This is a genomic window from Terriglobus sp. RCC_193 (genome assembly GCF_041355105.1).
GTDB lineage: Bacteria > Acidobacteriota > Terriglobia > Terriglobales > Acidobacteriaceae > Terriglobus.
In genome coordinates this window covers 1,569,988-1,627,658 of the sequence record NZ_JBFUPK010000002.1, presented here as the reverse complement: position 1 = coordinate 1,627,658, position 57,671 = coordinate 1,569,988, and the positions used below count along the sequence as shown (strand labels likewise).

Here is a 57,671-nt window from a genome sequence, read left to right as displayed (position 1 = left end):
TCAGCATGTTCGTCAACTTTGCGCGCAATCCAAAGATCAGCGCCGTAAGAAAGATGATCACAATTACACCCGCCGCAACCGCACCCATCGTCAGCACCGTCTGCCCGCCACCCGTCGTCAGATGCCGCACCGCAAGCCGCACCTCGAATCGCCAATCAAGCGGCACCCACCGGAACAGGCTCATGGCTTCGCCGCCTTCGTACGAATGGCCTGCCCAGCCGTAAGGTTGATCGCATCCACCACCACGTCATCCGATTCCATCAACCCAGACGCAATCGGAATACCCTCTGCAATCGCCGGACGCGTAATCACCGGACGCTCCACCGCATGACCATCCTGCGACAGCAACACCACAGATCGACTGCCCTGTCGCACCACAGCGGTCGGAGGCACTAACAACCGTTCCACCTTCTCATTCGTCAGCAGATTCACATTCACCGTCTGCCCCGGTCGCAACCACGCAGGCGGATCAATCGGCGTCAGCTTGATCGTCACAATGCCGCGCGTCTCATCCACTGCCGCACCAATGTCCGTCAACTTCGCGCGAAATGTCTTATCGCCAAATGCCTGCGCAGAAAGAACCGCCGTCTGTCCCAACTCCAGATCAGCCAGATTGTTCTCATCCAGATCGACGCGAATCTCCAGATCATCGCTCACGATGTTCACCACACCGCTTGCCCCAACCGTCTGCCCCGCTTCCGCATTCAGCTTCGTGATCACACCGTCGTACGGCGCAACCACCGTCGCGTCGCGCGATTGCTGTGTCGCCACCTGCAATGCCTGCTCCGCTTCCGCAAGCTGTGCCCGCGCAATCTGCACATCCTCAGGCCGAGGCGTATTCTCCAACGTCTCTACCTTCGCCTCGCGCACCTTTACAGTAGCCTTCGCCGCTTGCAGCTTGGCGCGCAGACTATCGCGTAATGACTCCGCGTTATCAAACTCATTTTTGGAAATCAGTTGATGCTCATACATCTGCCGGCTGCGTTGAAATTGCGTCGTCGCCAATTGCAGATCCGTCTGAATCTGTCGCACCTGCGCATTGGCTTCCGTCACCTGCGCAGCAGCCTCGTGTATCTCGGATGGCAACGGCTTGCGCGATGCCTGCGCCAACCGCGCACGCGCCGTCTGCACTGCGATGTTCGCCTGCGCTGTCTGAAGCTGCGTGACATCGTTTTTCAGAACGGCTATGGTCTGTCCCGCTTTGACCCGATCACCAATCTTCACCAGCAATTGCTGCACCGTGCCAGTGAACTGCGCGCCTACGGCACTCTCCTGCACACCACCCACACGCGCACTGCTGGCAATTGTCTCTGTCAGCGATACCGGCTGCGGATGGGTCACCGCAACAACCTTAGGTCGCCGAAAAAACCAGAAACCTGCAATCGCGAGGACAACAAGAATCCCAGCAACAAGGAAAACCCAGGATCGACTCCGATGCTCCGGCTGTACCAAAGTACCTCCCGTAACACAACGCGCTGCTGTGGCAAACGGAGAATACCATCGGCTTCAAATCCGCCGGTACTGCATAAAAGCACAGCTTCCGGGACAAGGGGAATCCAATCCCGCCACCCACACGTCAGCGAAGCTGTTCGCAGTCGAACAACCTGCGCTGACATAGGAACGCTGTAAGTCCAATCAACTCTTCTTCGGCGGATTGCCACTGCCATCGTCACCAGGACCACCATCGCCCGGCGTTCCACCATAAATCGAACGGCCATCCGGCAGCGTCACACGGCGGCCATCGATCAGGTGCGAGCCATCCTTCGCACGATAGCCATCCACAACAAGTGTGTCGCCAATCTTGATATCGCCCTTCTTCAAGCCACGACGCGACAACGCTCCCGGCCCTGCGCCTTCACAGCCCCACGTGGTTACATTGCCCTTGGCATCCACCACGTCGACATAGAAGTAAGAGTGAGGATTGGTCCATTCCACGCGCGATAGTTTACCCACAAGTCGCACAGGCTTACTCCCGTCGAACTCTGCGGCAAAGGAATGGTGCGCGAAAGCAGGCACTGCGGCAAGCAGCACAAGAGCAGACGTAGCTGCAAACACTTTTGCCTTCATGGCAAAGGTCTCCTTGGTTGTTATGTGAGAGAAAACAAATGCGCAGACGAACGAAAGGCTCGCTGGCAGTGGTGCCGGGTGCGAGCCTGACAGGTGACTACGAGTTAAGAGTGAAACTCTACCGGCACAAGTGGGCGCAACACCAACGAAGGGTGATCTTGTTACAACAACGCGCCTGCAAACTTGTGTGCATGGGCTTGAATGTAAGCGGAACTTATCTTCCTGTCAACGGAATACTTGACGCGTCGCGCAATGTGACTTATGTTTCATTTCATGCATCTACTCCCGATCGCGAATTGTTGCCGCCGGCCACATCTGCTGATCCGCGGAGTGATCGTGCGCGTTCTCTAACCAGAGTTTTCTGCGTCCATCCCTTTCTCCAACATCCTTTGCGGGTCCGCTTGTTTATGCGGAGTGAAGTTGTGCTTTCCGTGTAACTGCGGAACCGCACATACCCTTCGTCGCGAGGAGATCACTGTGTACGTCCATGCCAAACGAGCGCTACTTACGCTCAGCCTGCTTCTTGCGTTGCCTTCCGCCTGCGTGCAAATCAGCGCACAAGCGGGCACCGGGCGACCGAACCCCAATGCCGTGAATGAAGCAGACTTACCTAAAGGGCCAGCACCGCGACTTACCGATGGCCATCCGGATCTTTCCGGTTATTGGGTGCCAAACAGAAAAGACAAACCGGGCGGTAACATCGGCAAGGATTATCCCGGCTATAAGTTGCCATTCACACCAGCGGGCGAGGCTGCGCTGAAGCACAACGTAGAACACACCGTCGATCCGGAAGCACTCTGCATCGTCGGCGGTATTCCACGGCACGATGCAAGCGGCCTTGCATTCCAACTGCTGCAAGGCAGATCACAGGTCGCCTTCCTGTACTGGTACACCACCTATCGCCTGATCCCGTTCGATGTGAAGAAGCACGACCCCGATCCCGACCCATCGTTCTTTGGCGATGAGATTGGATGGTGGGAAGGCGATACCTTCGTCATCGACTCCACATCCTTCAAGGAAGAGCGCACGTGGATTGATGAAAATGCAAATCCACACAGCGACCAGCAACACACCATTGAACGCTGGACGCGCCCCGATGTCTCGCATCTTCACCTTGAGCTCATCGTCGAAGATCCCAAGTTCTATAAGGAACCCCTGCACTATCAGCGCACATGGTTTGCCGGGAAACCGGGTCAGATCATCCGTGAATATTCCTGCGCAGAAGACAACGTAGATGCGCCTCACATCGGTCCCGGCCCCGGCCCCATTGGCCCTGATGGACAGCGCGGTTACGGCAAACTTGCACCCTTGCCGCCACCACCGGACAAAGACCATCCTGCAACTACGTCCATCCCGGAATAAGTAGTTTTCCTAACAAACGTCCGCGAGAATCGATATGACTCTCGCGGACCGCCCCACTCCTGAGGACGTCGCTTGTCGCATCTCATTCAACACGTATGCCAATTGCTCTATGACTCGCAGTTCGGCACATACATCCGCGAATCGGATTATGCGTTCTCCGTTATTGAGTCAGTCCACGTGCTTGCCATCACGCTGCTCGTCGGTTCCATCGCATTGCTCGATCTGCGCATGCTCGGCGTTGTGCTGCGTGGCGTATCCGTAACCCGGATCGCACACACGGTCTTTCCACTCACTTGGTCAGGCTTCGCGATCATGTTTGTTTCAGGGTTTCTGCTGTTCTGGGCTGAAGCTGCAAAGAACTACGGCAACCCCGCATTTCGCGTCAAGCTGGTACTACTTGCGCTGGTGGGATTAAACCCACTTATCTTTCACACCACCATCTATCGCCGCGTACATGAGTGGGAGCTACTTGAGTTATCCCCGTGGCGTGCACGTGCTGCGGCCATCGCGTCTCTGTCCTTGTGGAGCGGCATCATCGTTGCCGGCCGCATGATTGCTTATTTCTAAAGGAGAGCCAGATGCTTTCGTGGTTTGTCGCACTATCGCACTCATGGCTCGGCCAGTACATGCAGCAATCGCGCTGGGGCTTTGCCGTAGTAGAAGCAGTTCACCTGCTTGGATTAGCCGTATTGGGTGGTGTCGTCCTCGTAATCGATCTACGCCTGCTTGGACTGATTCTCAAAACAGAATCGGCACGCAACATCGCACGTGGGTTAAGCCGCACGCTGTTCACCAGCCTCGGAGTGATGATCGTGACAGGCATCGCACTTACCTCAGAAGAAGCGCTCAAGTGCTATCACAGCCCCGCATTTCGCTGGAAGATGTTGCTGCTCGCCGCAGCATTGCTGTTCTATTTCACGTTTCATCGCGCGGCACTTCTGCGCACCGATAAGCACCAGGCAAATCTATGGTCGCGTTTGGCCGGTGCGGTATCGCTCACATTGTGGTTTGGTGTTGGCGTTGCTGGCCGTGCCATCGGTCTGCTCTAAACGTTCCATTTGAAGAAAAGAGACTGCATGAAATCTCAATGGTCTACGTTACGTTACTTGTCGGTAGGCAGCCTTCTCTGCGGCGCCACTCTGGCGCTTGCAGGTATCGCGCAGAACTCAAAGAGCACGCCAGCCAAACTTGTTCCGACCAGCATCCAGCAAACAATGGATCTGCTCATCGATCCTGCAGCCGACTCCCTCTGGGAATCTGTTGGCACGGAAGAGACAGCCCACGGAACGCGTGAGAAGCAACCACGCACAGCAGCAGAGTGGCAGAAGGTTGCAGGACACGCGCAGTCACTCGTATCGGGTGCAAAGCGTCTGCAAACACCAGGCCTGCCCGTAGGTGCAAACGCGCACAGCAAACTCGCCGACGCCGACACACCCGGCACACGCACCGCTGCACAGATCAGGGAAGACATTGATGCGGACCCCGCCAAATTCCGTGCTGCAGCAGTCCGCTTAGAAGAGGCAGCGAACCACGCGCTGACCGCAAGCCGGACACACAACACAGCAGAAATCCTCACAGCAGGCGCCGAACTCGACACTGCATGTGAAGCCTGCCACGCAGCCTACTGGTATCCACGAACCCCACCACGGCACCTACCCTCACCGGCGGAGTTTGCCACGCAATCGCAACATCACTAAACGAACCTCACGCGAAACGAACCTCACGCGAAACGAAGCTCACACGAACGAACCTCACGCGAACGAAGCTCACACGAACGAACCTCTCGTCGCTTAGATTCCCAGCGAAACTCCTAGCTCAAAGACCGTAATATTCAGCGAAGCTCATACGGCCAAAGGCCGTCATTCTGAGCAAAGCGAAGAATCCCGACACACTTCACCGCGCCAAAGCCGCCGATCCCTTCCAGCCACAAACCAAACCAGCTTCGTAAAAGCGAAGCTCCAACGATCCAAAGACCGTTACCCAGCAAAGCTCAAACAGTCGAAGACTATTCAGTGAAGCTCATAGGTCAAAGACCATCCAGAGAAGCTCCCACGGTCGAAGACATTCAGCGAAGCTCCTACGGTCGCAGACCGTCATCCTGAACGAAGCGAAGCGGAGCTGAAAGACCTGCATTCCTTCACACCCGCTACAAACGCACCAGAAAACCCAAAACGCATCGGCAACCACAAAACCGGGTGCCCCAGGTTCGCGAAGCTAACCTGGGCAGAGCGGCAAAAGCCGCTCTCCATCGCTCCAAAGGAGCGATCCAACGCGCAAAGCACGTCTTCTTTCGGAAGGGCAGGGCTTCAGCCTTGCCGTAAGAATCCTCAATCAAGAAAACCGCGCGGCCAAAAAAACAAACAGGAGCATGAAGCAAACCCCGCGCGCCCACAAAAGACCATGGCTGGCACCACGCCGAAGGCGTCAAGAACGGTACGAAGTACCTGTCAAGCCCCCAAACCACCCAACCCCAACAAATCAAACCCAAATAAAGTTGGCAGGTTATTTCTAGCGAATCACTAAAATAGAACTAGAGCACAAAGGGGCCGCGCAAAGCGCGGCCCTAACCCTTTTAGAAAGACGATTTTGCCCCTAACCCCAACAGGCAGAGGATTTTACTGACACCAAAACCCTAACCCCAATCAAAAGAAGATTTTAGAAAACAAAGGAAGGGCATACCCTCATGCCCCTGCAATCGTCATCCCTTCAACCCGGAAGCATGGAGAAGCTGAAGCACCGCGAAAAATCAGGTCGTTTCCGACGGCAACAATGTTGCGATACATGTCCTTCAGATTGCCTGCAATGGTGATCTCTTCCACCGCTCCGGTAAACTCACCGTTCTCAATCCACAAACCGGCAGCGCCCTGCGAATAGTCGCCTGTCACCAGGTTCACACCACTGCCCAGAACCTCGGTGACATAAAGCCCGTTCTGCACCTCGGCAATGATCTCTCGCGGCGTCTGCGTTCCGGCTTGCAGATAGAAGTTGCCCGCACCAATGCCCGGCGCTCCAGCCAACCCGCGCGAAGCATTGCCCGTACTCTTCACGCCCAGTTTGCGCGCGGTGTACGTGTTCGTCACATACGTCTGCAACACACCTTTATCCACGATCACCTTACGCTGCATCGGCAAGCCATCACCATCGAACGGCAGCGTGCCAAACCCGCCCAGCATCGGCTCCAGCATCATCGTGCCATCATCCACAACAGTCACCAGCGGACTGGCAATCTGCTCACCCAGCTTGTCCTCGAACATCGACGCATGACGATAAATCGCATCGCCATTCACCGCGTTGAAGATGTCGCCAATGATGCCGCGTGCAATCTCCCGCGAGAACACCACCGAGGCCTTCTGCGTCTTCACCCGTCGCGCACCAAGCCGACGCACCGCACGCTTCGCCGCCTCTTGTCCAACCGCTTCGGGCGACTCCAGCTTCGTCAGCGTCCGCGCGCCGCTGCTCCATCCATCGCGCTGCATCCCGGAAGCATCCTGCGCAATGGCCGTAACGCCAATGCTGCAATAGCTCTTGCGATACTCACCGGCAAACCCGCGCGAGTTGGCCATCGCCTTGTACGAAGTAGATGCCGAGAACGTGCCGCCGTCACTGTTCTGGATACGCACATCCGCCGCCATCGCTGCAGCCTCCGCCGCGCGCGCCAGTTCAATACGTTCCGCAGCAGCCAGCTTGTACACATCCTCGAAGTAGATGTGCAGACCATCCGCATTGCGCACAGTCGCGTACTCACTCGCATCTGGCAGTCCCGCAAACGGGTCCTCCTCGGTGATGCGGGCCAACTCCACCGCACCGCTTACCAACCGCTTGAGACTCTCCTCACTCAGGTCGTTGGTAGAGGTGCTCGCCGTACGCAGGCCATGAAACACCCGCAACCCAATCGCCCGCGAGGTCGACTCCGTAAGCGTCTCCACCTGCCCCAGCCGCACCTTGGTGGAGAATTCATCCCCCTCCACCACCACGGCCTCAGCATCCGTAGCCCCAGCGTGTAATGCCCGATCTACGATCTCCTGCACCAGAGCCAGCTTCACCTGCTTCGTCGTCGCCATGCTTAGTTCCCCGTCCCGCCGACCGTCATCTTGTCCAGCTTCACCGTCGGCATACCAACGCCCACAGGCACACCCTGCCCACGCTTGCCGCAGGTACCAATGCCCTCATCCAGCGCCAGGTCATGGCCCACCATGCTCACATGCTTCAGCGCCGTAGCACCATCGCCGATCAGCATCGCGCCCTTCACCGGAGCGGTCACCTTGCCGTCCTCGATGAGGTAGGCTTCGCTGGCGGCGAATACGAACTTGCCATTGGTAATGTCCACCGAACCGCCGGAGAAGTTCACCGCATACAGCCCGCGCTTCACACTCCGCAGGATGTCCGTGGGATCATCCTCACCTGCCAGCATGTAGGTGTTGGTCATACGCGGCATCGGTACGCACGCATAGCTCTCGCGCCGCCCGCTGCCCGTCGACTGCAACCCCAGCACCTTCGCCGACAGCTTATCGCTCATGTACTGCCGCAGGATGCCCTTCTCGATCAGGACATTGTTGCGCGTGGGTGTGCCTTCGTCATCCACGTTCAGTGACCCGCGACGATTGGCAATCGTGCCGTTGTCCACCACGGTGACCTTATCCGTAGCAACACGTTCACCCATCAGCCCGGCAAAGGCCGACTGTTTCTTCCGGTTGAAGTCCGCTTCCAGACCGTGCCCCACAGCCTCATGGATCAGGACACCCGGCCATCCCGGCCCCAGCACCACTTCCATCTCGCCCGCCGGCGCGGCCACCGCATCCAGCTGCAGGATGGCCTGACGTGCGGCTTGATGCGCATAGTGCTCCGGTGTGCGCTCCGTAGTGTAGTAGTCCAGCCTGACACGGCCCCCACCTCCGCCAGACCCGCGCGTGGTGACCCCATCCGCCCCCTTCGCAATCACAAAAACACTAAACCGGCTCAAAGGCTGCGTATCTGCAGCCCATGTTCCGTCACTTGCGGCGATGAAGATATGGCGAACCTCATCGTTGAATCCCGCACGAACCTGCGTGATGCGCGAGTCATACGCACGCGCCGCTTTGTCGGCACGCTGCACTAATGCCAGCTTCTCGCGTATCTCCGCATCCAGCCCAATCACCGGATACAGATCATGCACCTGCGTCTCTACAAACGGCACAACCTGTTGCTTCGCCGGTCCGCTGGCAATCAGAGCAGCCGTCTTCGCCGCGTGGATCAGCCGCTCTTCCTCCAGCGAATCCGTATAGCTGTAACCCGTGCGCTCGCCGCTGAGCACGCGCACGCCACAACCCATACTGTGGCCCTGACTCGCCGACTTCACAATCCCCTCATCAATCCCAATAGAGGACGACGTAACGGACTCGAAGTACAGCTCGGCGAAGTCGCCACCAGCACTCAGCGCAGCGGCAAGACAGCGCGCCACAAGTGCATGGTCGACACCGAAGCGTGCCTGGAAATAGTTAGGAGAAGTCGATGCGGACGGCGTGGCGGCCAGGCTACTCATTCTGTCTTGATTCTACGCCTCTGTGTGCTAGGTTCATGAGGATGACAACCGATAACCAAACGCAGCCATCCAGCGATCCACGCTATCCCGTGGGTCGATTCCACAAGCCTTCGGTCGTCGACACGGTTGCTATCAACAACGGCCGCAAGACACTGGAAGAACTACCCCAGCAGCTTCGCAACGCAGTCGCAAACCTGAATGATGCACAACTTGCCACACCGTATCGTGAAGGCGGATGGACGTTGCGGCAGACAGTGCATCACATAGCCGATTCGCACATGAATGCCTACATCCGAATGAAGCTCGCACTGACGGAAGACGCTCCCGTGATCAGGACATACGAGGAAGCCCTCTGGGCTGAGTTACAGGACGGCAAGAACGCGCCGGTGGAATGGTCCCTACAACTTATTGAGGCACTGCACGCGCGCTGGGTAATGATGCTGCGTTCCCTGAATGACGAGCAATGGCAACGCACCTTTGTGCATCCGGAACATGGCCCGCTTACCCTGCAAACTGCCGTACTGATGTACGACTGGCACAGTCGACATCACCTGGCACACATCACTTCGCTGCGACACGCCAAAGGCTGGTAAGCATTGGCATCTTCACGCACAGTGGAAGATCAGTCGCCGGAAGTGGTTGCGCGTGCGCTGGAAGACTTCCTTGCCGATCACGCCGCGGCACTCGTGCTGGAAGAAGGGCACATGATCTTCGACATGCGCTCCGCACGCTATTCCATCCAGCAGGATCGCGGGCGCTGCACACTTCATCTGTGGAGTGAAGAACGCAACATGGTGCGACGCATCACCGGCACCGCATTGCGCAAAGACTCGTTGCGACTGGCCAGCCTGCGCTTTGGTCAAAAAAAACCACAGACATTGGAGTTCGTGTCGAGGCCCGATCGTCGCACACCGACGGAACGCGACACCACGCGGCGACAGTACGTTGCGCGATTGGAGCGCGTGCTCCAACGTCAGTTCCCTGATTGGAAGTGCAATGCCTTTCGCTCTGCCATGGACCTGGAGAAATCCTTCGGCCCTGCGTATGCGCGCGGCACACTCACGCGCGGACAAGATGCGTGGGCTGTTGTCGGCGTGAACGCTGAAGAATCGCAAAGCACTATCGACGGCATTCTGACTGTTGGCATTTTGTGGCTGCAGCACTGTCGCGATCACGCAGGTGGCAAGCGGTTGTTTCGCGGCCTGCGTGTTGTCGCACCAAAAGGAACGGTACTTACCACGCTGTCGCGCATGGGGTGGCTGCGCCGCGACGCCGCGCAGTGGGAGTTATACGAGCTGGACGAAGGCACAGAAGCGCTGGAAGAATGTGATCTTGCCGATACAGGCAACCTGACAACACGCCTGATTCATGCTGCCGACCAGCAGCGCATGACGGAGCGCTTCGCCTCTGCAATTGAGCAGGCGCTCTCACTTGTACCGGAAAACATGCGCAATCGTGTTGAGCTGCGACCACGCTCTTCCACAGAGATGGCATTGCTGTTGCATGGCCTGGAGTTTGCGCGGATTCGCCATGGTGCATCCGCAAACTCGTTTGACCGCACAACAGAGATCACCTTTGGCAGCGGCGCGCAGGAGACACCGCTGGAGCCAGACACAGAGCCGATGTTGCGAGAGTTTGTACAGCGGCTCTTTGAGCGACGTCATGCCGAAGGATCGCAGAAGGATCCGTTGTATCGTATGGCGCCGGAAGCATGGCTTGAGTCTTCTCTGCGTGCCAATATCGGACCGTTGACTGACGGCCAGAGCAGCCTGTCGCAGTTTGATCCGGAATATGTCTACGCGCAGGTTCCCGCATTTCAGGCGGGCGATCGAGGCATGCTGGACCTGCTCACAGTCACACGCGATGGTCGTCTTGCCGTGCTGGAACTCAAGGCGAATGAAGACATGCATTTTGCCTTGCAGGGACTGGACTACTGGCTGCGCGTGCGCTGGCATCACACGCAAACCATTGATGCTTCTTCAGGACTCGGCGCGTTACAGCAGCATGGCTACTTCCCGACACTACGTCTGAGTGCGCTGCCACCACGGTTGTATCTGGTTGCACCATCGCTGCGCATTCATCCGGTAACAGAGACAGTTCTGCGTTATCTCAAACCAGAAGTGGAATGGACCGTACTGGGCCTGAATGAGAAGTGGCGCGAAGGCGTGAAAGTGATCACACGCCTCCGCGCCACTTCTTTCGGACGTTGAGTTATCGGCTGGTTACAGGCCGCCACAGATCAATCTCCGGTGTGTCCACGGCGTATTGATCAATCTGCTTCAGTTCTTCTTCACTGAAGATAAGGTTGTTCAAGGAATTCAGCGAATCGTCCAATTGCGCGACGTTGCGAGCACCAATGAGCGACGACGTAACGCGAGGATCACGCAACGTCCATGCAATGGCCATCTGCGCCAACGACTGCCCGCGCTTTTCCGCGATCGCATTCAAGGCGCGCACGCGATCCAGTGTCTCCGGCTTCAATAGATCTCTGCTGAAGCTGCTGTCGCCACCACTTGCGCGTGTGTTTTGGGTCGTATCGCCCTTCAGATACTTGCTTGTCAGCAAGCCCTGTGCCAGCGGCGAAAACGCAATGCACCCCACACCAAGCTCGCCAAGCGTGTCCAATAGCCCCTGCTCCAGAAAGCGATTCAGCATGGAGTACGAAGGCTGATGAATCAGCAAACGGATGCCTTCCTTCGCCAACAATTCATAAGCGATCTTCGTGCGTTCCGGCGCGTACGACGAGATGCCCACATAGAGTGCCTTACCCTGGCGGACGATCTGTGCGAGAGCACTTACCGTTTCTTCAATCGGCGTATCAAAGTCGGGCCGGTGCGTGTAGAAGATATCGACATACTCCAGCCCCATGCGCTTCAGTGATTGATCCAACGAAGCGACGAGATACTTCTTCGATCCACCAATGCCATAAGGCCCAGGCCACATGTCCCAACCGGCCTTGGACGAGATGATGAGTTCGTCACGATGCGCCGCGAAGTCCGTACGCAGCACCTTGCCGAAGTTTTCTTCTGCGGAACCATATGGAGGACCATAGTTATTCGCAAGGTCAAAGTGCGTTACACCGCGATCGAATGCGCGTCGCAACATGGCTCGGCCTGTCTCAAAGACATCGTCACCACCAAAGTTCTGCCATAGCCCCAACGTAATCAGAGGCAATTGAATACCGCTCTTACCGCAGCGACGAAACTGCGCGTTGCTGTAGCGGTCAGGGTTGGCGATGTACGACTGCGGGAATGCCATGCACTTACTCTCCACGGATAAAAGCTATCGCAAAGTATACGTGGCTGGCATTACGCTCTTCCCGCACCGCGCAAAGTATAGGCAAGTGCTTCCAGCGTTCTCTCAGGAGGTACATCCGTCGGCACAGCAACGTCCATCTTCCTGCACAGCGCATCCAGAAGACGCGACCCAAGCTGCGCCCGTGCTTCCATAGGAAGCGAGATGGCACGCGCAAGAAAGCTATCGATCAGGTGCAGGTCGTTGTACGTAAGCCGCGCAACACGATCTGCAGGAATCTCAGACAACACTGGAAGCGGAGTTGCAGGAACTTCAAAAAGATTGGAAGTAAAACTGCGGCTTACAGGCGCAGACAAGTATCCACCGTACTCGTCTATGCGTTCATGCACCACGATGGTGCCGGCCACCAGATCACCCAGACGCTTATTCTGCTTTGTCACAAGAATGGAAATAACCCCTGTGAGATAGGCTCCGGGCAAAGAATCGATCACGCGAAGCAGGTTGCGTGCCAGCGCCTCAAAGAACGTAATCTGTCTTCCACTGTCTTTGATCACACGTATCTTCAGCACACGCTTACCCGGCGTCTGTCCGTTGCGAAATGCTTCGAAGAGCGCGTAATAACCCCAGATAAGGGTGAAGTACCCAAGGATGAGCAAAGCCGTGAACCATTTCGCCGCAGTGTTGGACATGTTATCCAGCCTGTGCGTACCGATGGCGCTAAATACGATGGCCGCAACAAGAATCAGCAACAGCGTAACCGCCGTCTGGATCGCAACATCAAGGGCGGTCGCGAGAAATCTGCTTCCCAGGCCAGCCAGCGGAAAGTACAGCGCAACCTGTTCCGGCGTGTCGATTGCATGATCGTCAAAAGTGGCGGGTGGTTGGGAAAACGTGCTCACAGAGGCAGACTCTCCAGTTAGCATTCACTATATGGTCTCCAACGGCTGGATTGCGGCGCGACGTGAAGATTGGGATCGACTCCATGCGCTGACCACAGCTGTGGAGGCAAAGGGATTGAAGTCCCTCACGGCAGACGAACTGCGCGACTTCGGCCTGCTCTATCGGCGCGCGACGGCTGATCTTTCCGCCGTACGTAGCGATCGGACTGCGCAATCGCTGGGGGAATTTCTAAACCGTCTTGTCAGCCGCGCTCATAATCACGTCTATAGTGGGCAGCGTACCAGCGTACTCAGCCTCTGGCGTTTTCTCAGCGCGGATTTCCCCATACTGGTGCGGCGTCTGTGGCCCTATATTGCCGCCTCCGTTACGCTGTGCCTTCTGGGTGCGCTGCTTGGCTCTCTGGAAACGATTGCTCGGCCACATTTCATGCGCGCCGTCCTGGGGCCGGAGATGGTGGCCACCATTGAGCGTCATGAGATGTGGACAGAAAGCGTATTGAGCGCCAAGCCACAGGAATCCAGCGCCATCATGACGAATAACATCGCCGTCACGTTCTATGTGTTTGCAGGTGGCATTCTCGCAGGTATCCCCACCGTGCTGATGTTGTTCTGGAATGGCATGAGTGTCGGCATTATTTCGACTGCCTGCGCACAGCACGGCATGGCATTGGACTTGTGGAGCTTTGTCGCGGCGCATGGCGCATTGGAACTTCCCAGCATCTTCATTGCCGGGGGCGCTGGTTTGCGCATTGCCACAGGGCTGTTATTCCCCGGGACGCTGACACGCCGTACCTCACTTGCGCGTGCGGGCAATGAAGCTGTACGACTGCTTGCAGGAACCATCCCCATGCTGTTCGTCGCAGGGATCCTGGAAGCCTTTCTTGATCCCACGCATGTATCGAAAGGAGTGAAGTTTTCGGTATGCGCGCTGTTGCTGGCGGGACTCTTCTTCTGGTTGAGCGAAGGCGGACGCAACCGAATGTCTGCTGCTAAAGCTGTCCCTGCGATTTAACTTCCAGGTACTTTGAAATGCTGTCACTGGCAACGTTTGCCGCGCTGGTTTCCACCACCAGAACACCTTGCGAACGCAGTTGAGCCAACAGGGTTCTTCTGCGGTCCAACATCTCCTGCGCCGCCGTAATGGCATACATTTCGTGCGCGTTCTTCGGAGAGGAAACGGCAAGAGCCTCCAGCTCCGGTTGCTGCAGCAGGACAAGAACAACCAGATGACGCCGCACCAACGCGCTGACGGCTGTCACAATCTCTGGTCGGCCCGCGGTTTCCGTCATCTCAGTAACCCAAAGGACAAGCCCGCGCCGCCGCTGTAACTGCCGCAAACGCACGGAAGCCATCAGGTGATCTGCCTCTGCCGTCTCTGACCGAACCTGGGACAATGCATCGATCATGCGTCGCAGATGCAGCGTTCCCGATGATGGCAGTAGTTGCTGCTGCACACCGCGACCATACGTCAACAGCGCACTCCGGTCGCCCGATTGTTGAATGACACGCGCGAGTTGACCCGCAGCAGCAGTAGCCTGATCCAACTGCGTGACGATCTGCGTTGCGTGCTCTTCCCCGTTTGCTGTGGATGTTTTTCCCAGTGCGAATGTGGTTCGCGACAATCTCCCCGCGTCCAGCACAATCCATACCTGCTGCGAACGTTCCGTGGTGAATTGCTGTGTGATCAGGCGATTGTGCCGCGCTGTTGCCTTCCATGAAATGTTGCGCAGCTCATCACCGGTGCGATACTCCCGCAACTGTTCAAATTCGCGTCCCAGGCCAATGCGGCGCAACCTTCGCTTCTCCAACTCAATCTGCCGCGCACGCAACAGAAATAACTCCGCAGACTCATTCGCCTTTTCTCCTGCTGCATAGACGCGAATGGTTTGACGAAGATCCGCGACTGCCCATCGCTCGGCAAATCCAATCGCGCTGCGATAACGGAAGTACAACTTGCCCAGTGCCAGATCGCCACGCTGTGATGGGGTTGCCAGGTATTTCACCGTTGATGATTCGGTTGGATAACTAACCATTGCTCCAATGGGCTGCGAAAGCAACAAGGATACATGCAGATCATCCGTGAAGCGCAGCGTATGGATTCCGCTGGCAGACTTTGCTGCCTGCAATTCGATGGCAGCCGGTGCGCCCAGTTCCGGAGCATGAAGGAACCTTCGCGATATCTGAAATCGTTCGGGTGCTGGCAGCAAGATGGCATCCACGATAAATGTTCCAAGCAGTAACGTATCGAAGCCAAACATCAACCATGGCGTGCGACTGGCAAGAAAAGCCGGAATACTGAGAAGCACCGACGCAGCCAGCAAAAGCAATAAGCGTGGCGTGGCACCAAATCCCAACAGCCTGCCGAAACGCTCCCCCTTGGGGTGCGCCACAGCAGTAACCGGCAATGGAATAAGTGTCTGCATGCCCTGTTAACGCGGGAGCGGTGTAGCAGCGAGCACATCCGCAATTACGCGATCCGCACTGAACCCTTCAAGCTCTGCTTCCGGTTTCAGAATGAGTCGATGACGCAAGACAGGTGCAGCTGCAGCCTTCACATCGTCAGGAAGAAGATAGTTACGGCCCTCGCGCGCGGCATAGGCTTTGGCAACCAGCAGCAGACTTGTCGCAGCACGGGGCGATGCACCAAGCGTCAACGCGGGCCATTCTCGTGTGCGACGTACAACAGCCAGAAGGTAATCAAACAACGCTGGCTCTACCTGCACCGCACGCACTTCTGCCCGCGCCGCTTCCAGCAATTGTGGCGCTACAGGCGTCAACGACACATCTTCCAAACGATGGCCTACCGGAATTGCATGATGACGCTCAAGGATGACGCGTTCGTCAGTTAATTCCGGATACGCAACACGAATTTTCAGCAGAAAGCGATCCAGCTGCGCCTCCGGTAGAGGATACGTACCTTCAAATTCAAGAGGATTCTGCGTTGCAAAAACAGTGAAATATAACGGCAAGGCATACGTCTGGCCATCCAGCGTTACCTGCCGCTCTTCCATGGACTCCAGTAGCGCTGCCTGCGTTCTTGGGGGCATGCGATTGATTTCGTCGGCCAGCAGAAACTCCGTAAATACTGGACCGCGATGCATCGCAAACTCACCCGTCTTTGGGGAGAAGACATTCGTTCCAAGAATGTCCGCGGGCATGATGTCCGGCGTTCCCTGTACACGATGAAAATCCAATCCAAGGAAACGAGCCAATGTCTTCACCGCAAGTGTTTTGGCCACACCTGGAACACCTTCGATAAGTGCGTGTCCGCTACAGAGTAACGTCAGAAGAGACTGCTCAATCAACTCCTGCTGCCCGGCAAGAACGCGGCCAAGCTCTTCGCGACCGCTCTGGAACAATTCAAGGGAATGGCTCGTGGTGTTCACTTCATCTCCTGTACAAGCGGTTGAGACTGCGATGTTTTCATCATGCGCTGCAGTCGTTCAATTTCTGCGTCCACGGCCCGCACAAGCGCAAGTGCATCCCGTGGCCTCAGGCTTTCATAACGCGCGGCCAGCAGACGATCCAGGACTGTGGCCAACGATTCTTGAGTTTCTCCGAACCGCTGCGAGATAAAGTCTGCAATTCTCTGGTTGGAATCGGTCATATCAGCCGGGAGACCACAAACAGACATCAGAAAGCTGATAAGTCTCCGGTGAGCTCCGTCTGTGGCCGGCTTGGATACACCTGCACGTTCATACAATGCGCCCATGCTCTCTACAAATTCCAGAGGCGATGTGCGCGGCACCAGAAGCGGTTCACGTATCGGTCCGCTGCGGCGCGTATAGGTGAACATCAGCAACAAAAGTACAAGCAATGCCTGCACGATGAGCGAGCGCAATGGCAAACCATGCAGGTAATCCGAGGGCGACGCCTGCTCGCCGTGATAAAACTCATCGAAGATCACAGCACGACGCCCCTCACCCGATGCAGGCCCCATCGCAAGCAGTAACAGATGCAATGACTGATCCTGCTTCAACCCGCGATTGCTAAACGGCTCCGACGAGGCGAGGTAGATCATCACACCTCCGTGCGGATACTCCCGATGCACAAGCACGGCATCCGCGCCGCATCGTGCATCCACACGGACCAGCGGATCCAGTGCATTCCACGGGGCGATGTCATACAGTGAAAAGCTTCCCACCTGCGCCAACGCACTATTTCCTTCCGGCGATGCATTACACAGATCTCCTACGAATTGCGTGGGCTTTCCAGTGCGACCACCGGGAAGAAACAGCGCGCCGCGCGATCCGGTTGCGATAACACGGCCACCACGGCGGAGGAAGCGTTCCACCGCATCGTAGTCGCGTTTCTGAGCGTCCTCCGCAGGCGTGTTCGGTGCAGCCAGCACATATGTTGTGTGGGCAGCATCTGCTTGATCCAGCACCAATGCAGATGAATCGGATCGGCTTACGTTATAACCGAGACGTTGCAGCAGAAGATACGCACCCTTCCAGCCGGCCGCGCCGGGATTGTACGTGGTGGGCATTCTGTCGTCGTCGCTGGTTGCAGGAGCGAAGACGGCAGTCAGAGTCACAAGGAGCACCATGCCCCCGAGCACCCACAACACGGCACGACGGTCTGCGTTCTGCGACGTCATGTTGTCGCTCCTGTCACAACGCCCTGCACACGGCGATAGTTCTGCAGTGCCGCTTCATAGTCTTCCTGCGCAACGTTGGCAAAGCCATACCAGATGCGCTCGAAAGCAGCAGTCTGCGCCACCAGCGGCTCACGCAACTGCGGAGAAACCACCAGCAGTTGCAGTGCTTCTCTTGGCGTGCGTGTCTCGCTGCGACGCAATGTACGACGCTCTTCCAACAAAACAATGCTTGCCCAATAAAGACAACGAACAGCGTCGCGCCATTCTCCATTCGAAGCGTGTATCTGTGCCAGTTCTAACCATGCCCGCGATGCTTCAATCGCTTCGCGCTTTGCCACATCACCAGTCAATTTTCCAAGCGCAGTACGTTGTCGATCCAGAGTGCGATAGACCCAAAGAACAAGCAACGTGATCGCCGCAAGCAACGATCCCCATTCCAGAGTTTTTCCAAACCATGGAGCGATCCGGCCAAGCGAAGCCGCACCGCCAAAGATACGCGCCAGTTTCTCTGACAGCCATGCGCTGACACGTTCCCGCCAGGAGTATTCGTGCACCACCTGAAACTCTTTCAGGGTAAGCACACGATCACGTTGCAGACGATCTTCCTGCCGCAATGATGAAGCGAACTGAGGATGATTCAGCTCTTCTTCCTGCTCACTTAACCTTTGTTCCGCTTGTGCAAGCAGTTCCGTACGGGAACGATGCATTGCGGGATCTCGATCATCCAGCACTGCCCGCAGCCATCCGTAACGCACCGCATAGGACTGCCCTTGCAAAGGATGGACACGATCATCATTGCCCACGCTCTCAGGATCACAGGCAGTTACCACACGACCGCAATCTGCGACCAGGATACGTAGCTGGTCCAGATGATGCCGATATTCTTCAACAGAAACGTCCTGTAGTGAAGGCAGTCCTTGTGGCGGCGTCAACGCGGGTACCTGCGCTTGCGCACGCATGCACGACACGACGAGCACCATCACCAAAATCAATCGACGCACGCCTTGCGAGAAGATCATCGTCCGCAATCAGGCTTCGGCGCGTTCTGCAACGGAACGCTGCAGCAACAGTTCAATGTCATAACCCTCGCGACGCACACGCTCGTCCGTATAGAACATAGCCATTGCGATGGAAGCCACAGGAGAAACCAAAGCGGTGGCAATGAAGGCAATCAGTAAGTCAGTTGCAAGAAGCAAAACACGTTGCGCGCCGTGCATGGTCTGCGCCAGAAAAACGAATGGCAATTGCAGACCACCAGCCACCATGTGCAGAACGTACACGAGCAAAAGCGCCAGGAAGATGCGGCCTTTCCGTCCTGCCACCAGAGCGCGCGAGCGCCGCAGTGATGCATTAACGCCAAGATCCTCCATCACACCAGCGGTCGGGGCCAGTGCTAAACGTAGATAGTTCAATACACCAAAGACAAGGCCGGTCATGAGTAGCAGCCACCCCAACAACACAAGTCCGACAAAAGCTACGGGGTGCGCGTTTACTCCGCCCGGCAGCAGCAGCGCAATCACCATCATCAGCACGCCGCCCGCAATAGGCCACATAACACTCCATATCTGGCGCAGCGCAATGCCAGTCCAGCGGAGCCACCGACCTCGGATTACACGATAAGCTTCTACTGCAGTCGGAAGCGTGCCCAGCGACAACTGCTGGACAGCCCGCACCGTAGCAGCCTGCGCTACTCCATAAGCCACGAAGAAGAGCAACAGCGCAGGTAGAAATGCGACCTGCATCAGAGCCATGGCGCCCATCGCCTGTGAGGCTGCGTTAGGATTCCCCGCAGTTGGTCCCGGGAACTGCGTGAAGCTCTTCAGAAACATCAGCCGCAGCGCGGTGCTCAACGCGACAACCGTTGCGGGCAAGGTGCCGATGCCGACGAACAGCCAGAAGTGTCTGCGGTACAGGGCAAGGGTGCGGTCAAGGATCTCACCAGTGGAAAGAGGCCGCAGCATGGGCGGCTGTACAGGTGAAGGCGCGATGCTCTGTTGCATCGCAGGCGCTCCATAACTCGACGGCAAGAATCCCTGATAACCAGGCTGCGTTTCCATCGTCGCTCTCTTTCTTAGTGTGAAACAGATGATAACCACTGCTGCAGACCCGGCTGCTGCTGGCCGCGGAACCGAACACAACTGTCCATGCTGTTCAACGCGTCACGTAAAGCACGGTCTGAGGATTCCACTTTATGCGAAGCAAAGAACTGTTGCACATCCGCACGCTCTTCCTGCGAGCAGAATGCACCGGTTGCAGACACCAGGCGGTTGCCACTGCTGGTGGTCAACTGTGCGTGAATCGCATCCCAATGCTCTTTGATATAGGTCCACGTCTGCTGACGCGTCTTGCGTGATTGCAGCAGGATCTGAAGCAGTATCCAACTATCCTGATTGCGGACCTTGCCTGCAGCTACATCATCCAGAGTGCGTTTCACCAACGCAGGGTCTTCAAACGATGCCAGAAGATAAAGCGCCTGCGTCTGCCGGTTGGGATCGATGCTGGTCTGTGCCACTTGCTGCATGCGGTCATACAACGCAGCATCACCGTGCTGCGCGGCAATGGCCAGTGCCGATTGCGCAAGCTCAGGGTCTACCTTGCTGTCGCCGCTGAGGTATGCGTTCGCAATGGTATTTGCCTGAGCCAGCACAGCGGGATCTTGAGCGCCACCGAGCAGACTGAACAGTGTTACGCGGCGTTGCTCCGCTCCCACGGACTCCGATGAGGATGCTTCTCCCAGCGAGTGATAGACCGGGCCAAACTCATTCCGCACCCATGCTTGAATCTGCACCGACTGTTGATCGGTGGCGACGCGGCTGCGTAGGGAACCCAGCCCACTCACACTCTGCTGCAACACCTGCGCACTTGGGTCCGCACGCAGTGCCTCCACCAGTTGCATATATTCGCCAACCGAGCCTTGGCCGGAACGAAGCAGGGCGTAACGATCACCCACCAGCAGGATGCGTTCCGGTGCGGTGTAAGAAGGTGCATGTTGCAACACGGACTGCAAGGTAGCTGCGTCGTAGTTACTGCGGTAGTAGCCTCTGGCATCTGCATTCCGCAGGCCTTCCGGCGCATTTGCGGTAATGTCAGAGTTACCGCGAATCACCTGGCATGTTCCCTTCGCCGGGCATACGGGAACGGACCACGATTGGATCGGCTTTGTCGCAGGAGGATTGAGGAAGAAGCGGCTCTGCTTCACCGCATAGCTTCCTTTACCATCCCCGGTAAAGGTCAGCAACGGTTCTCCCGGCTGTGCGACGAAGCTCTCCATCACTGCATCAACAGGTTTACTGCTGGCTCTGGTCTGTGCACCCCAGAAGTCTTCCGCCGTGGCGTTGCCAAACTTGTGCGCTTCCATGTAGCTGTGCACGCCGCGCTGGAAGGCACTCTCGCCAATGTAGTGTTCCACCATGCCAATGACAGCACCTGCCTTGCCATAGGCGATGCCGTCGAACTGCTCGTTGATCTCTTCCGGGGTGTCGGCCTTGCTGCGGATGGCGCGTGTTTGTGCGGCGGCATCCAGGTTCAGCGTGCTGTTGAGGGTTTGTGCTTCGTCCTCGAGCACGCCCCATGTGGGCTGCCACTCGTGCACTGCCTTCGTCTCCATCCATGTAGCGAAGCCCTCGTTCAACCACAGGTTGTCCCACCACTTCATGGTGACGAGGTCGCCGAACCACTGGTGCGCCATCTCGTGCGCCACCACAATCGCCACGTTCTTGCGGTCACTCAAGGAGGAGTTCTTCTCATCCACCAGCAATGCGGTTTCACGATAGGTGATGCAACCCCAGTTCTCCATCGCACCAGCCTCGAAGTCAGGGATGCCGATGAGGTCCAGTTTCGGCATGGCGTACTTCACGCCGAAGTATTGGTCGTAGTAATGCAGGAAGTGTTCCGCTGCCTTCACGGCGAAGGGTGTTAGTGCAACCTTGTCCGGCGTGGAACAGACGCGGATGGGAATGCCATCGGACTCGCCTTTGGAGCATGTCCAATCGCCTATCTGGAAGGCCAGAAGATACGTGGACATCTTCGGCGTGGTGGCGAAGGCCTGCGTGTGCATGCCGTTGTCTGCAGGCTTGTCACTGGTCATGTTGGTGTTGGCGATCACCGTATCGCCTTTGTCCACGGTCAAGGCCAGATCGAACGTTGCCTTCATCGCAGGCTCGTCGAAGCTGGGGAATGCGCGCCGCGCATCGGTGGCCTCAAACTGTGTCACCGCATAGTTGCGCTTCGCCGTCCTGGAGAGATAGAAGCCGCGCAGCTTGTCGTTCAGGATGCCCGTGAACTGGATAGACAGCGACACTTTGCCTGCAGGCAACGGCGAGGCGAAGGTGAATGTTGCCTGTTCCTTGTCCGTGTCGTAACTTACGGTTCCGGTTTTCCCCAGTTCCGGCTTCTGCGCGTCTGCAATGCGTTGGCGAACTACCTTCACACTGTTGATCTTCAGCTCGATGGCATTCAACGTAATGGATGTCTTCGGTGCATCCAGCACTAGATCAATCGTCTCTTCGCCCGTGAACGTTGCGGCCTTCAGATCAGGTGTGAGATGGAGCGCGTAATGCTCGGGATGAACGTCCGAGGGAAGGCGCTGCGCGGAAGCCGCGACTGCAACTGCAAAAACAAAAGGGAGAAAACGAAGACGCATGCGGACAGTGTATGCCTGAGTCCCCGGCATGGGTATCGGGGAATAGAGGTGTTACTGCAGCGCGTGCGGTGTCAACTGTGGCGACTCAGTTGTCGTCATCTCCACCTTCGCCGTCCTCCACCAGTTGGGAGGAGGTGCCGACTACGTTGTAGACAACCGGATCGCTGCCGTTGGGCTTCACCGTGACGCGCATAGGTTCGCGCTGCCATACGGCAGGAAGGCAGACGGGGCGAACACGTTCTGGTTGCGGCCACGGCGCGATGACCTTGGACAGCGCGGCCTTGTGTGCACCGATCTGCCATACTTCCGCGCTCAGCCCACTTGTCCTGGCTGTAGCGTGGATGCCGCAATATGCTGCGTAGTCGCGGTACCAGACCACGTCGCTGACGCTGGCATCGAAGTCCGGAAGATGCAGCGCTGTGACACGGCCGGAGATGCGATCGACCAGTATCCACGAGCCCGGCTGCCAGACCCAGCGGCCCGACTTCTCGCCAGGCAACGCATCGTTGATGTGCAGTACGCGGCGCGCTACGAAGCTGCGTTCTGTGATGTCGTGCGTGTCTCCTGTCACCCATTCACGAGTCTTGCCATCGACGATCAGCGGACGGATACGCAGGCTTGCAGCCTCGTCATCCTTCGCGTCGGTGGTCACGTCAGCGGCAATAAACGGCACACGACGAACGGCACCAAGCGCTACCGTATGAACCTTTGGCGCGGCAGCATGAGCAACCAGCAATGCCGCGCACGCAATAAGAGCTCCAATGACCCGGAAGAAACGCATACGCGGAGAGTAATGCTGCAGAAGCTATCGGGGCAAATACCAGAGATTTGCGCTCTTTGGCGTGGCGAAGGGATTTTCGCGTATCCAGGAAGGTTCCTCCCTAAATTGGGTAGAGTTTTCCGCTAGTTGGCAGAATCTACCGAGTAAACGGAGGCGTAAGATGCAGGCATAAGTTCTTGCGGAAACCGGCCTCAATGCCGCTTATCCGCCCGGATTTTCAAGCCGAAAGGAAACTCAAGAAGCTCATGTGGAAACCCAACACTCCCGGCTCCGGCGCTGCCACACCCTCCACCCCTGAACCCGTCCGTCCCAGCACCACTCCTGCTGTGTCGTCCTATGAACAGCAGCCCAGCACCCGCACCGCCAGTCCGCAGGCACCTGCCGCTACCGGCGAGCAGGCGACCATCGGCAAGAGCCTGATGATCAAGGGCGAGGTTACCGGCTCGGAATCGCTGTACATCGACGGCCGCATCGAAGGCACCATCAACCTGCCGGGCAACCGCGTCACCGTGGGCCGCAATGGTCAGGTGGCGGCGAACATCTCCGCCCGCGAGATCGTGGTCCTGGGCAAGGTTCGCGGCAACTGCCAGGCAAGCGACCGCATTGACATCCGCAGCGAAGGCTCGCTGACGGGCGACGTGATTGCAGCCCGCATCTCCATTGAAGATGGCGCGTTCTTCAAGGGCGGCATCGACATCCGCAAGCCCGGCGACCCGAAGGCTGCCGCTGCTGCCACCACGACTTCCGCTCCAGCCGAACAGGGCCAGCTTGTTGGCGCGGAATCGGCTTCGTAAGCGAATTACACCTCAAGGAAAAGACCCCGCTTTGGCGGGGTCTTTCCTTTTGCGGTGTAGAGGGCCCTCCCCTTGTTTTTCTAAAATCGTCTTTTCATTGGGGTTATGGTTTTAGTGGCTGTAAAATCCTCTGCCCATTGGGGTTAGGGGCAAAATCTTCTTTCTAAACGGGTTAGGGCCGCGCTTTGCGCGGCCCTTTTCTATTCTGTTTCTATTTTAGTGGTTTGGTGGAAATAGCATGCCAAGGTTATTTCTTTTTGTTTGTTGGGGTTGGGTGGTGTAGGGGGTTGACAGCACTTCGTTGCCGTTCTCGGGTACTTCGTACTGGTGCCAGCCATGATCGTTCCGTGGGCGCGCGTGGTTCGTTTTGGGTTTCCTGGTGCGTTGTAGAGGGTGTGTGGGAATGCAGGTCCTTCAGCTACGCTTCGCTTCGTTCAGGATGACGGTCTACGACCGTATGAGCTTCGCTGGATGACGGTGCTTTGAACGGAGGAGCTTTGCTGGGGAACGAACTTCATTCGTTGAGCTTCGCTTTTACGAAGCTGGTTTGGTTTTTGGCTGGAAGGCATCGGCGGCTTTGGCGCGATGAAGTGTGTTGGGATCCTTCGCTTTGTTCAGAATGACGGCCTTTGGCCGTATGAACTTCGCTGAATACTATGGTCTTTGAGCTAGGAGTTTCGCTTGACTCGTAGTTACTTGACCCGTAGTTACGTACGGGGCATATCGTTAGAAATCACGACATGGATACTTTGACGATTGGTCAGCTAGCCGAAAAATGCGGCCGAGGCACAGCGCGGGGCTTGTAGGAACGTGGGAGAAAGAGAACAACGCACGCATCGGCTTAGAGGCCTACTACACAGGCTCCCAACGCCTGGATGACAACCCGTACCGATCGTTTTCAAAGCCGTATGTACTCTTCGGCTTTCTTGTCGAGAAACACTTCGGTCGCTTCAAGGCTTATGTCAATGCCGAGAATCTCGGCAACGTTCGGCAAACGAAGTACGATCCGCTGCTTCGGCCCACACGCGGTGTCGATGGACGATGGACTACCGATGCGTGGGCGCCGCTTGATGGTCGCGTCTTTAATGGCGGCGTACGGGCGGCCTTCTGATCCCACTGAAGCGGACTCCTTTCCTCTCGGATTCTCGCGATGCCCCCGGGTAGCTTTGCAAGCCCGGGGCACTCGTTGTTGTGAGTTTCTGTTCGTTGAATATCCCTCCGTTTTGAACCCGGTTCTGTTGCCGTCGCCTTATGATGTGGGGATGCATCGCGTTCACCTGATTACGACTGGCGGCACCATTGAGAAGCGGTATGTGGAGCAGGCTGGCTCCATGGAAAATACGGAGCCGCAGATTCGCCGCTGTCTTTCACTGTTGCGGTTGCCGGATATTGAAATCACCGTGGAAGAGTTGATGAACAAGGACTCTTTGTTCATGACGGATGACGACCGCAGGCTGATTGCAGAGCGTGCGGTGGCAAAGGCGATGGAAGGCGTTCCTGTGCTGGTGACGCATGGCACCGATACTGTGGTTGAAACGGGCAGGGTGGTGGCCGATGCGCTGGCACACAATGCCGGTGCGGGGAATATTCCCGTCGTCTTTACCGGAGCGATGACGCCGTTTGGGATTGAAGGATCGGATGCGATTCAGAACCTGACGGAGGGCCTGCTGGCGACGCGGCTGTTGAATGATGGGGTGTTTCTGGTCTTTCATGGCGACGTGTTCCCGATCGGGAACGTGGCTAAAGATCGTGAAAACAGCCGCTTTCGGCATGTGTAGGCGGGAAATCCCCTCAGGGGCCTAAAGCCCCGTTCTTCGAGACGTTCTACGGCTGGGCTAAAGCCCTGCCCTGCCGAAAGCACTCGCACTTTGTGCGAATGGAGCGGCTTTGCCGCTCGGCCCACATCTCAGAGGCGAGATGTGGGGCATCCGGCTCAGAATGACGGCCCTTGACCGTATGAGTTTTGCTGGTTCGTGCTTCGCACGAATACCCAGGTTAGCTTCGCGAACCTGGGGCACCCGGTTCTGTGGCTGGAAGGCTCCGAACGGCATGGGCGATGCAAAGGTTCGTCGGGATTCTTCGCTTTGCTCAGAATGACGGGCTTTAGGGTTACGACACATTTTTCGGTGGGGGATGTTCCCGGGATATTCAGATTCCGCGTGGGGTGGGGCATACGGGCTTGGGAAAAGGCATTTAGACTGGATGCACGGCCGCGGGAGTGGCGAAATTGGCAGACGCACTAGACTTAGGATCTAGCGGAGCGATCCGTAGGGGTTCAAGTCCCCTCTCCCGCACCAAGAATCCTGTTTCACCAGAGAGATCATGAGCGACAACACACAGATCGAACCCACCCTTCGCGTGACCCAGAGCGACGACTACAACGACGTGTACGCCAACAGCGTACAGATCCGCATGAGCGTGTGGGATTTCCAGCTGGTCTTCGGCACCATGCAGTCCAACTCGCCTGAAGAGGTCACCTTCCTCACGAAGCAGGGCATCTTCCTTTCGCCGCAGCAGGCGAAGGCTCTGTTCAACATCCTGGGCCAGAACCTGGCGCAGTACGAAGGCACCTTCGGCGAAATCAAGCTGGAGCCGCTGGCACAGGGCGGACAGGTTCAGTAAGCCGCTTTCCCCTTTTCATTTCAGCAAGACCCACGGAGCGAAGAGCAAGTGACACGCAGGATCGACGCACAGGAACGCGCGCCGATCTCTGTCACGAGACTCTTCGCTCCTGTGTTTGCAGCGGTGACACTGCTGCATGTGACGCTGCTGCGCCTGCCCTACTTCTGGGATGAAGGCGGTTATTACATTCCGGCGGCTTGGGATTTTTTTCGTTTCGGTACGGTGATTCCTGTCACGACGGTGCGCAATGCGCATCCTCCGCTGCCGAGCGTTGTGATGGTGGCATGGTGGAAGACCTTCGGCTTTCACATTCTTTCGACACGTTTATTGATGTGTGTGGTCACGACATTCGCTTTGCTGGCTGTGTTCAAACTGGCACGGATGTTTGTGGGGCAGGCCGCAGCATTTGCCGTGCTGGTGCTTACGGCGATCTATCCGGTTTGGTTTGCGCAATCGACGCTGGCACATGCGGATATGTTTGCTGCCGCGTTTACGCTGTGGGCGCTTTGTTTTTATGCGGACCGGCCGGGATGGACCTTATCTGTTTCGCATGGCTCAGTGCAGCGCAATGCGGTGTGGGTTGCTGTGCTGTTTTCGCTGGCCTGCTTGGCAAAGGAAACAGCGATTGTGATTCCGGCTGCGCTGTTTTGTTTTGAGGTGATGCTGCTGGCGGATCGTCGGCCTGCGGTGATGGCACGCATCGCAGGTTCAGAGGATGCAGAGCAGTCTCATCGGTTGGATTGGCGATGGTTGCTGGCGCTTGTTGTTCCGGCGTTGGTGCTGGTGCTTTGGTACGTGTATCACCACTGGAAGACTGGCTTCACCTTCGGTAATCCTGAATATCTGCGCTACAACGCTACGGCGAACATGAGCGTGCATCGTGTGTTGCTTTCGATGCGGCATCGCTTTGTTCACCTGACGCTGCATATGAATCTTTACCTTCCGGTGCTGGCTGCGATTATGATTTTTCTGCTGCCTTCGCGGACGGGTAAGCCGATTCTGCCGCGGCCTGCACTGCGCATGATTACGGTGTTGCTAGTGGTGCAGTGGATTGCGTTTTCGGTACTTGGCGGCGCGTTGCTGACGCGCTATCTGCTGCCTGCGTATCCGCTGTTGTTGATGGTGTGCGTGGCCGCATGGCAGAGCCGGATGCGGCGGTGGCCGCTGATTGCTGCGTTAACGCTGGTTGCGTTTGCGATTGGGTGCGAGGTGAATCCGCCGTATCCGTTTGCGCCGGAAGATAACCTGGCGTATCGCGACATGATTGTGGTGCATCAGCACGCGATTGATTTTGTGACGAGCCGGTATCCGCAGGCGACGGTATTGACGGCGTGGCCGGTGCTGGCGGATTTGCAGCGGCCTGAGTTGGGTTATCTGAAGACGCCGGTGAAGACAGCCGCTACAGAAAACTTTTCGCGCGAAGAGTTGCGCAAGGCTACCGTGAATCCGTCTGCGTATGACGTGGTGATTGTGTTTTCCACAAAGTATGACCCGCCGATGGGTGGGCTGAATCTGGCGGGGCACAGCCGCAATGATGACAAGCGGTTCTACGACTATCATGCTGACCTGCTACCGGCAGAGGCTGCTGCGATGCTGCACGGGCAGGTGGTGTGGGAAGAGGATCGCAAGGGCGAATGGGCAGCAGTGATCACATTCCCACGTGGCTATGATGTGCGGTTGCTGTCTCCCTTTCGCGGCATGGCTTCGGGCCGCAAACTATAATCCTGCCTATGCGTCTGACCACCCTCAGCCGGACTGTACTTGTGGCCGTTACCGCCGTTGTTCCAGCCTTTGCGGCGCAGGCACAGGCACAGGAAGAAGCGGGCGGGCGCGTGGTGCTGGTGCTGCCGTTTGATAACCGCTCCGGGCAGGCGAATCTGGATTGGATTGGCGAGTCGTTTGCCAACACACTGAATGCACGGTTGCAGTCGGCTGGTTTTCTGACGATTTCGCGCGATGACCGCGTGTATGCGCTGGATCATCTTGGATTGCCGGAAGGATTTCGCCCCTCGCGCGCGACGACCATTCGCATTGCACAGACGCTGGATGCGCAGTTTGTGGTGGTGGGCAACTTCAATGTTGCGGATGGAAACGTTACCGCCAATGCGCAGGTGCTGGCGGTAAACAAGCTGGACATGACTGCACCGCTGCAGCAGAGTGCAGGGCTGCCGCGCCTGCTGGATGTGGAGAACAACCTGGCGTGGCTGGTAGCGCGCACCATGGACCCGAAGCTCAACGTGTCGCAGACAACGTTTGAAGCAGCATCGGCGGGGCTGAAGCTGGATGCGTATGAGAGCTACATCCGCGGGCTTACGGCTCCGACTGCGGATGAACGTCTGAATCGCCTGAAGACTGCGGTGCAGCTTGCGCCGAGCAACACGGAAGCGCTGCTGGCACTGGGCAAGATGCAATACACACGCGGCGATTATGCCGCAGCAGCAGCGACGCTGAGCACGGTGCCATCGAATGATCCACTGGCGCTGGAGGCGGGTTTTTATCGTGGGCTGGCGCAGTTTAACAATGCGAAGTATGCCGACGCAGAAGGCGCGTTTGCCACGGTAAGTACGAAGCTGCCGTTGCCGGAAGTGGTGAATAACCAGGCTGTGGCGATGGCTCGTCAGCACAAAGATGCCATCCCGCAACTGGCTCGGGCTTCGCAGGCCGATCCACAGGATGCGGATTATCACTTTAACCTGGCGGTGAGCTATCGACGCAAGGGCGATAACGTTCACGCCAAGGAACAGATTGATCAGGCCGTAAAACTGAAGCCGAACGATGCGGAGGCGAAGCAGCTACAGGCGGTGATGAACGGCACGCAGCAGGCCCCCGCAGGATTTGACCCGCAGGAACGCATACGCCGCACGTATTCCGAGGCGGCGTTCCGGCAGGCTGCATTCCAGCTCGACCAGATTCGCGCGGCACATCTTGCTTCGTTGCCCGCAGATCAGCAGGCGACCGCTTATACGCAGGCGGGACAGGATTATCTGAACCAGGGGCTGGTGCTGGAGGCGGAACGCGAGTTCCAGTCGGCGCTGCAGGCCGATCCGAAATCGGCAGAAGCCCATGCCGGGCTGGCGATGGTGCGGGAACGTTCCGGCAACACCGATGACGCGCGCAAGGAAGCGCAGGCCAGTTTGAATGCGAAGCCGAATGCCGCCGCTTACCTGGTGTTGGCACGGCTGGACATCAGCGCGAACAACAACGCTGCCGCTGCGTCGGACGTGGCCAATGCGCTGCGGCTGGAACCGCAAAATGGTTCGGCACTGGCAATGAAGAACCTGCTGGCAGGACGCGGGGTGTCGCTTCCATGAGGCGATTCCGCTGTTGGCCTATTTCTCTTTTCCTGTTTCTGATGTGCTGGTGTGCGTCTTTGTACGCTGCACAGCCGACGAAGCCGACGCCTCCGCCACTGGTAGTGGGGATTGATTTTCATGACACGCTGCAACCGGCAAGCGCCGAAGTATTCGTGAATGCTGTGAGGCGTGCCAATCGGCTGCATGCCGCGGCCATTCTGGTGAACCTGAGTTCTCCGGGAGGGATGAGTGTTTCCGCGGATCGTATGACGGCAGCCATGCGGAGTTCGCAGACGCCGATTATTGTGTGGCTGGGTACTGGCGACAGCCGCGTCAGCGGAGAGGCGTTGCGATTGGTGGCAGAGGCGGATGTCGTGCTCATGAACAAGAGCAGCTTCCTGACTCCGCTGTGGACAGAGACACCCCGCAGACAGCGTCCCGTGGACCGATCGACCGGAAGCCAGCAGCTTACCGTGGCACTGGCGGATGCGCTGCGGAGGCACGGTCGCCGCCTGGATGCGGTGGACGAACTGAGCAGCGGCATTCACTGGTTCAACGCAGTCGATGCGCAACCGATGGGTCTGATTGACGGCACCGCAGAGAAACAGGCGGACGTGCTTCGTTTTCTGAGGGACACGGGATATCGCAAAAACGGCATTCACCAAAAGGTGGACCTGACGCACGCGCACGTGGAATATGACAGGCCTTCACCGCAGACAGACCTGCTGCTGGCGCTGATGAACCCGAACCTGTGTGTTCTGCTGCTGACGCTGGGTCTGCTGTTGATCTACCTGGAGATCAACACGCCGGGCGTCGTTGTTCCGGGGTCAGCCGGTGTGCTGTTGGTTCTGCTGGCGGTGTACTCGCTGACGCGGCTGCCTTTGACGGGCACCGGCGTGTCGCTGTGCGTTCTGGCGATTGCGCTGATGGTCCTGGAGGCGACGACCTCTCGACATGGCTGGTTCGCCACGGCAGGTGTTGTTTGCATGGTGCTGGGGTTGGGGTGGCTGGTGAATGGGCCACTGCCGGCACTACAGGTAAGCTGGGGCACCGCGATTGGCGCGGGCGTTGGGTTTGGCGGCGTGACGGCAGCACTGATGGTGCTGGGCCTGGAAGCTCGGCGCTCCAAGGTGCGGACCGGATCGGACGCCATGCTGGGGTGGCTGGCTATTGCGCAGACGCCGTTAGCTCCGGAAGGTCATATTCTGGTGCGCGGAGAGCTGTGGCGGGCACGCCTGACCTCAAAAGACAGCGCCGTGGCAGCGGGTGACCACGTAAAGGTGCTGCGTGCCGATGGCATGCTGCTGGAAGTAACGGCCGTCCCCCTGGCCTCCAGCCTGGAACAACCAGGAATCGGGAACGCCTGAGGTAATTCCGACGGTTCCGACTTCCGTCCTGCGGAACCCGGTCACATCCGGCTGGCTTCGCGTAAACTGAAAGCATCCGGTGAACATACGCCCGGCGAGGTTTTGCTGTCTAATGCCAAAGCGGTTTGCAACTCTCCTGATTGCCCTTTTGTCCCTTTCTCCCGTGCTATCGCATGCGCAGGACGCTCAACCCACCGCCACCCGCGCGAGCAAGTTCTTCTCGCACTTTGATCTTGGCATTTCCGGCATGGCCTTCTTTACAAAGGATGTCAACGGCACGATCACCAGCAACGCGCCCAATGTTCCCTACCCTCTGTCGCAAAGCGCAAGCTCCGCAGCCGGCGTGCTGGCAACGATTCGCGCGCAGAAGTCGGCTTATAAGGGTTTTGAATTCAACTATAGCTACGGCCGTGTGACGCAGAGCTATAGCTGCTGCAACCTGAACGCCAGCACAGGCGCTTACACCAGCCCGTTTGCCACACAGACCACCGCCAGCGAATACACCGTGGGCTACCTGGTTCGGCCTCCGCACCAGATTCTTGGCTTCCAGCCATTTGTCAGCGGCGGCGTGGGTGTCTATGCGTTTTCGCCGACGAAGTATGGTGGCCAGAGCCTGCAGCCGCAGGCACGCATGACGTACTACTACCATGTGGGCGGCGAAAAAATGATCTCGCAGAGTTTTGGCGTCCGCTTTGGCGTCCGCCAGCTTTTCTACAAGGCTCCGGACTTCGACCAGAACTATCTGCGCATCAAAAAGACCACCTTCACCACGCAACCTGAAGTGGGCTTCTTCGTACACTTCTAACTTCGATAGCGATTCTGCGAGGATCAATCGGCGATGAGTTCCCTGTTCGATACGGATGACGATATTTCTCTCCGCACCCGCCGTGGTGCGGAGAATCGCAGCCGTGAACGCTCCGTGGAAATGGCCGACCACTCGACCGCAGATCGCGAAGTGACGTTGAACACAGGGACTGTGCTGGCGCTGTTCTTTGCGCTGGCACTGATCTGCGCCGTCTTCTTCGGGTTTGGTTACTCAATGGGCCGCAAGTCCACGCAAGCGCCGGTGACCGCAGCGAACTCCGCGACGACGGATACCACTGCAGACGATACTGCTTCCCACAGTTCTGCTTCAGACAAGCCTGCCCCGGGATCGCCTGCGATTCAGCCGGTGCCGGGCTATATGTCGCAACAGGAAGCAAACGACGCCAACAGCAAGTCAACGCAGAGTGTTGCGGCAGTTCCTGCTCGTGCTGCTGTAACGCCTGCTGTTCCGGCTGCTACACGCACCACCGTTGCGGCGACTGCTGCTGCGCCCGCCCCCGTTGTACGGGCTACGCCTCCGCCAGCTCCGGTAGCAGCGACAGCTCCTGTAACAACGTCTGCTGTGGCTTCGGCTGGTGCTGTGTTTGTGCAGATTGCCGCCGTCTCGCACCAGGAAGATGCTGACGTGCTGAAGAGTGCGCTGGGACGTCGTGGATACAAGGTGGTGGAACGCAGCGATGCGAGCGATCGCCTGATCCATGTGCAGATTGGCCCGTTCACGGATCGCAAGTCTGCGGAAGCCACACGGCAGAAGCTGCTGTCAGACGGCTACAACGCATTCCTGAAATAGCGCGCTTCATGCGGTCCGTGCTGTTCTCGACGCGCTTCCGCGCGTGTTCCTGGTCGTGATGAGGGTCCTGGATTCCTGCTGCGTTAGCGACTCATTCCACGTATCGCTTATTCGGCTTCCAATGGCTGCATGGCATCCGGCAACGCGCTGATGATGCGTCGGCGTACCTCTGCCACCATTTCTGCGCGGTTGGGATAATCTGCTGGATCCACCGGCGGCAGAAATGTCACCTTCGCCACACCGGGATAGACCCTGGAGCTTCCCTTCCGCATCATGGATTCCGTGCCGGAAATAGCTACTGGAACGATGGGGGCTCCCGTGGATTGCGCGAGGTGGAATGGGCCTGCCTTGAATGCCTGCAGACGTCCCGTTTTCGAGCGCGTGCCTTCTGCAAAGATGAGCATGGATAGTCCGCCACGAATGACCTCTGCGGCGTAACGCGCGGTGCGCACCGCGGCTTCGCGGCCACCTTCGCGGTAGACGGGGACGTACTTTGCCATCTGCCATGCCCTGCCCAGCACAGGAATCCTTAGCAGCTCCGCCTTCAGCATGATGCTGGGTGTGCCAGGAATAAGCGGCACCATGATCGGTGGATCAAGGTTGGAGATGTGGTTGGGAACGAAGATGGCTGGGCGGTCCGGGATATTTTCACGGCCATGCTGCTCCACCTTGATTCCCGCTGCTCGGATGCCTGCTGCGGAGATCCATTTGCCCACGCGGTACATGGGCTGGATTTTCTTCGTGAGAAATGTCCAGGGGATAAGGACGAGGCCCGCCGGAATGCCAAGTCCGGCGAAGGTAATGACCATTTTGATTGCGGCCCACATGATTTATCGAGACCTCAGCGCCGCGGGCAGCTTGTTGTAAATATCACCGAAACCTCCGTTGGAGAGGATGGCGACAACATCACCGTTGTGCAGTGAGGCTGCCAGCTCCGTGGTGATAGCGTCGGCGTCGGGTAGCAAAGTGGCAGGCACACCCGCAATGTTCAATGCACCGACAACGGCTGCGGGATGTAGGCGTTCCTCCGCGGGGATACTGGCGGATTGATAGACCTCTGCAAGCACCACACGATCTGCCATGGCGAGGCTTTCGATGAGTTCGCGCTCGAAGACATTGCGACGCAGCGTGTTGGAACGTGGTTCAAGAACAGCGATAAGACGGCGACCAGGATACGATCCGCGCAGCGCACGCAGCGTTTCGCGGATAGCCGTGGGGTGGTGCGCGAAGTCGTCGATGATGGTGATGCCGTCAACCTCTGCGCGTACTTCCAGGCGGCGCTTTACGCTGCGGAAGGTTTTCAGCGCTTCGACGATGGCAGCCGCCGGAACGCCCTCTCCTGCTGCGAGTGCGGCGGCAGCGGATGCGTTCAGTGCGTTGTGCTCGCCCGCCATGGGGAGTTCAAGATCCGCGAAGTGTTCGCCCCGTCGCAGGAGCGTCCAGCGCGATATGGCACCCGCTTCGAAATTCGTTAGTTTCCAGAACGAACCTTCTTTAAAGCCATAGCGCCCCACTTGGCAGAAGGCTTTGGCGATGCACTCCGTTACGTTTTCACTCGCATCGAATGCGATCAGGCGACCACGGCGCGGGATGAGATTCACGAGGCGCTTGAATGCTGTTTTCACCGCGGCGAGATCAGCGTAGATGTCTGCGTGATCGAATTCCACATGCGTGAGAATGGCCGCGGAGGGGAAGTAATGCAGGAACTTCGGCCCCTTGTCGAAGAAGGCGGTGTCGTATTCATCGCCTTCGAGGATAAAGGGCGACGACTCCCGCACAGCGAAGCTGGTGCCGAAGTTTTCTGCAACACCACCGATCAGGAACGACGGCGTGAACTGCGGGTTCTGCTTTGCTGCAGTCTCGTAGATCCACGCGAGCATACTGGTCGTTGTTGTTTTGCCGTGCGTTCCGGTAACGACAAGTGGTTCTCGGTTGCGCAGGAATTCATCGTGGATAAGCGCGGCCATGCTGGTGAAGGGCAAGCGGCGATCGAGCACGGCCTCAAGCTCCACGTTGCCACGCGAGATGGCGTTGCCGATGACGACGAGGTCTGGCGCGGGATCGAGATGCGCTTCGTTATAAGGCTGCATGGGCGTGATACCCATAGCCAGTAACTGATCGCTCATGGGCGGATAGGCCGCTGCATCCGAGCCGGTGATCCGGTGCCCCTGCGCCTGCAACATGCCCGCGAGCGATGCCATCGCCGTGCCGCAAATGCCGATGAGATGGATGTGTTTCGTTCCGTGCATGACTTACTTACTCTACCGCCGCTTCCAGTATCTGCAACTCTGCCGCATTGGCGCATGTGAGGCGCGCCTTCACGCCCAGCGGCAGCGTTACGTTTGGCATATTCACGTGGCCACATTGAAGGCCGATGGCGATGGGCCCGCTCCAGTTGCGCAGATTGTGCAGTAATGCTTTTTCAATTAGCGCGGCTTCTCCTGCATCCTCCGCGCACTGTGCCATGTTTCCAAAGACGATACCCTTTACGCGATCGAGCAGACCGGCGTATTGCAAATGCAGCATCATGCGATCCCACTGATAGGGGTGGGTGCCGACTTCTTCCACGAAGAGGATGATGTCGCCCGCAGGCATCTGCATGGCCCACGGTGTTCCCAGTGATTCTGTCAGCAGTGCGAGGCATCCGCCGTAGAGTGTGCCTTCTACTGTGTTGCCACTGCGCAGGACACGCATACCCTGCTTTGCATCCACTTCCCATGATTCTGCTTGTTCCAGTGCGTGACGCCACGAGTGCAGATCAACGCCGTCTGCAAGGACATCACCGCGTGCGAAATCCGGCGAGATCATGGGGCCGTAAAACGTGTGCAGGCCGCATGTCTGCGCGAACCACAGGTGCAGTGTCGTGTGATCGCTGAAGCCGATGAAGGGTTTGGGATTTGCTTTGATTAAGTCTGCATCGAGATGCGGCAGAAGCTCTGCTGTGCCCCAGCCGCCGCGCGTGCAGAGGATGGCGTCGATGGAGGGATCGCGAAAGGCATCGTGAAGGTCTTTCACTCGTGCGGCCACGTCGCCTGCGTAATAGAGCGGCCCGGATGCAAGTGCGGATGGAAACAGCACTGGCTGGTAGCCAAGAGACGCAAAGCGCTCCATGCCGCGACGTACCAATGCTTCTTTCGGAGTGCTGGCCGGCGACACGATGGCAACGCGTGCGCCGGGCTTCAATCTTGCAGGGCGAATCACGCTTCTATCCCCTGCAGGCTGACCTCACCTTTGCAGACAATCTGCGCAGGCCCGGTGAGCATTAGCTGTTCGCCTTCATTCCACACCACACGCTGTGCGCCGCCGAGCGACGATGCTTCGAGTGTGCGGTTGCAGCCGCGCAACACGATGCTTGCTGCGGAGGATGCGGAGGTTCCTGTGCCGGAGGACTGTGTGGGGCCGACGCCGCGTTCATAAATGCGGAAGGCAATTTCATTGGGGGCGATGACGCGCACAAACTCTACGTTTGTTCCTTTGGGAAAGTCGGGGTGCGTGCAGACGCGCGCGCCGAGGTCTTCCCATGCGAGGCCGTGTGATGCGAAGGCTTCGTCGTTGGTGAAGATGACGAAGTGGGGATTGCCTACGTCGACCACTGCACCGGCTACGTCACCAACACCTTCGACGCGAACGATGCGTTCTTCGACTTTGGGAATGCCCATCGACGTTTCAATGAGGAAGTGTTCTTCGTTGCACTCGATGACGCGGCAGATTTTTTCACCGCCGGGTGTGCCCATCTTTGTTTCGCGGAGACCTTCGCTGTAGCCGAGCCATGCGGCTACGCAGCGGGTGCCGTTGCCGGACAGCTCTGCTTCCGAGCCGTCTGCGTTGAAGAGGCGCAGGAAGAACGAGCCATCAGATTTGCGTGCGAGGAACTCCACGCCGTCTGCGCCCACGCTGTAATTGCGTGAGCACAGCAGGCGCGCCATCTGCGCATGTTTGCCGCTGGCAAGCGTCTCTTCGACGATCAGGAAATCATTGCCGCACGCATGCGCTTTCACAAACGGAATCACTGAACGCCTCCCTGATACACATCGCTGCGGTAGAAACGCGCGCAGCCCTGACCACTGTTGCAGACCACTTCAATTTCGGTGAGACCTTCAGGGTGGGCTGCGACTGCTTTCGCGACTGGATCACCGTCGATGGCGACGATGATCCTGGCGTACTTTGCAGGTGCTGCAGCTGCCTTGTTGAATGTCTCGGAATCCAACGGACTGATGAGACGCTTGAGCGGGATGCCTGCGTCCTGAATCGCGCCGATGTGGTCGTTGGTGTTGAACATGATGGTGTCGCCTGGGCCGATGCGCAGCATCTCCTGCGCAAGCGTTTTCTCAAACGGGATGCGTGTGGATGCGTTGACCATGCCTTCCTGAAAGACCAGCGGAGGTGCGCTGAGCCACTTGGGAATTTTTGCGTCTTCTCCGCGGACCTTCTGCAGCAAATTGCCGAAGCTGCCCATCATCGCGATGATGTTGAAGAGGATAGCGACGAGCACGAGGAAGAAAAAGATATCGCCCTTCTTCTTGCTTTGTGTACTGAGTTTGCGCTCCACCGCAGCGCATGCAATGGCGGTGAAGATGGCAAAGACGGGCAGAAGCTCCATGCCGTAGCGCGAGTTGTAATACGAACCCGGATACAACTGCGGGACGAAGAGCGGAACGCTGCCCCATGCGATGGAGTAGATGTAAAACGGCAGCGGCACCCACAGCAGAAGCACCACACGCGAGAGGCGCTGCTTCCACGCGAGATACGAACCAATGATGGCCGCAGCCAGCACGCCGAAGCCAAGCTCATACGCCACTGCATCAACCTGTGCGGCACGCGTGTAATAAAGGAATGCCCAGCCGGGGTTGTACATGCCGCGGCGCGGCTTCGATCCAGGTGGCGTGGTCTTGGCTTCAATTGCTTTTGCGGAATACGGGCCGCGCATGAAGTCGAGCCAGTCGCCCTGATACTTTGCGTTGTACCAGAGCCACAGGATGGGGCCCGCGATGGTGATGAGCGTCATTACGACGAACGAAGTCTGCGTGGCTTTGCGCGTTGTTTCGCCGGAACGCCACCATGCCACTGCAAGTACAAGCCAGATGATCGCGCCGAGGATCCATCCGTCGTAGCGTGTCATGACCATGGCAAACGTGAGCAGACCACTGATGAAGAAACGCCACTTTACAGTGCGAATCTTTGCGGTCTGCAATGCTTCCACTGCGTCATACGCGACGACGATGGACCACACCATAAGCGCGAGAAACAAAGGCTCCGTCATGGCAGTGGTGGCGAGATACATCAGGTTCGGATTGAGCGCGAAGAAAGCTGTCGCAGCGAATGCCCAGGGCGGAGGAACCAGTTTGCGTGCCAGTGCATAGCAGCCGGTGTTGGCAAAGACGTATGCCACAAGCGAAGGCCACGCTCCTGCAACGCCGTTCTGCCACCAGTCCATACGCTGCACAAACGGCAGCATGAGCAGATGCGGCAGAGGCAGCCACACACCGCCGAGTTGCGCAATGCCGGGATAGCGCGCGTCGAGGATGCGACGTGCGATGCCGAGGTGAGCAACGGCGTCGCCGTACAGCAGCATCCATCCGCGCGAGGCAACCACCATCAACGCGAGGAAGCCGAGCACGACAGAAGCAAGCGCAATGGGTCGTAACTCATCGCGCGTTGCCGGGTAGATGGCGTTGGGATCGTAGGGGCGACGAGGCACGACAGCCTTCCGCACAACAGTGCGAGGGGAACGCAGTGGCTGGCCCGGAATGGATTTACGCGGCATCGAGATCCAGGTGCGAGATTTCGCGGAACAGTTTAAAGCGTTCTTCAATCTCTTCGCGCGTGAGTTCCTGTACGCGTTCCGAGCCAAACTTCTCCACAGCGAACGAACCCATCACGCCGCCGTAAAACAGTGCTGTGCGGAAGACGCGAGGTGTGAGTTCCGGCTGCGATGCGATGTAACCGAAGAAGCCTCCAGCGAACATATCGCCTGCGCCGGTGGGGTCAATCACTTCTTCCATCGGCAATGCGGGCGCGCGGAAGGGAATGGTGTTCATTGCACCGGCGAAAGAGCGGTCGCAGAAGAAAGCGGTTGCGCCGTATTCGCCGTGCTTGATGACGAGCGACTTAGGGCCCATCTCCATGACCTTTTTCGCGGCGGTGACGAGGTTGTGTTCGCCAGTGAGCAGGCGCGCTTCGCCGTCGTTGATGACGAGAACGTCAAGCTCCGCGATGGTCTTGAGCAGGTTCGCTTTGTGGTCGGCGATCCAGTAATTCATGGTGTCGCCTGCGACGAGCTTGGCATTGGGAAACTGCTGACGCACGCGCAGTTGCAGCGTGGGTTCGATGTTGGCGAGGAAGAGATAGTCCGAGGACTTGTAGCTCTCTGGCACCTTGGGATCGAAGCTGCCGAAGACATTCAACTCTGTGTTGAGCGTGATGGCTTCGCTCATGGCATCTTTGTACTCGCCGGTCCAATGGAAGGAGAGACCGTCGGCGTGTTCGATGCCGGTGGTGTCGATGTCACGGCTGGTCATCGTGGCTTCATGCTCTGGTGTAAAGTCGTTACCGACCACGCCAATGACGCGGACGCCTGTGAAGAAACGCGCAGATTGCGCGAAGTGGTATGCAGCGCCACCCTGAATCTTGTCGCGATGCGACTTGGGGGTTGTGAGTGTATCGAATGCGACGCTACCGACTACGACGATGGACATTCTTTCGTTACCTCGTTGCTCTCGTTAATCGTTGCTCTCGTTCTGCTCGGGAGTCGGCGTTGCGCATCGCCTCCAGCAGTTTCGTTAGCATTCGAGACACGCGAAAGCAGAGCGCCTCGACAGATTCATAATTCGATTGATCGACATAGCCAAGCCTGCGTGCGATGTCGAGTTGAGTTTCGAGTTCCGCAGCCGATCCGCGGGCAATCGTAATGAAGTGCGAGAAATCGCGTTTCGTTGCTCGCGCTGAACCCTCCGCAATGTTACTTGGGATTGATACAGCGCACCGTCTCATCTGCGAGCTTAGTCCGTATGTCTCGTGGCGAGGAAAGCCTTCCGTGACACGGTAGATCGCGGTCGCAAGTTCCATTGACCGCTGCCATACTTCGAGTTCACGAAACGACTTTCCCATTGCATTCACCTACGAGAGGAACGTGAGCAACGAACAACGAGAGAAACAAAATTAGCCTTCGTACTTATCCAAAAAGATGGCCAGCTTTTCGCGTGTGGCTGCTGGGATGGTCTTCTTGTCGGTCATGATGGCGTACTTCAGGGCGCTGGCTATCGGTGTTTCGCTGTTGTCCTTGGGCAATGCCTTGACTGCGCCCTTCAGCACTTCCTGTGCGTTCTTTGTGTTGGCGTGGATGACCTGTACGATCTGGTCGACGGTGACATCGTCGTGGCTTTCATGCCAGCAGTCGTAGTCGGTGACCATGGCAAGGGTGGCGTAGCTGATCTCGGCTTCGCGGGCCAGTTTGGCTTCCTGCAGGTTGGTCATGCCGATGACGTCTGCGCCCCACGAGCGATAGAGGTTCGATTCGGCACGCGTGCTGAACTGCGGGCCTTCCATGTTGATGTACGTGCCGCCGAGTTTGCCGACGACGCCTGCTTCATCGCAGCCCTGCTTAAAGGCTTTTGCTGCGACAGAGCAGATGGGATCGCCGAAGGCAACGTGGCCGACGATGCCGTCGCCGAAGAAGGTGGCGTTGCGTGCAAACGTTCGGTCAATGAACTGGTCAGGGATGACGAAGTCTGTGGGCTTGTGCTCTTCCTTCAGCGAGCCGACTGCCGAGATGGAGAGGATGAAGCTGACGCCGATTTTCTTCATGGCGTAGATGTTGGCGCGGAAGTTCAGCTCCGTGGGAAGGATGCGGTGACCGCGGCCGTGGCGCGCGAGAAACGCGACCTTACGACCTTCCAACGTGCCCAGCACGATGGTTTCCGATGGGTCGCCGAAGGGCGTCTCCACCTTGATTTCCGTGGTGTCCGTCAATCCCGGCATGTTGTACAAACCGCTGCCGCCGATAATGCCGATCTCTGCCTGTGCCAATGCGTTCTCCAGATGGTTAAGTAACAAAACGAATTAATGCGATGCCATACGCGTCGCGTAGTCCAGCGCTGCCTTCGGTATGCCCGGCAGCAGGTTGCGAAGTCCTGAGGTAAGTTCGTGCATGGGTTGGGCCGATGCCTGCTGCAATGGGCCGCGTCCCTGCACTTCGCGATAGAGCGTTTCCAGCTTCTTCGCGGTTTCGCGGTCATAGCCTTCACTGAGGAAGACACCGCCGCTGTCATCGAGCGAGAGCCATACATCGCCCTCTTCCGTGCTGAAGAGAAGATGATCCGCATCGCCGTTGGGGATATCGACCTGCTTCAACGAACGGTACTTGCGCGGAAGCTGGCTGGCGTAAATCTTCAGGAATGAACGCGCCGAATCCTGATTCTTCCATTGCGAGTAATAGATGATACCGAGGGAAGAAGGCCACGCCTTATCTGCTCCGGTCTTCTTTTGAGCGGCGTAGTAAATGCCACCGTTCCACGCAACCGCGAGTGGATCGGCCATGGCGCGACCGCCAAAGAGTTCCGTGATGATGCGGACGTCGAGCTCGCCCATGACACCTACGTCATATGGCTCCCATTCCTTATCCAATATCGAATGCACGTTGGGCATGGTGAGCACCGGGACGGGCGTTTTTGCCATGTAGTCCTGCGGGTGCATGACCTCATGCGAGGATGTGGGTGGGCGATCCAGCGTGCCTGCAAAGGCTGCGTCCACGCCTTTTGCCTGCAGGATGGCCTGCTCAAATGCGAGGCCCTGTCCGTATGGAAAAAGCAGCGATTCCTGCAACAACAGAGGAGCGCGTGACAGGACGGGCGAGCCGCTGGTGTCCGACGACATTTCGCGCACGCGTTCGCCAAACTCCGGGGCGTCCTTCAGCGTCTTGCCCATCGGCTGCAGTTCGTAATCGACGAAGACCGCCATCGCCTGGCCTTCGGTGACGGATTCACGCGCGGTGGAAGCTTCGTCAAGCTGGATGTGTTCGTTATCCTCGCGCACATTTTTTGCGATAGCGGTGGGAGCGGGGCTGCCCCACTTCTCCAGCTTCACGCGATCATCCTGCACGGCGTGCGTGAGTTCATGCGCCAGGACGGGCTTCTGCTCTTCCGGCTTCACCCAGTCGAGCATGTTTACGGTACGCGTCTTGGGATCGTAGAAGGCGGCGACCTGTTCCGTGAGCAGGCTGAGGAGGAAGGGCTGCAGATGGAAATCGCGTTCGATGAAGCCGAACTTCTTCAGCACCAGTTCGCTGCGCTGAAGACGTTTTGCACCTTCGTCTTCCTTCATGCGGTCCATCAACTCTTTGTTGACCTGGGTGCGCGTGAGCAGGCGGCGTTTGACGGGGCGGGTGGCTTTCAGGCGCGAATCGGAAGAGACAAAGCCGATGACCTCGTCGACGCTCTTGAAGAGGTCGGCAGCCTGCGACCTGGTCATGTGTGACTCGGCGTCGGCCTGCGGTTTGGCGGTTTGCGTGGGGGGCGGCGCGGAAGGCGGAGACTGCACCTGTTGCGCATACAACATGGCCGGGGATAGAGCCACGGCAATTACGGCAAGTTTCGTCCAGGGGGCACTGCAGGCATGCTTCAAGTCAGTCACAACTCCGCGCGTCCGCTGGCGTATGGGCAGCTTCGCCGCCGCGGAACCTATAATCCAGTGTACGGGCAAGTGGGCCAGTTTGGCCGCACCGAACCACTTGCCGAAGTGTGCCTTATGCAGGAAATGACAACTCTCAGCGCAGTAGACCAACTCCAGGCTCTCCGCACCGGCGCGGGCGTGGCTTCGCTTACCGCCGGATGGATTGCCGTGACCGGCAGCGACCGCGTGCGCTGGCTGAACGGCATGGTGACGAACTCCGTGCAGGCGTTGACGCCGGGCGAGGGCGCGTACAGCTTTCTGCTGAGCGCGCAAGGCCGTATTCAGGGCGACCTGATGATATGGGCCAAGCCCGATCTGCTGTTGCTGGAGACCAGCCCGGCGCAGGTGGAAAACATTGTGGCGCTGCTGGACCGGTTCATCATCATGGACGATGTGGAATTGAACGATGAGAGCGCGTGGTGGCACGGCATGTTAGTGGCAGGACCGCAGGCCGCGGAGAAGCTGACCGCAGCCGGCGTTACCGTGCGTGCGACGAAGCTGTTGAAGAAGCTGGCCGTTCCCTATGCCGGAACCGACGTGCAGGTGGTGTGTGCGTATAGTCCGCTGGTGCCGCGTTTTGAGGTGTGGTCGCGCGATGCGGCTGTGCTGGAGCAGTTGCGAGCGGCGCTGGTGCAGGATGGCGTTGCGCTATGCGATGCTGACGGGCTTGAGCTGTTTCGGATTGCGGAAGGCACGCCGCGCTATGGCACCGATATCCGCGACCGCGATCTGCCGCAGGAGACGAACCAGACACGCGCTCTGCACTTCAACAAGGGCTGCTACCTGGGACAGGAGATTGTGGAACGCATCCGTTCGCGCGGCAATGTCCACCGGACGTTTACCAGCTTTGCCTTGACCGGCGATGTGCCAGCGCCGGGAACGCCGCTGGAAGCGGAAGGTAAGCCGGTAGGTGAACTGACATCTGTTGCGGCCGAAGAGATTGACGGTCGAAGACTCGCTCTTGGATTTATTCGCCGCGAAGCATTGGATCGCGGCCTTGCCATTACCTATGCAGGCGGAACCGCCGTGCAGGCCCATACGCCGGAAGCTACCGCTGCATCTTAAACATTTACGATCCCCGAAAGAGACACGACCCATGTCGGAAAACGAACAGAATAAGCCCTTTGTGATTAACGACCGCCGCAAGTTCCGCCTGGATGGCGAACCCGTGGAGCCTCGTCCGGAAGAGCCGGTGGCTGAGCCTGAAGCCAGCGCGACGCCGGAACCGGAAGCTGCGCCGGTGGCCAGCAAGGAACCCATTCCCTTCCCGGTGCGCGACGCTGCTCCTGCATCGAACGCAGCGCACACGGTAACGCCGGTGCCGGAGCCTTCGGACGACGTTGCTGCTGCGGAAGCCGAGGCGGCTGGCGAAGAAGAGGCCAAGCTGCCGCCGCCGACCGCAGAAGAGATGGACCAGGTGCGTGCCGCGTATGAAGCCACGGCAGAGCGCATTGAGACGATGATGCGGTCGCAGAACCTGGGCGCGGAACACATGCCGCCCATGGACTTCACGCAACTGGTGCAGTCCATCTACATGTCGGCCATGATCCAGCTTGGCGCGGGTGCGCAGCAGGGTCAGCAGGCGCGTGTGGACCTGCTGGGTGCGAAAAACAGCATCGAAATGCTCTCTGTCATCGAAGAGAAGACCACCGGCAATCTGGCCGAACAGGAGAAGAACCTGCTGAATTCCGCGCTGTTTGAGCTGCGCATGGGATTCCTGGAGATTACGCAGTTGCTGGCGCGGCAGGCGCAGTCACGGCAGGCCACACCTCCCCCGCCGGGAACGCCTTCCAGTGGAGGATTCAACGGTGGCGGCGGTGGGTTCAGCGGCGGCGGCGGATTTGGTGGCGGCGGCTTCAGCGGCGGCGGACCAAAGATCGTTCGCTAGGGTTGCAACATCCTATCTGCATTGCTCTTTATTAGCTGAAGGAACGGACCGATCGCCACGCACGAATCAAACGTAATGCCACCGAATGCCGAGTTGCTTTTTCTTGGCACCGGTACGTCTATGGGCGTGCCAACGCTCGGCTGTACCTGCACGGTGTGTACTTCAAATGATCCGCAGAACAACCGGACGCGGTCGTCCATTGCGCTGCGCTACGACGATGGAGAAGGCACCCAGCGGACTGTCCTGGTGGATACAGGGCAGGAGTTCCGCATGCAGGCGCTGCGGTTTGGAGTGAACAGCGTGGACGCCGTGCTGTACACGCATGGCCATGCAGATCACGTGCTGGGTTTTGACGATCTGCGGCCGCTGACGTTTGGCAAGGATGCGCATCTGCCGCTGTATGCGGATGATCCCACGGCAGACATTATCGAACGCATCTTTGATTACACCTTTCGTAAAGCTGACCGTTATCCGACGAGCGCTCGTGTGGATCTGCACCGCTTGAGCGCCGATCCGGGTACAACGATTGATCTGTTTGGCGCAACGGTGGAGCGGATTCCGGTGCTGCATGGGCGGCATGAGATCGCGGGCTATCGTTTTGGTTCGGTTGCTTACCTAACGGATATGAGCGACCTGCCGGAACCGTCGTATGAGAGTCTGCAGGGACTGGATGTGGTGATTCTGGATGCACTGCGACGCGAGCCGCATCCGAGCCATTCGCATCTGGAGAAGTCCATCGCCATTGCGCAGCGCATTGGGGCGAAGCAGACGTACTTCACGCACATTTCGCATGACCTGGACCATGGGCCGACCGAAGCGGAACTGCCTGAGGGGATTCGCCTGGCCTATGACGGTTTGCGACTTCCCTTCCACATTCATAGGCATGAGGCTGCGCAATGAACATCTATCGCAGCCTTGCGGAAGTGCCAGCGGATCTTGGTCCGACGGTTGTGACCATTGGCAACTTTGATGGCGTTCATTGCGGCCACCAGACCGTGATTCGTGAAGTGATTGCACGGGCACGCGCGCTGAAGGCGAAGGCCGTGCTGGTGACGCTTGATCCGCATCCCACCCGTGTTCTGCGGCCGGAACGCAAGCTGCAACTCATTACGCCTACGGATGTGAAGCTGGAATTGCTGGAGCAAACTGGGCTGGATGCGGTGCTGCTGCTGCCCTTTACGCGTGCGTTTGCCGCCACCAGCGCGAAGGAATTCTGCACAACCGTACTGCACGATGCGCTGCATGCCGTGGAAGTACACGAGGGAGAGAACTTCCGCTTCGGTTCAGGTGCGGAGGGTGACACGCATTCACTGGAAACACTGGGACAGACGCTGGGATTCACGGCGAAGACATTCGCGGCGATTGAATCGGGCCGTACGAGTATCTCCTCCAGCCGCATTCGTTATGAGATTGCAGAGGGCAATATGTCCGCGGCGCGGCATATGCTGGCTCGCGAATTCTTTGTGGACAGCACACCAGCGCGAGGACGTGGCTATGGCACGAAGTATGCCGTACCGACGATCAACCTTGCTGCGTATGACGATCTGTTGCCTGCGCATGGGGTGTATGTGACGGACCTGCACATTGGTAACGAGACGTTTGAGGGTGTGACGAACATTGGCAATCGGCCTACGTTTGGCGCGGATTCGTTTGCGGTAGAGACGTATCTACTGCGCTTTCATCCTGTCGATCTGACGGAAGAGACGCCGTTACGCATGACGTTTCATAAACGTCTTCGCAGTGAGCAGAAGTTTGCTGATCCTGAGGCGTTAAAGACGCAGATTTTCAAGGATGTGGCACGTGCGGAGCGCTGGTTTGCTTTGCGGCGTTTGTTTGTGCGATAAGTTTTCACTTCACACAGCAACATCGTAGTCACACGAGAGGAATGCAGGTCCTTCGGCTTCGCTCAGGATGACGACCTTCGGTCGTAAGAGCTTCGCTGGGTCGTGCCAGAAACTTTGGAATGTATCGTTGTGCGAAGCTGCGTAGGGATTCTTCGCTTCGCTCAGAATGACGACCTTCGGTCGTAAGAGCTTCGCTGGTGACGGTCTTTGCTATGAACTTCGCTGTTCGTGCTCCGCACGAATACCCAGGTTAGCTTCGCGAACCTGGGGCACCCGGCTGAAAGATGTTGAACGTTTCGTCGCATGAGAATGCGCTGGGATTCCCGTTCGCTCCGCTCAGGGCATGCTTCGCTTTGCTCAGAATGACAAATTCATACGAGGACGAGCAAAGAGAAATCTTAGCGCGGTGGTGGGGAGCTTTTTGGGGTTGCCACCGGGCCTTTTTGCAATAGCGGGCCGCTGTAAGGCTTGTACGGGCCAACCGGCGATGGGACGTAGCCTTTCATTGGTGCGGTGGGTTTTGCAGGTGTTTTGGAGGGGGCGGCGTCATCCGGCATGGCGTTGTTCGAGGCATCCGCTGGCGGCGCCGGATGCGCTACCGGCGCTGGTTTTGCCGCGGGTTTCGCGCTGTCACTGGAGTCATCGGAGTCGTCATCCGAATCGTCGTTGGGGGCTACGGGTTTCTTGACTACGGGTGCTGCGTTGTCTGTGGATCCGGCCGTTGCATCGACTGCGAGGGCCTTCTTCGCGGCCGTGGAGAACTGCTCATTGGGCGAGCGTGCGATGGCTACCTTCATGAAGTCAATCCACATGGGCAGTGCGGCGCGTGCGCCGGTTTCTTTCTCGCCGAGGGTGCGGCGCGGATCGTCAAAGCCGATCCATGTGCCGCAGGTGACGGATGGAGAAAAGCCGAGGAACCATGCGTCGGTGTAGCTGTTGGTCGTGCCGGTTTTGCCGCCGAGGGGATGCTTCAATATCGCGCCTGCCTGCGCTGCGGTGCCGTATTGCGGAACGGCTTTCAGCAGCGTCATCATGGTGCGCGCTGTCTCTACGCTGATGACTTCCTTTACCTGCGGCGACACCTGTTTCAGCGGCAATCCATCTGCCTGAACGATGCGGCGGATGACGTGCGGCTTGATGAGGATGCCGTCGTTGGGGAAGACGGAGTACGCGCCGACCTGCTCCGAAAGTTTGATACCTGCCGAACCAATCGCCACCGGCAGGAAGGCAGGAATGTTGGATGTGACGCCGAAACGGTGCGCGACTTCAATCACCTTCTTGATGCCAACCTGGTTCGCCAGTTTGAGTGCGGGAATGTTTCGCGACTCGGCGAAGGCGTTGAGGATGGTCATGGGACCAGCGAAATTTGGTTCGTAGTTGTGCGGCGTATAGGGGCCGTTGGGCGTGTAGAAACTGGTGGGCGCATCGACGATGATGTCTGTAGGTTTGGTGTGAAGCTGCTCGACCGCCGTGGTGTAAACGTATGGTTTGAAGCTGGAGCCGGTCTGGCGTTCGGCCTGCGTGGCACGATTGAACTGCGACAGGTTGAAGTCGCGTCCGCCGACCATGGCAAGGACGTCGCCATTGGAGTTGTCCATGGCCATCAGCGAGGCCTGCGCGCCGGAGTCCTGCTGCAGCGAGGCGTGCATGGTGGCCGTGCCTCGGGTGGCGTCTTCAATGCGGACGTAGGCAATATCACCCTTCTGGAGCAGCTTGTCGCCGTTGCCCAGGGTGGTCCATGCCCAGTCGGCTGCGGTCATCTCCGCGTAACGTTTGCCGATGCGGACGATGACGCGGCGCGGTGTGGCCTCAATGACCAGCGCATGGAAGTACGCGCCGTTTTCTATGGCGTCTGTCCAGTCCGGGTGCTGATACGTCTGCAGGTCGCCGCCGCTTTCCAGGATGTTGGTGAGTTTTCCCTTCCATCCGTGGCGGCGTTCATAGGCGGCCAGATTGTCCAGCACGGCCTTGTTTGCGACTTGCTGTAAGTCGAGATCCATCGTGGTGTAGACCTTCAGGCCCGAACCGTGGACAGTGTCTGCACCGTACTCCTGCTCAAGCTGGCGGCGCACTTCTTCCACGAAGTAGGGTGCGATGGTATTCGCGGGTGGCTCAATCTTCAGGCCGAGCGGCGCGGCTTTTGCTTCCTGATACTGCTGTTCCGTGATGAAGCCGTCGCCAAGCATCTCGCTGAGTACGAGGTTGCGGCGCTTCAGAGCGCGTTCCGGGTGGCGCACCGGTGAATAGCTGCTGGGGCCTTTGGGCAGCGCCGCAAGCAACGCAGCCTCAGGTAGCGTGAGGTCTTTCGCCTTTTTGGAGAAGTAGTATTCGCTGCCCGCCTCAAACCCATAGACGCCGCTGCCCAGGTAGATCTGGTTGGCGTACAAAGTGAATATCTGTTCCTTGGTGAAGTGGCGCTCAATCTGAACGGAGAGCAGAATCTCCTGGATTTTGCGGCTCCATGTCTGGTCCAGCGTCAGAAACAGGTTGCGGGCAAGCTGCATGGTGAGCGTGGATGCGCCCTGACGGCGTCCCTTCGATCGCAGATCGACGTAAGCCGCACCGATGACGCGGAAGGGGTTTACACCCGCGTTCTTGTCGAAGCTCTTGTCTTCAATGGAGAGGATGGCGTCGTGCAGCACCTTGGGGAAGTCGTTATACGGGACGACGACGCGACGCTCCAGAGCGAAGGAGCCAATGGTGCGACCGTGGATGTCGAGCAGCTCTGTTGTGGTGGCCGGGCGATAGTGCTCCAGGTCCTCCATCTGCGGCAGGTCAGCCGTGTTGACCAGCGTCAGGCCGACGAGCGAACCGAAAACCGCCGAGCAGCCGAGCAGACTGTAAAAAATGGCGCGACGCGCCTTGGCCCGTGTGGGGAAATAGCGGAACCACCATGTACGCGCGTAGGGGACACGCTTTGACGACTTGCCCCTGGACTCGGGGGGACGCCACGGACCTTTGCCGTTGCCGGGTGAAGATTTGCGATTGTTCGCAGACGGGTTTTCGCGTGTGAACAGGCTTGGCACGGCAATCCTAACGGTAGCACGGAGCGGCGTGGCAAACGCCTGTCATCCAGGGCTGCAGAGACTGCCTCTGTAACGCTGGCATAGCTATCTGCCGATCCCTTACCTGTTTTGAGATGCGCGTAGAGAGAGTTCCGTCGGCCTGCTAAAGGATGACGCAACAACCTTTCGGGTCTGGAGGAGCCATGTTGCCGCCGGGCAACTGCGGTACGGGAGGGCCGAGGACGACCGGGGGAGGGCCAAGCAGCGGCAAAGGAGGTGCCAGGTGCAATGGAGGAGGGCCCGGCGGCGGTAGCAGTACCGGCGGAGGAGGTCCCGGGGGTGGCGCAATCACTGCCACAACCGGCCCCGCCACATGGATGGTGGTGCCAACGCTGAATGCGTGATAACGCATCCGCAACTCAAGTCCCAACCAGCACGCCATTCGTAGAGTTTCACCGGAGAGTACCCCAGAGACATGCCCCCAGGCATCGTCCGCCGCGTCATGATTGCCCATGCGCCAGGCTGCTCTTACGTTGGCAAGGCCCTGGCGAAAGTTTCCGAACTGCACTGCAGGATTGTTCACATAATCACCACCGACAGGCGAATAGCGGCGATGAGCATCCACGAAGTGTGCCGGTGCGACTCCTGCGTAAACATGGTTTCCAGCAGGATTGAGCCAGTCAGTCAGCGTGTAACCGTCCTCGCCCACCCAGGCCTGGTAGATCGTAGCTTCACCGCCCGTAATCGCTACCGCCATGTGATGGCCAAACATGTGGTTGCCAATCTCAAATTGCATACTGTAAAGGCCGTCTGCGGCGAAGTCGGGCAGGTTTGCCGCCAGAGCCCCAGCGGGGGCCTCCACACCACACAACAGCGGGAAGAGCCGCTCCGGAACCTGATAACAGGCACCGCAGTTCATGGCCCCCTCATTCCCTAGAACGAGTTGCAGAAGGCGCTGCGATCTGGGGGAGAGGGGCATGTGGCAAGCTTACTGGTCCACAGGGATGTTGTTTCAGCAAAAGTCGTAAGCCCAGTCCCGAGGATGGTGCGCCAGGGTCCACTCTCGGCTATGGAGAGCAACAAAAAGCAGGGCTTTCGCCCTGCTCTCTGCGATTTGGAATGTTTCGTTTACGCGGCCTTGGCCTTCAGGATATCGAGCGCTTTGTTGAGCTGGTCGTCGATGTTGGCTGCAGGCTTGGCCACGGTGGTGGTGGCAGCGGCAGCGGGCTTGGAGGAGTTCACCGTGGCCGTGCTGGCTGCTTCGCTGTCATCATCCTCGTCGCCGGCCATTGCGAGTTCCTGCGCGGTGGCAACGGTCGTGGTGGGCGTCAGCCCCTCGTCCTGATACTTCTTGCCGGAGGGCGTTTCAAACTTGGCTACGGAGAGGATAATGGCGCCGCCGTCGGCGAGTTCAAAGACACGCTGCTGTGCGCCGTCGCCGTAGGTCTTTTCGCCAACGAGTTCGCTGCGCTTGGAATCAAGCAGAGCGCCAGCCACAATCTCAGCCGGGCCCGCGGTTCCGCGGTTCACCAGCGTAACCATGGGTGCCTTCTCATTCACGGTCTTACCGGGTTCGGCGGTGAAGGTCTGCTTGGCCACCTTCTGCCCCTCGAGCATGGCAATGGTGCCGGACTTGAGGAACATGTTCGCCATGCGGATGGCTTCCGCGTCGTCACCTGAGGAAACATCGCGCAGATCGAGCAGAATCTTCTTTGAGTTGGTGCGGCCCATGGCCTTCAGCTTCTGTTCCACCTGCTGGACGTGATCTTTGTCGATGATGCCGGGCTTGATGTAGAGGATGGAGCCGCTCTCGTAGAAGACCTCGCCCGTTGCCGGCAACGCGGTGTCAGCACGGGTGATGGTGAGCTTCTCCGGGGCGCTCTTCATGGGGCGGATCATGGAAAGCGCCACAGGCGTTCCCTTTTCGCCCTGCAGTGCCATCTGCACTTCAGCCAGCGACATTTCCATGGTGCTGCGGTCGCCGATGGATTCAATGCGGTCGCCGCTATGAAGACCGGCCTTATCCGCGGGACCACCTGAAATGACAGAGATGACGGTGGCGATGCCATAACGCTTGCCCACATCGGCACCGATGCCAGCCTGCGGCTTGCCGACGTGCTCCTTGTACTGCTTGTACTCGGTCGGAGACAGGTAGCTGGATTCCGCGTCAAGCGACTCCAGCAGGCCGCGCATGGAGGCGTCGGTCACCTTGGGCATGTTAGGGTCCACGACGTAGTCGCTCTGGATGTGACGAAGGACTTCGCTGTAGACCTGCATCTGGCGATAGGCACCGTCCTGCGCCTGTCCGGACGCATGCACCCGTCGCAGGTTCGCCCCCAGAAACAGGGTGAGCAACAGAACCGCGGAAACAGCCAGCATGGAAATCTTGAGCGACTTCGGCATCAGGTAACGAACCCCTTACGAACAATGACCTACACCGGTTGGACGCAGCCCCGGTTCGGATAGCATACGCCTTTGCCGGAAAGGCCAAAACGCGACCAGAAACAGGAAAGCCATGACGCATGGGTATGCGTCATGGCTTTTACTGGCGTTCCCGGGTTATTCCGGGCGGCGCTTGGGTGCTCCACCGCGGCCTGGACCATCGCCGGGCCCCTTGCGGGAGGGCTTGAAGCCCGGTTTGCCGAAGCCACCGCCACGATCTGAGCCGAAAGGCTTGCGAGGGCCGCCGAAGGGCTTGCGGTCGCCGAAGCTGGGGCGATCGCCACGCGGTGTAAACGGACGGTCGCCGCGGGGAGTAAAGGGACGGTCACCGCCACCTTCACGCGGAGTGAACGGCTTCCGATCACCGAACGGCTTACGGTCGCCATAGGAAGGACGGTCACCACGAGGAGTGAACGGGCGGTCACCGCGAGGCGCAAACGGCTTGCGGTCGCCGCCTTCACGTGGGGTGAACGGCTTCCGATCGCCAAAGCTGGGGCGATCTCCGCGAGGGGTAAACGGACGATCACCACGAGGTGTGAACGGGCGACGGTCGCCACCTTCACGCGGAGTGAAGGGACGGCGTTCGCCGCCTTCGCGTGGAGTAAACGGCTTGCGGTCGCCGAAGGGTTTACGGTCGCCGTACGAAGGACGGTCGCCGCGAGGGGTGAAGGGACGGCGCTCGCCGCCTTCGCGTGGAGTAAACGGCTTGCGGTCGCCGAAGGGTTTGCGGTCACCATAAGAAGGACGGTCGCCGCGAGGCGTGAAGGGACGGTCACCACCCTCGCGAGGCGTGAAGGGACGGCGCTCGCCGCCTTCGCGCGGAGTAAACGGCTTGCGATCACCGAAGGGCTTGCGGTCGCCATACGAGGGACGGTCACCACGCGGGGTAAACGGACGGTCACCACCCTCACGAGGCGTAAACGGACGGCGCTCGCCACCTTCACGCGGGGTAAAGGGCTTGCGGTCACCGAAGGGCTTGCGGTCGCCGTACGAAGGACGGTCGCCACGCGGTGTGAACGGACGGTCGCCACGGGGAGTAAAGGGACGATCACCGCGGGGAGTGAACGGACGGCGCTCGCCGCCTTCACGTGGAGTAAAGGGCTTGCGTTCGCCGCGCTCCTGATCCCAGGGACGAGCAAATTCGTTGCGCGGAGCGTCGGTTGAGCCACCATCCTCACGACGGGTGAAGGGACGACGCTCGCGGTCAGGACGCGGGGTAAAGCCTTCGCGATTGCCACCAAAGCTGCCGGAACGACGCTGCGGGGTGAATCCACCCTCGCGACGGGGTGCGAAACCGCCTTCGCGACGGGGGCGGAAGCCACCCTGTTCGCCATCGCGGCGGAACGGCTTGCGCTCTTCCGGTGCGCCACCTTCGGCGGCGAAACGGGCGTTGCGGGCTTCGATCATGGCGCGGCGGTCGTCGTCTTCGTAACGCGAACGCGGCTGCACGAAGGGTTCCGTGGAAGCTACCGTGTTGTCTTCCGGCAGGTTATCGAGCGCGCCGGGGAGAAAGAGGGCCGTCTTGCCGTCCAGCACGATGGAATCAAGCTGGCGCGATGCCGACAGGCCGTGGACCACTTCGCGAACGCGCGAACGTGCGGCGAGCGGCGAGAGGAATATCTCCATCTCATCGCTGGTGGCGGCAACGGTCTGCGACAGGTACAGCGACAGCAGTGCCGAAAGCGCCGTGGGCTGGCCCGCGTTGGCACCGGCCTTGATGTGGCGCAGGTAACGGCCGCTGGCCACTTCCCAGGTGGCGGGTTCGCCGTCTGCCTGCGGAATGGGGACGACGCGCAGAATGGACCACAGCTCGCTGAGGGCGCGCAGGACGGCCGAATCCACGATGCCCTGGCCGAGTTCCGTGGAGAGCTCGTGCGGGGCCATAGCGCCCTTTTCCTTCAGCAGCTCATAGGTCTTGGCTGCGAGTGGTGAGACGCGCATGGCACCGGTCTGGGACGGCTCATTCTTGAAGTTCTTGTCGCCGCGGAGGGTGTAAATGAACGAAAACGCCTGTGCGGAGCAGACAAAGTCCGGCTCGCCGAGAGAGTTGCCGAGCAGGTTCAGCGGTACGGCAGTGCCATCCTCAACCAGACGGGCAAGCATGCGACGAACCTCTTCGCGTTCTTCCGCGGTGAAACCATTGATGGCCTTCGGAGCTTCGACAGCCTCTTCCGCATCTGCTTCAATCTTGTCTTCTTCGGCGATCTCATCGCCTTCGTCTTCCGCGAACTCGTCGTCATTGGAGACCATCACTTCATCGTCAGAAGCTTCATCACCAGCGAACTCTACCGCGTCGGCAGGCTCATCGTTGTCTTCGTCGATGTCCTCATCTTCTTCGTCGTCCGCCACTTCATCGACGGGTTCTTCATCTTCGACTTCAACGGCGTAGGATTCTTCCTCGCTGGGGCCGTCGGTCTCTTCGGTTTCCGCCTGCGGAATCCAGTTCTTTTCGGGGCGTCCGAGGACGGCTTCCGTGAAGCTGGGCTGCGGCGCGGCGGCGAACTGGGCGTGCGGTGTGTACGCAACGATACCGGTTTCATCGAGCCATGTGCGAAGACCGTCGAGCGACTGGAGGGCGTTGCCATCCTGATGCCAAAGGGCCACGCGGGCAAGTTTTAATTGGTTTTGTGTAAGGGTTACTGGCGAAGTTGCCATGAGCGGAGTTCTCTTTTCCGGCGCCTGTTCTTATGTGTGGCGCGTACGCATATGCACAGCGCAACATGTCGCGGAGACGACCCGCGTTGCTGCCTGTGCTTCTGTATTCGATGTAAGGGGAGCATGGATGGCTGTGTGCCATTTCAGATGCTGTCCCGGCGGGGTGTCGTCTTCCCGCTGTCCAGAGGAACCTGCATGGTTCGTGGAAGATCGCTTCAGGCCGGGGCGATGCTGAGAAGCGCCTGTACCCCTGTAGGGCTAAATGCGCTGGAACGCCCGCTGGATCTCTTTATGAGAATAACGCAAAGCGATGGGTCTGCCATGCGGACATGCCATTGGATTCTCAGTTTTTCCCAATTCATCCAACAGCCACTGCATTTTGCTGGGTTCCAGGGGCATATTGATCTTCACCGCCGCATGACAGGCAATGGAGGCGGCGATGCGACGGCGACGCTCCTCCATGTTGTCGGCCTGCGGGGCATCGTCATCAGTCTGCAGGAGTTCGGCGAGTGCCAGTTCCAGCTCCTTGCCCTCAAGACCAATGGGCGCGGCCTTTACGGCGAGGGTCCGCGGGCCAAAGGGTTCCGCCTCGAAGCCGTTGCGGGCCAGTTCGTCGGCCATCCGCGCAAAGTTGGCCATCTGCGCAGGAACCAGGTCGATGAGCGGCGGCATAAGCAGGCGCTGGCGCTGCACCTTCTCCACCTGGCGCTCTCGCAGCACTTTTTCAAACAGAATGCGCTCGTGGGCGACATGCTGGTCGATGATCCAGAGGCCCTGCTCGTTGACGGCGAGGATGAAGGAGTTCTGCAGTTGGCCGAGGGGACGCAGGCCACCCAGGCCGTCAAGGCGCGCGGTGTCTTCGATGCGCTCGGCGGCGGGGCCTCGCTGTGGGGTGCCGATGGGGAGATGGGTGGCAGCGTGGGGGTCATAGCCACCCAAATCACTTCCAACTCCCGCGATCCTTGTATCCAAGCGAAGCTCATACGAACGAAGTTCGTCATCCTGAGCGAAGCCGAAGGACCTGCTTTCTTCTGTGCCCTCTGCAATGCTCCCGGAAAATCCACTCTCCACCGGGAAGGAAAACCTTCCGGCAACAGGCGTATTCGGTTTCGTCGTCAGCGAGAACGATTCCGCGTCGTGCGATTCAATGCGATCGCTGACACGTTCCAGTTCGCGTTGGCGATCCTGCGCTTCGGCTTCGGAGATCTGGTGTTCACTCCACGGTGCGTCGCTGCCTGGGCCAGGGCCACGCACTACGGGGTCGAGATCGAAACCTTCCGTTGCATTGAGGAAGTTGTCACCTGCGCGCGGTGTAACAGGCTGTGCCACGGCAGCAAGAAAGCTGGCGGCAGGACGTGCCTTCAGCACGGAGTTGCGCACCGCATCGCGTACCCAGTCATGCACGAAGCTGGATTGCCGGAAACGCACCTCAGTCTTGGCGGGATGAACGTTTACGTCCACTTCCGCAGCGGGCATTTCCAGGAAGAGGAGCACCACCGGAAACGACGTGGGCGGGAGGATGTTCTTGTAGGCCTCGGTCAGCGCGTGGAGGATGAGGCGGTCGCGCACCTGGCGGCCGTTGACGAAGACATAAATCGAACCGCGATTCAGCTTCTGCAACTCCGGCTTGGAGACGAAGCCGCTGACGCGCAGGAAGCCGGGCGCAGGGGGAACGTAGTCCTCTTCGCGTCGCCAGGGTGGCGGTTCGGGCAGGCCTGCGCGTGTAAAGTCGATTTCCGCTGCGACCGGGATCATGTCGCGCGAAACGTCGCCGCCAAGTATCTGGAAGACACGCTCGCTGGCGTCACGGACGGCAGGCGCGATCAGCAGCGCATTCGTCGCGGTGTGGAGTTCGAAATGTTTGTCCGGGTGTGCGAGTGCGTAATGCGTGACGAGTGCGGCTACGTGCGATAGCTCCGTCGGCTCCGATTTCAAAAACTTCTTGCGCGCCGGAACGTTGAAAAAGAGGTCGCGGATGGCGATGGTGGTGCCAGCCGGTGCGCCCACGTCTTCGACCTTCGTCATGTTGCCGCCAACGATTTCGATGCGCGTTCCGACGGCATCCTCTTCGCTGCGCGTGTCCATTTCGACACGTGCCACAGACGCGATGGACGGCAGCGCTTCGCCACGGAATCCAAGGGTGGCGATGTGGTTCAGGTCCTCCGCATTGCGCAGCTTGCTGGTGGCGTGGCGCTCGAAGGCCAGCATGGCGTCGTCGCGAACCATACCGTGACCGTTGTCCACGATACGGATCAGCTTTCTCCCACCGCCCTCCACATCAATGCGAATGCGTGTGGCGCCCGCGTCCACGGCGTTTTCCAGCAGCTCTTTGACGACAGACGCAGGGCGTTCGACGACCTCGCCTGCAGCGATCTGGTTCGCCACCTGGTCGGAAAGTACGCGGATACGGCCCATGCAGTGATTTTACGGAGTTCCGGGAGTGGAAAAGCAGGTACGGAATGTTTCATGGCAGGCAAAGTCTGGAGCAACGAAGGCGTCTTAGTTGCATAGCGGAGTGGAACGTCATGGCTGACGAACACGGCAACGCGCACCACAGAAATTTCGACGGGATCTATTTCTGGGGCATGATCATCACCATGTTTGCGATCCTGGGAATTTTCTGCCTTCTGGCCCTGACAAGCCAGGTTCACGTGGGACACGGATAGGCTTCGAAGTCGTATCGCGCCACACGAATCGCAGAGGGCTTCGCCCTCATCCAAGTGCGCATGAGTATCGACCAAATCAAATTGGGATCACAGGGCGCCGTGGTCAGCCGCGAAGGTCTGGGCTGCATGGGCATGAGCGAGTTTTACGGCGAACGCAACGATGCGGAGAGCGCCGCCACCATCCTCCGTGCGCTGGACCTTGGCATTACCTTTCTGGACACCGCCGATGTGTACGGCTTTGGCGACAACGAAGTCCTGGTGGGCAAGACCATCAAAGCTCGTCGCGACGAAGTGTTTCTTGCCACCAAATTTGCCAACCTGCGCGATCGTTCCAGGCCGGATTTCTGGGGCATTTCCGGCAAGCCTGAATACGTAAAGCAGGCGTGTGATGCGTCGCTGAAGCGACTGGGTGTGGATGTGATTGACCTGTACTACCAACACCGTGTCGATCCTGAGACGCCGATTGAAGAGACAGTGGGCGCGATGGCGGAACTGGTAAAAGAAGGTAAGGTAAAGTACCTGGGCCTGAGCGAAGCCGGTGCCGAAACGATTCGTCGCGCGCATAAGGTGCATCCCATTACAGCGCTGCAGAGCGAGTATTCGCTGTGGACGCGCGATGTGGAGACGGAAATTCTACCCACGCTGCGCGAGCTTGGAATTGGGTTTGTACCGTATTCACCGCTGGGCCGA

Annotated in this window: 50 protein-coding genes and 1 tRNA gene (2 of these 51 only partly in view); 23 read left to right on the top strand and 28 right to left on the bottom strand. The window is 58.5% G+C overall.

All coding sequences use genetic code 11. The features are described from left to right. The 3 genes from AB6729_RS15620 to AB6729_RS15610 all read right to left on the bottom strand — a co-directional run. Positions 1-184, bottom strand: the 5' end (the start) of a protein-coding gene (locus tag AB6729_RS15620) for an ABC transporter permease (RefSeq protein ID WP_371082557.1). 1,076 nt of this gene lie to the left of the window's left edge; only the first 184 of its 1,260 coding nucleotides appear in the window; the start codon lies at positions 182-184; the stop codon falls past the left edge of the window. Continuing rightward, positions 181-1,341, bottom strand: a complete 1,161-nt coding sequence (locus tag AB6729_RS15615; RefSeq protein WP_371082556.1) for an efflux RND transporter periplasmic adaptor subunit — start codon at positions 1,339-1,341, stop codon at positions 181-183. Before AB6729_RS15615 ends, AB6729_RS15620 begins: the two co-directional genes overlap by 4 nt. Positions 1,342-1,635: 294 nt before the next feature. Next, a complete protein-coding gene (locus AB6729_RS15610) occupies positions 1,636-2,067 on the bottom strand; it encodes a DUF6152 family protein (RefSeq protein WP_371082555.1) in 432 nt (143 codons plus the stop codon). Positions 2,068-2,544: 477 nt separating this feature from the next. Here AB6729_RS15610 and AB6729_RS15605 point away from each other — a divergent pair, with 477 nt between their 5' ends. The 4 genes from AB6729_RS15605 to AB6729_RS15590 all read left to right on the top strand — a co-directional run bounded on the left by AB6729_RS15605 (position 2,545) and on the right by AB6729_RS15590 (position 5,126). Continuing rightward, positions 2,545-3,429 carry a hypothetical protein gene (locus AB6729_RS15605; RefSeq protein ID WP_371082554.1) on the top strand — a complete coding sequence of 295 codons (885 nt, stop codon included), beginning with the start codon at positions 2,545-2,547 and terminating at the stop codon, positions 3,427-3,429. Between the two features lie 72 nt (positions 3,430-3,501). Then, complete coding sequence (locus tag AB6729_RS15600) at positions 3,502-3,996, top strand: DUF6644 family protein (protein WP_371082553.1); 495 nt, start codon at positions 3,502-3,504, stop codon at positions 3,994-3,996. Positions 3,997-4,007: 11 nt separating this feature from the next. Next, entirely contained in the window at positions 4,008-4,478 is a 471-nt protein-coding gene (locus tag AB6729_RS15595) for a DUF6644 family protein (RefSeq protein WP_371082552.1), read from the top strand. 27 nt (positions 4,479-4,505) lie between these two features. Beyond that, positions 4,506-5,126: a hypothetical protein gene (locus tag AB6729_RS15590; RefSeq protein WP_371082551.1), complete on the top strand. Its 621-nt coding sequence runs from the start codon at positions 4,506-4,508 to the stop codon at positions 5,124-5,126. Between the two features lie 984 nt (positions 5,127-6,110). On the opposite strand, the gene AB6729_RS15585 is transcribed toward AB6729_RS15590, so the two are convergent. Together AB6729_RS15585 and tldD are read right to left on the bottom strand one after the other, a co-directional pair. After that, positions 6,111-7,490, bottom strand: a complete 1,380-nt coding sequence (locus AB6729_RS15585; RefSeq protein WP_371082550.1) for a TldD/PmbA family protein — start codon at positions 7,488-7,490, stop codon at positions 6,111-6,113. Positions 7,491-7,492: 2 nt separating this feature from the next. Further along, entirely contained in the window at positions 7,493-8,947 is a 1,455-nt protein-coding gene (tldD, locus tag AB6729_RS15580; protein WP_371082549.1) for a metalloprotease TldD, read from the bottom strand. A gap of 41 nt (positions 8,948-8,988) precedes the next feature. Between tldD and AB6729_RS15575 the strand changes: the two genes are divergently transcribed. After that, positions 8,989-9,540: a YfiT family bacillithiol transferase gene (locus AB6729_RS15575; RefSeq protein ID WP_371082548.1), complete on the top strand. Its 552-nt coding sequence runs from the start codon at positions 8,989-8,991 to the stop codon at positions 9,538-9,540. 3 nt (positions 9,541-9,543) lie between these two features. Continuing rightward, the gene (locus AB6729_RS15570; protein WP_371082547.1) at positions 9,544-11,157 is read left to right on the top strand and encodes a hypothetical protein; all 1,614 of its coding nucleotides are present in this window, start codon (positions 9,544-9,546) and stop codon (positions 11,155-11,157) included. 1 nt (position 11,158) lies between these two features. Here AB6729_RS15570 and mgrA read toward each other — a convergent pair whose 3' ends face one another. Further along, complete coding sequence (gene mgrA / locus AB6729_RS15565; protein ID WP_371082546.1) at positions 11,159-12,205, bottom strand: L-glyceraldehyde 3-phosphate reductase; 1,047 nt, start codon at positions 12,203-12,205, stop codon at positions 11,159-11,161. A gap of 50 nt (positions 12,206-12,255) precedes the next feature. After that, positions 12,256-13,101: an RDD family protein gene (locus AB6729_RS15560; protein WP_371082545.1), complete on the bottom strand. Its 846-nt coding sequence runs from the start codon at positions 13,099-13,101 to the stop codon at positions 12,256-12,258. Between AB6729_RS15560 and AB6729_RS15555 the strand changes: the two genes are divergently transcribed. Next, a complete protein-coding gene (locus AB6729_RS15555) occupies positions 13,094-14,113 on the top strand; it encodes a stage II sporulation protein M (protein WP_371082544.1) in 1,020 nt (339 codons plus the stop codon). The genes AB6729_RS15560 and AB6729_RS15555 overlap by 8 nt on opposite strands. On the opposite strand, the gene AB6729_RS15550 is transcribed toward AB6729_RS15555, so the two are convergent. From AB6729_RS15550 to AB6729_RS15520, 7 genes are all read right to left on the bottom strand, one after another. Beyond that, positions 14,091-15,524 carry a DUF58 domain-containing protein gene (locus AB6729_RS15550; protein ID WP_371082543.1) on the bottom strand — a complete coding sequence of 478 codons (1,434 nt, stop codon included), beginning with the start codon at positions 15,522-15,524 and terminating at the stop codon, positions 14,091-14,093. The two genes, AB6729_RS15555 and AB6729_RS15550, sit on opposite strands and share 23 nt — an antisense overlap. A gap of 6 nt (positions 15,525-15,530) precedes the next feature. After that, complete coding sequence (locus tag AB6729_RS15545) at positions 15,531-16,487, bottom strand: AAA family ATPase (protein WP_371082542.1); 957 nt, start codon at positions 16,485-16,487, stop codon at positions 15,531-15,533. Beyond that, entirely contained in the window at positions 16,484-17,701 is a 1,218-nt protein-coding gene (locus AB6729_RS15540; protein ID WP_371082541.1) for a DUF4350 domain-containing protein, read from the bottom strand. Before AB6729_RS15540 ends, AB6729_RS15545 begins: the two co-directional genes overlap by 4 nt. Continuing rightward, positions 17,698-18,720, bottom strand: a complete 1,023-nt coding sequence (locus tag AB6729_RS15535) for a DUF4129 domain-containing protein (protein ID WP_371082540.1) — start codon at positions 18,718-18,720, stop codon at positions 17,698-17,700. Before AB6729_RS15535 ends, AB6729_RS15540 begins: the two co-directional genes overlap by 4 nt. A 9-nt stretch (positions 18,721-18,729) precedes the next feature. Beyond that, the gene (locus AB6729_RS15530) at positions 18,730-19,758 is read right to left on the bottom strand and encodes a hypothetical protein (RefSeq protein WP_371082539.1); all 1,029 of its coding nucleotides are present in this window, start codon (positions 19,756-19,758) and stop codon (positions 18,730-18,732) included. Between the two features lie 14 nt (positions 19,759-19,772). Then, the gene (locus tag AB6729_RS15525) at positions 19,773-22,343 is read right to left on the bottom strand and encodes a M1 family metallopeptidase (RefSeq protein WP_371082538.1); all 2,571 of its coding nucleotides are present in this window, start codon (positions 22,341-22,343) and stop codon (positions 19,773-19,775) included. Positions 22,344-22,428: 85 nt separating this feature from the next. Next, positions 22,429-23,124, bottom strand: coding sequence for a hypothetical protein (locus AB6729_RS15520; protein WP_371082537.1), 696 nt, complete (start codon positions 23,122-23,124; stop codon positions 22,429-22,431). 245 nt (positions 23,125-23,369) lie between these two features. Here AB6729_RS15520 and AB6729_RS15515 point away from each other — a divergent pair, with 245 nt between their 5' ends. From AB6729_RS15515 to AB6729_RS15470, 10 genes are all read left to right on the top strand, one after another. After that, positions 23,370-23,918 carry a polymer-forming cytoskeletal protein gene (locus tag AB6729_RS15515; protein WP_371082536.1) on the top strand — a complete coding sequence of 183 codons (549 nt, stop codon included), beginning with the start codon at positions 23,370-23,372 and terminating at the stop codon, positions 23,916-23,918. A 775-nt stretch (positions 23,919-24,693) separates the two neighbouring features. Continuing rightward, on the top strand, positions 24,694-25,029 hold the full coding sequence (locus AB6729_RS15510; RefSeq protein ID WP_371082535.1) for a hypothetical protein: 336 nt from the start codon (positions 24,694-24,696) through the stop codon (positions 25,027-25,029). A 112-nt stretch (positions 25,030-25,141) separates the two neighbouring features. Then, complete coding sequence (locus tag AB6729_RS15505; RefSeq protein WP_371082534.1) at positions 25,142-25,696, top strand: asparaginase domain-containing protein; 555 nt, start codon at positions 25,142-25,144, stop codon at positions 25,694-25,696. Between the two features lie 434 nt (positions 25,697-26,130). Beyond that, positions 26,131-26,215: transfer RNA gene (locus AB6729_RS15500), tRNA-Leu, on the top strand. 25 nt (positions 26,216-26,240) lie between these two features. Continuing rightward, positions 26,241-26,540, top strand: coding sequence for a DUF3467 domain-containing protein (locus AB6729_RS15495; RefSeq protein WP_371082533.1), 300 nt, complete (start codon positions 26,241-26,243; stop codon positions 26,538-26,540). 48 nt (positions 26,541-26,588) lie between these two features. Next, complete coding sequence (locus tag AB6729_RS15490) at positions 26,589-28,262, top strand: ArnT family glycosyltransferase (RefSeq protein ID WP_371082532.1); 1,674 nt, start codon at positions 26,589-26,591, stop codon at positions 28,260-28,262. 8 nt (positions 28,263-28,270) lie between these two features. Continuing rightward, positions 28,271-29,851, top strand: a complete 1,581-nt coding sequence (locus tag AB6729_RS15485; protein ID WP_371082531.1) for a tetratricopeptide repeat protein — start codon at positions 28,271-28,273, stop codon at positions 29,849-29,851. A 59-nt stretch (positions 29,852-29,910) separates the two neighbouring features. Next, the gene (locus tag AB6729_RS15480; protein WP_371082530.1) at positions 29,911-31,200 is read left to right on the top strand and encodes a nodulation protein NfeD; all 1,290 of its coding nucleotides are present in this window, start codon (positions 29,911-29,913) and stop codon (positions 31,198-31,200) included. A 148-nt stretch (positions 31,201-31,348) separates the two neighbouring features. Beyond that, positions 31,349-32,005 (top strand): hypothetical protein, encoded by a 657-nt coding sequence (locus tag AB6729_RS15475; RefSeq protein ID WP_371082529.1) that lies wholly within the window; start codon positions 31,349-31,351, stop codon positions 32,003-32,005. A gap of 33 nt (positions 32,006-32,038) precedes the next feature. Then, positions 32,039-32,815, top strand: coding sequence for an SPOR domain-containing protein (locus AB6729_RS15470; protein WP_371082528.1), 777 nt, complete (start codon positions 32,039-32,041; stop codon positions 32,813-32,815). 107 nt (positions 32,816-32,922) lie between these two features. On the opposite strand, the gene AB6729_RS15465 is transcribed toward AB6729_RS15470, so the two are convergent. Genes AB6729_RS15465 through AB6729_RS15425 form a run of 9 tightly spaced genes read right to left on the bottom strand, consistent with a single transcriptional unit; the run spans position 32,923 to position 42,442 of the window. Beyond that, positions 32,923-33,642: a lysophospholipid acyltransferase family protein gene (locus AB6729_RS15465; protein WP_371082527.1), complete on the bottom strand. Its 720-nt coding sequence runs from the start codon at positions 33,640-33,642 to the stop codon at positions 32,923-32,925. Between the two features lie 3 nt (positions 33,643-33,645). After that, positions 33,646-35,064 carry a UDP-N-acetylmuramate:L-alanyl-gamma-D-glutamyl-meso-diaminopimelate ligase gene (mpl, locus tag AB6729_RS15460; RefSeq protein WP_371082526.1) on the bottom strand — a complete coding sequence of 473 codons (1,419 nt, stop codon included), beginning with the start codon at positions 35,062-35,064 and terminating at the stop codon, positions 33,646-33,648. Between the two features lie 7 nt (positions 35,065-35,071). Beyond that, positions 35,072-36,016, bottom strand: a complete 945-nt coding sequence (locus tag AB6729_RS15455; protein WP_371082525.1) for an LD-carboxypeptidase — start codon at positions 36,014-36,016, stop codon at positions 35,072-35,074. Next, on the bottom strand, positions 36,013-36,825 hold the full coding sequence (gene dapF / locus AB6729_RS15450; protein ID WP_371082524.1) for a diaminopimelate epimerase: 813 nt from the start codon (positions 36,823-36,825) through the stop codon (positions 36,013-36,015). The genes AB6729_RS15455 and dapF overlap by 4 nt, the downstream gene beginning before the upstream one ends. Further along, positions 36,822-38,513 carry a hypothetical protein gene (locus tag AB6729_RS15445; RefSeq protein ID WP_371082523.1) on the bottom strand — a complete coding sequence of 564 codons (1,692 nt, stop codon included), beginning with the start codon at positions 38,511-38,513 and terminating at the stop codon, positions 36,822-36,824. The genes dapF and AB6729_RS15445 overlap by 4 nt, the downstream gene beginning before the upstream one ends. Positions 38,514-38,568: 55 nt before the next feature. Next, the gene (locus AB6729_RS15440; protein ID WP_371082522.1) at positions 38,569-39,510 is read right to left on the bottom strand and encodes a PfkB family carbohydrate kinase; all 942 of its coding nucleotides are present in this window, start codon (positions 39,508-39,510) and stop codon (positions 38,569-38,571) included. A 7-nt stretch (positions 39,511-39,517) separates the two neighbouring features. Further along, positions 39,518-39,922, bottom strand: a complete 405-nt coding sequence (locus AB6729_RS15435) for a four helix bundle protein (RefSeq protein WP_371082521.1) — start codon at positions 39,920-39,922, stop codon at positions 39,518-39,520. A gap of 51 nt (positions 39,923-39,973) precedes the next feature. Then, positions 39,974-40,840, bottom strand: coding sequence for an S-methyl-5'-thioadenosine phosphorylase (gene mtnP / locus AB6729_RS15430; protein WP_371082520.1), 867 nt, complete (start codon positions 40,838-40,840; stop codon positions 39,974-39,976). 33 nt (positions 40,841-40,873) lie between these two features. Then, positions 40,874-42,442 carry a hypothetical protein gene (locus AB6729_RS15425; RefSeq protein ID WP_371082519.1) on the bottom strand — a complete coding sequence of 523 codons (1,569 nt, stop codon included), beginning with the start codon at positions 42,440-42,442 and terminating at the stop codon, positions 40,874-40,876. Here AB6729_RS15425 and AB6729_RS15420 point away from each other — a divergent pair. From AB6729_RS15420 to AB6729_RS15405, 4 genes are all read left to right on the top strand, one after another. Further along, positions 42,425-43,546, top strand: coding sequence for a folate-binding protein YgfZ (locus AB6729_RS15420; RefSeq protein WP_371082518.1), 1,122 nt, complete (start codon positions 42,425-42,427; stop codon positions 43,544-43,546). The genes AB6729_RS15425 and AB6729_RS15420 overlap by 18 nt on opposite strands. Before the next feature lie 31 nt (positions 43,547-43,577). Beyond that, positions 43,578-44,369 carry a DUF1844 domain-containing protein gene (locus tag AB6729_RS15415; protein ID WP_371082517.1) on the top strand — a complete coding sequence of 264 codons (792 nt, stop codon included), beginning with the start codon at positions 43,578-43,580 and terminating at the stop codon, positions 44,367-44,369. A 75-nt stretch (positions 44,370-44,444) separates the two neighbouring features. Next, complete coding sequence (locus tag AB6729_RS15410) at positions 44,445-45,269, top strand: MBL fold metallo-hydrolase (protein WP_371082516.1); 825 nt, start codon at positions 44,445-44,447, stop codon at positions 45,267-45,269. Beyond that, the gene (locus AB6729_RS15405) at positions 45,266-46,213 is read left to right on the top strand and encodes a bifunctional riboflavin kinase/FAD synthetase (RefSeq protein ID WP_371082515.1); all 948 of its coding nucleotides are present in this window, start codon (positions 45,266-45,268) and stop codon (positions 46,211-46,213) included. The genes AB6729_RS15410 and AB6729_RS15405 overlap by 4 nt, the downstream gene beginning before the upstream one ends. Before the next feature lie 398 nt (positions 46,214-46,611). Here AB6729_RS15405 and AB6729_RS15400 read toward each other — a convergent pair whose 3' ends face one another. The 5 genes from AB6729_RS15400 to mutL form a co-directional block, all read right to left on the bottom strand. Next, entirely contained in the window at positions 46,612-49,239 is a 2,628-nt protein-coding gene (locus tag AB6729_RS15400) for a penicillin-binding protein 1A (RefSeq protein ID WP_371082514.1), read from the bottom strand. Positions 49,240-49,381: 142 nt separating this feature from the next. Then, positions 49,382-50,137, bottom strand: coding sequence for a hypothetical protein (locus AB6729_RS15395; protein WP_371082513.1), 756 nt, complete (start codon positions 50,135-50,137; stop codon positions 49,382-49,384). A 209-nt stretch (positions 50,138-50,346) separates the two neighbouring features. Further along, complete coding sequence (locus tag AB6729_RS15390) at positions 50,347-51,621, bottom strand: S41 family peptidase (RefSeq protein ID WP_371082512.1); 1,275 nt, start codon at positions 51,619-51,621, stop codon at positions 50,347-50,349. A 156-nt stretch (positions 51,622-51,777) separates the two neighbouring features. Continuing rightward, entirely contained in the window at positions 51,778-54,315 is a 2,538-nt protein-coding gene (locus AB6729_RS15385; protein WP_371082511.1) for a hypothetical protein, read from the bottom strand. Positions 54,316-54,573: 258 nt separating this feature from the next. After that, positions 54,574-56,730 carry a DNA mismatch repair endonuclease MutL gene (mutL, locus tag AB6729_RS15380; protein WP_371082510.1) on the bottom strand — a complete coding sequence of 719 codons (2,157 nt, stop codon included), beginning with the start codon at positions 56,728-56,730 and terminating at the stop codon, positions 54,574-54,576. A 110-nt stretch (positions 56,731-56,840) separates the two neighbouring features. Between mutL and AB6729_RS15375 the strand changes: the two genes are divergently transcribed. Together AB6729_RS15375 and AB6729_RS15370 are read left to right on the top strand one after the other, a co-directional pair. Further along, positions 56,841-56,981: a hypothetical protein gene (locus AB6729_RS15375; RefSeq protein WP_371082509.1), complete on the top strand. Its 141-nt coding sequence runs from the start codon at positions 56,841-56,843 to the stop codon at positions 56,979-56,981. A 60-nt stretch (positions 56,982-57,041) separates the two neighbouring features. Then, positions 57,042-57,671 carry the 5' portion of an aldo/keto reductase gene (locus AB6729_RS15370; protein WP_371082508.1) on the top strand. The gene runs 369 nt beyond the window's last position, so the window shows 630 of its 999 coding nt (coding positions 1-630); it begins with the start codon at positions 57,042-57,044; its stop codon lies beyond the right edge, outside the window.

Bases quoted from the DNA above. Each gene is read 5' to 3' on its own strand.
- mutL (WP_371082510.1), bottom strand. From the start codon at position 56,730: ATGGGCCGTATCCGCGTACTTTCCGACCAGGTGGCGAACCAGATCGCT.
- AB6729_RS15440 (WP_371082522.1), bottom strand. From the start codon at position 39,510: ATGTCCATCGTCGTAGTCGGTAGCGTCGCATTCGATACACTCACAACC.
- AB6729_RS15585 (WP_371082550.1), bottom strand. From the start codon at position 7,490: ATGGCGACGACGAAGCAGGTGAAGCTGGCTCTGGTGCAGGAGATCGTA.
- AB6729_RS15530 (WP_371082539.1), bottom strand. From the start codon at position 19,758: ATGGAAACGCAGCCTGGTTATCAGGGATTCTTGCCGTCGAGTTATGGA.
- AB6729_RS15595 (WP_371082552.1), top strand. From the start codon at position 4,008: ATGCTTTCGTGGTTTGTCGCACTATCGCACTCATGGCTCGGCCAGTAC.
- AB6729_RS15385 (WP_371082511.1), bottom strand. From the start codon at position 54,315: ATGGCAACTTCGCCAGTAACCCTTACACAAAACCAATTAAAACTTGCC.
- AB6729_RS15465 (WP_371082527.1), bottom strand. From the start codon at position 33,642: ATGTGGGCCGCAATCAAAATGGTCATTACCTTCGCCGGACTTGGCATT.
- AB6729_RS15590 (WP_371082551.1), top strand. From the start codon at position 4,506: ATGAAATCTCAATGGTCTACGTTACGTTACTTGTCGGTAGGCAGCCTT.
- AB6729_RS15515 (WP_371082536.1), top strand. From the start codon at position 23,370: ATGTGGAAACCCAACACTCCCGGCTCCGGCGCTGCCACACCCTCCACC.
- mpl (WP_371082526.1), bottom strand. From the start codon at position 35,064: ATGCACGGAACGAAACACATCCATCTCATCGGCATTTGCGGCACGGCG.
- AB6729_RS15420 (WP_371082518.1), top strand. From the start codon at position 42,425: ATGCTTCAAGTCAGTCACAACTCCGCGCGTCCGCTGGCGTATGGGCAG.
- AB6729_RS15410 (WP_371082516.1), top strand. From the start codon at position 44,445: ATGCCACCGAATGCCGAGTTGCTTTTTCTTGGCACCGGTACGTCTATG.
- AB6729_RS15405 (WP_371082515.1), top strand. From the start codon at position 45,266: ATGAACATCTATCGCAGCCTTGCGGAAGTGCCAGCGGATCTTGGTCCG.
- AB6729_RS15485 (WP_371082531.1), top strand. From the start codon at position 28,271: ATGCGTCTGACCACCCTCAGCCGGACTGTACTTGTGGCCGTTACCGCC.
- AB6729_RS15435 (WP_371082521.1), bottom strand. From the start codon at position 39,922: ATGGGAAAGTCGTTTCGTGAACTCGAAGTATGGCAGCGGTCAATGGAA.
- mgrA (WP_371082546.1), bottom strand. From the start codon at position 12,205: ATGGCATTCCCGCAGTCGTACATCGCCAACCCTGACCGCTACAGCAAC.
- AB6729_RS15525 (WP_371082538.1), bottom strand. From the start codon at position 22,343: ATGCGTCTTCGTTTTCTCCCTTTTGTTTTTGCAGTTGCAGTCGCGGCT.
- AB6729_RS15395 (WP_371082513.1), bottom strand. From the start codon at position 50,137: ATGAACTGCGGTGCCTGTTATCAGGTTCCGGAGCGGCTCTTCCCGCTG.
- tldD (WP_371082549.1), bottom strand. From the start codon at position 8,947: ATGAGTAGCCTGGCCGCCACGCCGTCCGCATCGACTTCTCCTAACTAT.
- AB6729_RS15520 (WP_371082537.1), bottom strand. From the start codon at position 23,124: ATGCGTTTCTTCCGGGTCATTGGAGCTCTTATTGCGTGCGCGGCATTG.
- AB6729_RS15375 (WP_371082509.1), top strand. From the start codon at position 56,841: ATGGCTGACGAACACGGCAACGCGCACCACAGAAATTTCGACGGGATC.
- AB6729_RS15470 (WP_371082528.1), top strand. From the start codon at position 32,039: ATGAGTTCCCTGTTCGATACGGATGACGATATTTCTCTCCGCACCCGC.
- AB6729_RS15540 (WP_371082541.1), bottom strand. From the start codon at position 17,701: ATGACGTCGCAGAACGCAGACCGTCGTGCCGTGTTGTGGGTGCTCGGG.
- AB6729_RS15575 (WP_371082548.1), top strand. From the start codon at position 8,989: ATGACAACCGATAACCAAACGCAGCCATCCAGCGATCCACGCTATCCC.
- AB6729_RS15610 (WP_371082555.1), bottom strand. From the start codon at position 2,067: ATGAAGGCAAAAGTGTTTGCAGCTACGTCTGCTCTTGTGCTGCTTGCC.
- AB6729_RS15390 (WP_371082512.1), bottom strand. From the start codon at position 51,621: ATGCCGAAGTCGCTCAAGATTTCCATGCTGGCTGTTTCCGCGGTTCTG.
- AB6729_RS15535 (WP_371082540.1), bottom strand. From the start codon at position 18,720: ATGATCTTCTCGCAAGGCGTGCGTCGATTGATTTTGGTGATGGTGCTC.
- AB6729_RS15510 (WP_371082535.1), top strand. From the start codon at position 24,694: ATGCGGCCGAGGCACAGCGCGGGGCTTGTAGGAACGTGGGAGAAAGAG.
- AB6729_RS15550 (WP_371082543.1), bottom strand. From the start codon at position 15,524: ATGCAGACACTTATTCCATTGCCGGTTACTGCTGTGGCGCACCCCAAG.
- AB6729_RS15415 (WP_371082517.1), top strand. From the start codon at position 43,578: ATGTCGGAAAACGAACAGAATAAGCCCTTTGTGATTAACGACCGCCGC.
- AB6729_RS15495 (WP_371082533.1), top strand. From the start codon at position 26,241: ATGAGCGACAACACACAGATCGAACCCACCCTTCGCGTGACCCAGAGC.